General features: G+C 60.8%; 44 protein-coding genes and 1 pseudogene (2 of these 45 running past the window's edge). 22 read left to right on the forward strand and 23 right to left on the reverse strand.

The window, feature by feature from the left end; genetic code table 11:
* The 5 genes in view from IE166_RS19675 to IE166_RS19695 are tightly spaced (at most 7 nt apart) and all read right to left on the reverse strand, a layout consistent with a single transcriptional unit that may run on beyond the window.
* A protein-coding gene (locus tag IE166_RS19675; protein WP_456121237.1) for a VirB4 family type IV secretion/conjugal transfer ATPase crosses the window boundary here: on the reverse strand, nucleotides 1-1507 show its 5' portion. Its footprint begins 881 nt before the window's first position; only the first 1507 of its 2388 coding nucleotides appear in the window; it begins with the start codon at nucleotides 1505-1507; its stop codon lies beyond the left edge, outside the window.
* Nucleotides 1494-1832 (reverse strand): type IV secretion system protein VirB3, encoded by a 339-nt coding sequence (locus IE166_RS19680; protein WP_189507368.1) that lies wholly within the window; start codon nucleotides 1830-1832, stop codon nucleotides 1494-1496. Before IE166_RS19680 ends, IE166_RS19675 begins: the two co-directional genes overlap by 14 nt.
* Nucleotides 1829-2134 carry a TrbC/VirB2 family protein gene (locus IE166_RS19685; RefSeq protein WP_189507369.1) on the reverse strand — a complete coding sequence of 102 codons (306 nt, stop codon included), beginning with the start codon at nucleotides 2132-2134 and terminating at the stop codon, nucleotides 1829-1831. Before IE166_RS19685 ends, IE166_RS19680 begins: the two co-directional genes overlap by 4 nt.
* Before the next feature lie 7 nt (nucleotides 2135-2141).
* A complete protein-coding gene (locus tag IE166_RS19690; protein WP_189507371.1) occupies nucleotides 2142-2813 on the reverse strand; it encodes a lytic transglycosylase domain-containing protein in 672 nt (223 codons plus the stop codon).
* Between the two features lie 3 nt (nucleotides 2814-2816).
* Nucleotides 2817-3335, reverse strand: a complete 519-nt coding sequence (locus tag IE166_RS19695; protein ID WP_189507373.1) for a hypothetical protein — start codon at nucleotides 3333-3335, stop codon at nucleotides 2817-2819.
* A gap of 155 nt (nucleotides 3336-3490) precedes the next feature.
* Between IE166_RS19695 and IE166_RS19700 the strand changes: the two genes are divergently transcribed.
* The 5 genes from IE166_RS19700 to repC (IE166_RS19720) all read left to right on the forward strand — a co-directional run bounded on the left by IE166_RS19700 (nucleotide 3491) and on the right by repC (IE166_RS19720) (nucleotide 10473).
* Nucleotides 3491-3778 (forward strand): MarR family transcriptional regulator, encoded by a 288-nt coding sequence (locus IE166_RS19700; protein WP_237684365.1) that lies wholly within the window; start codon nucleotides 3491-3493, stop codon nucleotides 3776-3778.
* A gap of 362 nt (nucleotides 3779-4140) precedes the next feature.
* Nucleotides 4141-5673: a plasmid replication protein RepC gene (gene repC, locus IE166_RS19705; protein WP_189507375.1), complete on the forward strand. Its 1533-nt coding sequence runs from the start codon at nucleotides 4141-4143 to the stop codon at nucleotides 5671-5673.
* Between the two features lie 1133 nt (nucleotides 5674-6806).
* The gene (gene repA / locus IE166_RS19710; protein ID WP_244641622.1) at nucleotides 6807-7970 is read left to right on the forward strand and encodes a plasmid partitioning protein RepA; all 1164 of its coding nucleotides are present in this window, start codon (nucleotides 6807-6809) and stop codon (nucleotides 7968-7970) included.
* A complete protein-coding gene (gene repB, locus IE166_RS19715; RefSeq protein ID WP_244641623.1) occupies nucleotides 7967-8983 on the forward strand; it encodes a plasmid partitioning protein RepB in 1017 nt (338 codons plus the stop codon). Before repA ends, repB begins: the two co-directional genes overlap by 4 nt.
* Before the next feature lie 179 nt (nucleotides 8984-9162).
* Complete coding sequence (gene repC, locus IE166_RS19720) at nucleotides 9163-10473, forward strand: plasmid replication protein RepC (protein WP_189507380.1); 1311 nt, start codon at nucleotides 9163-9165, stop codon at nucleotides 10471-10473.
* A 54-nt stretch (nucleotides 10474-10527) separates the two neighbouring features.
* Here the strand turns inward: repC (IE166_RS19720) and IE166_RS19725 are convergent, their stop codons facing one another.
* Both IE166_RS19725 and IE166_RS19730 read right to left on the reverse strand, forming a co-directional pair.
* On the reverse strand, nucleotides 10528-11457 hold the full coding sequence (locus IE166_RS19725; RefSeq protein WP_189507500.1) for a recombinase family protein: 930 nt from the start codon (nucleotides 11455-11457) through the stop codon (nucleotides 10528-10530).
* Between the two features lie 130 nt (nucleotides 11458-11587).
* Nucleotides 11588-12826: a site-specific integrase gene (locus tag IE166_RS19730; RefSeq protein WP_189507382.1), complete on the reverse strand. Its 1239-nt coding sequence runs from the start codon at nucleotides 12824-12826 to the stop codon at nucleotides 11588-11590.
* A gap of 113 nt (nucleotides 12827-12939) precedes the next feature.
* On the opposite strand from IE166_RS19730, the gene IE166_RS19735 reads away from it, so the two are divergent.
* From IE166_RS19735 to IE166_RS19750, 4 genes are all read left to right on the forward strand, one after another.
* A complete protein-coding gene (locus tag IE166_RS19735; protein WP_189507384.1) occupies nucleotides 12940-13905 on the forward strand; it encodes a DUF1403 family protein in 966 nt (321 codons plus the stop codon).
* Nucleotides 13906-13907: 2 nt separating this feature from the next.
* The gene (gene scpB / locus IE166_RS19740; protein ID WP_189507386.1) at nucleotides 13908-14603 is read left to right on the forward strand and encodes an SMC-Scp complex subunit ScpB; all 696 of its coding nucleotides are present in this window, start codon (nucleotides 13908-13910) and stop codon (nucleotides 14601-14603) included.
* A 261-nt stretch (nucleotides 14604-14864) separates the two neighbouring features.
* Nucleotides 14865-17471, forward strand: coding sequence for a PD-(D/E)XK nuclease family protein (locus tag IE166_RS19745; RefSeq protein WP_189507388.1), 2607 nt, complete (start codon nucleotides 14865-14867; stop codon nucleotides 17469-17471).
* Nucleotides 17468-20746, forward strand: coding sequence for a UvrD-helicase domain-containing protein (locus IE166_RS19750; protein ID WP_189507390.1), 3279 nt, complete (start codon nucleotides 17468-17470; stop codon nucleotides 20744-20746). The genes IE166_RS19745 and IE166_RS19750 overlap by 4 nt, the downstream gene beginning before the upstream one ends.
* A 9-nt stretch (nucleotides 20747-20755) precedes the next feature.
* Here IE166_RS19750 and IE166_RS19755 read toward each other — a convergent pair whose 3' ends face one another.
* The 7 genes from IE166_RS19755 to IE166_RS19785 all read right to left on the reverse strand — a co-directional run bounded on the left by IE166_RS19755 (nucleotide 20756) and on the right by IE166_RS19785 (nucleotide 30644).
* Complete coding sequence (locus IE166_RS19755; RefSeq protein WP_189507392.1) at nucleotides 20756-22174, reverse strand: UvrD-helicase domain-containing protein; 1419 nt, start codon at nucleotides 22172-22174, stop codon at nucleotides 20756-20758.
* Complete coding sequence (locus IE166_RS19760) at nucleotides 22161-23879, reverse strand: ATP-dependent nuclease (protein ID WP_189507394.1); 1719 nt, start codon at nucleotides 23877-23879, stop codon at nucleotides 22161-22163. The genes IE166_RS19755 and IE166_RS19760 overlap by 14 nt, the downstream gene beginning before the upstream one ends.
* A gap of 86 nt (nucleotides 23880-23965) precedes the next feature.
* Nucleotides 23966-24781: an AbiJ-NTD4 domain-containing protein gene (locus IE166_RS19765; RefSeq protein WP_189507396.1), complete on the reverse strand. Its 816-nt coding sequence runs from the start codon at nucleotides 24779-24781 to the stop codon at nucleotides 23966-23968.
* A 34-nt stretch (nucleotides 24782-24815) separates the two neighbouring features.
* A complete protein-coding gene (locus tag IE166_RS19770; protein ID WP_189507398.1) occupies nucleotides 24816-25922 on the reverse strand; it encodes a nucleotidyl transferase AbiEii/AbiGii toxin family protein in 1107 nt (368 codons plus the stop codon).
* Nucleotides 25903-26643 carry a DUF6088 family protein gene (locus tag IE166_RS19775; protein WP_189507400.1) on the reverse strand — a complete coding sequence of 247 codons (741 nt, stop codon included), beginning with the start codon at nucleotides 26641-26643 and terminating at the stop codon, nucleotides 25903-25905. Before IE166_RS19775 ends, IE166_RS19770 begins: the two co-directional genes overlap by 20 nt.
* Before the next feature lie 159 nt (nucleotides 26644-26802).
* Nucleotides 26803-28299, reverse strand: coding sequence for a septum formation inhibitor-activating ATPase (locus tag IE166_RS19780; RefSeq protein WP_189507402.1), 1497 nt, complete (start codon nucleotides 28297-28299; stop codon nucleotides 26803-26805).
* Nucleotides 28299-30644, reverse strand: a complete 2346-nt coding sequence (locus IE166_RS19785; RefSeq protein ID WP_189507404.1) for a phospholipase D-like domain-containing protein — start codon at nucleotides 30642-30644, stop codon at nucleotides 28299-28301. Before IE166_RS19785 ends, IE166_RS19780 begins: the two co-directional genes overlap by 1 nt.
* Before the next feature lie 411 nt (nucleotides 30645-31055).
* On the opposite strand from IE166_RS19785, the gene IE166_RS19790 reads away from it, so the two are divergent.
* Complete coding sequence (locus tag IE166_RS19790) at nucleotides 31056-31928, forward strand: hypothetical protein (protein WP_189507406.1); 873 nt, start codon at nucleotides 31056-31058, stop codon at nucleotides 31926-31928.
* A gap of 111 nt (nucleotides 31929-32039) precedes the next feature.
* On the opposite strand, the pseudogene IE166_RS19795 reads toward IE166_RS19790, so the two are convergent.
* From IE166_RS19795 to IE166_RS19805, 3 genes and pseudogenes are all read right to left on the reverse strand, one after another.
* Nucleotides 32040-32189, reverse strand: a pseudogene (locus IE166_RS19795) (Y-family DNA polymerase); the annotation flags it as partial.
* Nucleotides 32190-32197: 8 nt separating this feature from the next.
* Nucleotides 32198-32869, reverse strand: coding sequence for an SOS response-associated peptidase (locus tag IE166_RS19800; protein WP_189507501.1), 672 nt, complete (start codon nucleotides 32867-32869; stop codon nucleotides 32198-32200).
* A gap of 16 nt (nucleotides 32870-32885) precedes the next feature.
* Complete coding sequence (locus IE166_RS19805; protein WP_189507408.1) at nucleotides 32886-34955, reverse strand: ATP-dependent helicase; 2070 nt, start codon at nucleotides 34953-34955, stop codon at nucleotides 32886-32888.
* A gap of 192 nt (nucleotides 34956-35147) precedes the next feature.
* Between IE166_RS19805 and IE166_RS19810 the strand changes: the two genes are divergently transcribed.
* The 5 genes from IE166_RS19810 to IE166_RS19830 all read left to right on the forward strand — a co-directional run bounded on the left by IE166_RS19810 (nucleotide 35148) and on the right by IE166_RS19830 (nucleotide 41824).
* On the forward strand, nucleotides 35148-35909 hold the full coding sequence (locus IE166_RS19810; RefSeq protein WP_189507410.1) for an ImuA family protein: 762 nt from the start codon (nucleotides 35148-35150) through the stop codon (nucleotides 35907-35909).
* Complete coding sequence (locus IE166_RS19815; RefSeq protein WP_189507411.1) at nucleotides 35824-37347, forward strand: Y-family DNA polymerase; 1524 nt, start codon at nucleotides 35824-35826, stop codon at nucleotides 37345-37347. Before IE166_RS19810 ends, IE166_RS19815 begins: the two co-directional genes overlap by 86 nt.
* Nucleotides 37344-40601: an error-prone DNA polymerase gene (locus IE166_RS19820; protein WP_189507413.1), complete on the forward strand. Its 3258-nt coding sequence runs from the start codon at nucleotides 37344-37346 to the stop codon at nucleotides 40599-40601. Before IE166_RS19815 ends, IE166_RS19820 begins: the two co-directional genes overlap by 4 nt.
* Nucleotides 40602-40706: 105 nt before the next feature.
* Nucleotides 40707-41393 carry a LysE family translocator gene (locus IE166_RS20995; RefSeq protein WP_189507415.1) on the forward strand — a complete coding sequence of 229 codons (687 nt, stop codon included), beginning with the start codon at nucleotides 40707-40709 and terminating at the stop codon, nucleotides 41391-41393.
* A gap of 173 nt (nucleotides 41394-41566) precedes the next feature.
* Nucleotides 41567-41824, forward strand: a complete 258-nt coding sequence (locus IE166_RS19830) for a toxin-antitoxin system YwqK family antitoxin (protein ID WP_210313005.1) — start codon at nucleotides 41567-41569, stop codon at nucleotides 41822-41824.
* Between the two features lie 95 nt (nucleotides 41825-41919).
* Here the strand turns inward: IE166_RS19830 and IE166_RS19835 are convergent, their stop codons facing one another.
* Both IE166_RS19835 and IE166_RS19840 read right to left on the reverse strand, forming a co-directional pair.
* Nucleotides 41920-43026 carry a DUF3800 domain-containing protein gene (locus tag IE166_RS19835; RefSeq protein WP_189507417.1) on the reverse strand — a complete coding sequence of 369 codons (1107 nt, stop codon included), beginning with the start codon at nucleotides 43024-43026 and terminating at the stop codon, nucleotides 41920-41922.
* A 30-nt stretch (nucleotides 43027-43056) separates the two neighbouring features.
* Nucleotides 43057-44220, reverse strand: a complete 1164-nt coding sequence (locus IE166_RS19840; RefSeq protein ID WP_189507419.1) for a hypothetical protein — start codon at nucleotides 44218-44220, stop codon at nucleotides 43057-43059.
* Between the two features lie 110 nt (nucleotides 44221-44330).
* Here IE166_RS19840 and IE166_RS19845 point away from each other — a divergent pair, with 110 nt between their 5' ends.
* Together IE166_RS19845 and IE166_RS19850 are read left to right on the forward strand one after the other, a co-directional pair.
* Complete coding sequence (locus IE166_RS19845) at nucleotides 44331-46145, forward strand: ATP-dependent nuclease (protein ID WP_189507422.1); 1815 nt, start codon at nucleotides 44331-44333, stop codon at nucleotides 46143-46145.
* Nucleotides 46142-47410 (forward strand): ATP-binding domain-containing protein, encoded by a 1269-nt coding sequence (locus tag IE166_RS19850; RefSeq protein WP_189507424.1) that lies wholly within the window; start codon nucleotides 46142-46144, stop codon nucleotides 47408-47410. The genes IE166_RS19845 and IE166_RS19850 overlap by 4 nt, the downstream gene beginning before the upstream one ends.
* 45 nt (nucleotides 47411-47455) lie before the next feature.
* On the opposite strand, the gene IE166_RS20905 is transcribed toward IE166_RS19850, so the two are convergent.
* A complete protein-coding gene (locus IE166_RS20905; RefSeq protein WP_189507426.1) occupies nucleotides 47456-47818 on the reverse strand; it encodes a MarR family transcriptional regulator in 363 nt (120 codons plus the stop codon).
* Nucleotides 47819-48326: 508 nt separating this feature from the next.
* The gene (locus IE166_RS19860) at nucleotides 48327-48803 is read right to left on the reverse strand and encodes a MucR family transcriptional regulator (protein ID WP_189507428.1); all 477 of its coding nucleotides are present in this window, start codon (nucleotides 48801-48803) and stop codon (nucleotides 48327-48329) included.
* Between the two features lie 360 nt (nucleotides 48804-49163).
* Between IE166_RS19860 and IE166_RS19865 the strand changes: the two genes are divergently transcribed.
* The gene (locus IE166_RS19865) at nucleotides 49164-49352 is read left to right on the forward strand and encodes a hypothetical protein (protein ID WP_189507430.1); all 189 of its coding nucleotides are present in this window, start codon (nucleotides 49164-49166) and stop codon (nucleotides 49350-49352) included.
* Between the two features lie 180 nt (nucleotides 49353-49532).
* Entirely contained in the window at nucleotides 49533-50432 is a 900-nt protein-coding gene (locus tag IE166_RS19870) for a DUF3991 and toprim domain-containing protein (RefSeq protein ID WP_189507432.1), read from the forward strand.
* Nucleotides 50433-50443: 11 nt separating this feature from the next.
* Here the strand turns inward: IE166_RS19870 and IE166_RS19875 are convergent, their stop codons facing one another.
* On the reverse strand, nucleotides 50444-51052 hold the full coding sequence (locus IE166_RS19875; RefSeq protein WP_189507434.1) for a hypothetical protein: 609 nt from the start codon (nucleotides 51050-51052) through the stop codon (nucleotides 50444-50446).
* A gap of 242 nt (nucleotides 51053-51294) precedes the next feature.
* Here IE166_RS19875 and IE166_RS19880 point away from each other — a divergent pair, with 242 nt between their 5' ends.
* The 3 genes from IE166_RS19880 (at nucleotide 51295) to IE166_RS19890 (ending at nucleotide 57538) form a co-directional block, all read left to right on the forward strand.
* Nucleotides 51295-51897 (forward strand): DUF1419 domain-containing protein, encoded by a 603-nt coding sequence (locus tag IE166_RS19880; protein WP_189507436.1) that lies wholly within the window; start codon nucleotides 51295-51297, stop codon nucleotides 51895-51897.
* Between the two features lie 14 nt (nucleotides 51898-51911).
* Nucleotides 51912-52313 (forward strand): DUF3085 domain-containing protein, encoded by a 402-nt coding sequence (locus IE166_RS19885; protein ID WP_189507438.1) that lies wholly within the window; start codon nucleotides 51912-51914, stop codon nucleotides 52311-52313.
* Between the two features lie 116 nt (nucleotides 52314-52429).
* A complete protein-coding gene (locus IE166_RS19890; RefSeq protein ID WP_189507439.1) occupies nucleotides 52430-57538 on the forward strand; it encodes an Eco57I restriction-modification methylase domain-containing protein in 5109 nt (1702 codons plus the stop codon).
* A gap of 31 nt (nucleotides 57539-57569) precedes the next feature.
* On the opposite strand, the gene IE166_RS19895 is transcribed toward IE166_RS19890, so the two are convergent.
* Nucleotides 57570-57671, reverse strand: the 3' end of a protein-coding gene (locus tag IE166_RS19895) for a MarR family winged helix-turn-helix transcriptional regulator (protein WP_189507447.1). It continues 378 nt past the right edge of the window; 102 of the gene's 480 nt are visible here — the last part of the coding sequence; its start codon lies beyond the right edge, outside the window; its stop codon occupies nucleotides 57570-57572.

The raw sequence follows: 57671 nt of genomic DNA on the forward strand, positions 1-57671 counted from the left end.
CCATGCCCTTCAGCGGAGCGCAACCGGTGGGCCGCCCATTCTTGAGCGGCAGATAGGTTCCGCCGGCGGCGCGTACGAAGAGGTCGGCGCCCCGATCCTTGTCGAAGAAGACGATATGGGCGTCGAACTTTTCGCCCTGCGACAGGATGAAGTTGAGCAGCACCGTTTTGCCCGAGCCGGACGGCCCGCCAATGAAGGTGTTGCCGAGATCGCCATAGTGCAGGTTGAAGTAGAGCGGCGATCCAGACGCCGTTTTCAACATGGCAACTGCCGGCCCCCATTCGTTGCCGTCGCGTTGTCCGACCGGATAGGAATGAAAAGGCGAAAAGGCCGCGAAATTCTTCGAGGTGATCGCGCCCGACCTCACACGGTAGCGGAAGTTGCCGGGAAGCTGCGCCCACCATGCCGCTTCCAGCCCGAGGTCCTCGCGGGCGACGACGGCGCCGCCATTGGTCAGGTGGGTCCGGCTCTTGGCCAGATTGTCCGTCAGTTCCTTCACCGAGTCGGCGAAGACGGTGAGGGTCAGATGATGATCACCCAGCACGAAGCGGTTGGATTCCAGATCGTCCAGAGCATCGTCGAGCTCCTCGAGCTGCGACCCAGCCTTGTCGCCGGCGCTGACCATCTGGTTCTGTTTGCGGCCCATCACGGTCTTCGCATCGGATTTCGACAGGAACGAGAAGCTCTGGGTCAGGATCAATTCATAGGGGACGGTCAGCAATCCATCGAACATTCCAGGCCGTGTGCGAGCCGGATATTCCTTGAAGCCGAACATGCCGGCATAGCGGCTCGAACCTTCGTGGCGGATCTCGACCGTCTCGCGGCCGACGATAGCCCGGTCGGAATAGATCGCGGATGAAACACGGCCCTGGGTCAGTGGTACCGGCTCACGCCGGCCGCCCACCAGTTGGTGCAGCATTTCGCTCGGCTCGGAGAAGATCAGGCCCTCGCGCTCCTGCAGGGTGAGCACGCGCGGACCGAACCGCTTCAGGCCGGCTGTAACGTCGACGATGACGTCGTCGAGATGCTTGAGGGCATCCTCGTCAAGTTCGATCCCACGCCGCCGGGCCTTCCGCAGTTTTGAGAGAAAGGCCGCCACGCGCTCGGCAGGATCCCTGCCCGGGCGCCAGATGAGGCTGAGATAGAGATCGTTGCGGAACAGGTCCTCGCCGATCATCCGCTTGCGGTATTTGTCGTTCAGCGTTCGTGAGAATGCATTGGAGAATTCGCCATCGGGATACTCGTTGTCGCGGCGTCGGACGATATGCGTCCACAGCGCCAGCCGCTCATCGGCGATGTTACGATAAAGCGTGTTCAGATCACGGTGGAGCGCGTTGAGGTCGAGCGTGTCAGCCGTCTCGAAGGACACGCCTTCGAGCGCGATCACCACCATCAAGGCACGGGAATCGAGCGCGATTGCCCGTTCGTCGACGTGTCGCACGTAGGGGATGAAGGTCTCTGGTTCGAGCTCGCGGCTCCTGACGACTGCGGCACTAGGCAAAGCCAAGGTCCCTTTCGTCATAACGCCGGACGAGCTTCATCGGCGTAATGGTAGCTCCGCCCCAGAATCCAGTGTTGCGCGCCCTCCCCCGCGTCTCGATCCATCCGAGCAGCACCCGGAACATGTTGTGGTCGTGCTTGACGATCGCCTTGAAGATGGCATGGAAGACCAGGCCGACGAGCGCGTAAGCCACCGATCCCGCGACGATGAAGAGGATTGTCGTGAAGATCATGTTGATCCCCATCGCCTCCATCGTCACCCCGCCGATCATCGCCGGCCTGGTGCAGGCGAGAAACAGCGTGTCTTCTTCGAGCGTGGTCTTCTCGCTCATGAGCCGCCGCCGGAGATCGTGTTGACGATTTCTGTCGCGCCAAAGATGATGCCGATGCCGAGCACGACAAAGGCCGCCTTCCGCAGGTCGAGATAGCCAAACATCCATGCAATGCCGACGATGATCACGGCGATGATGGCCAGCAGCCGAGCAACATTGCCGGTCAACATGTTGACGATGTTCTGCAGCACGCTTTCGATCCCGCCCGACTGGGCGAAGCTTGGCTCGATCAGGGCCAGAGAAAATACCGCCGCCATCGCCGCGGTCGCCGCGAACGGCCTTATGCGAGCCGATAGATTCATGCGCTCATCACTCCTTTTGCTCGTTGGAAAAGACGAGGACGGAGGATCGCCGCCCTGTATTGTAGACGTCCCATCGCGGCACCGAGGCCTGCGACCGCTGGTCCTTTGAGGCCGGAGCGCTATCGATTGTGGCGGCAGACGACTCCCCTGCCCTTTCGCGCGCCGGCAGCGCCTGCGCCTGGGTCTCGACGATCTCGATTCTTCCGAGCTGGTCGGACAGTCGCGCGCGCTCGGCGAGCACCTTTTTGTCGTAGCCCACCATTTCGCCAACGGAGGCGTCACCATTGCCGTAGTAGCTTCGCAGCATGACGGCTTCCGCTTGTGTCGTCGTCGCACCGCCTTTGAGGGCAACCTGGTAGTAACCCTCGAGCAGCGCCGCGCTCGCCTTGATGTTCAGGCAGAAGTCGAATGTGTCGCCGACCGAAATCCCCAGTCGCCCCAGATTGCCTGAATTGATCCCGCCAAGCCCCAGGTCGATATCGTGGCCCTCTGCGATCAGGGTCGTCGCGGTCTCGATCGCTTCGGCTCTGGTTTTGGGCTGCTCGGCCAGCGGACGATCCGTGTTGATGCGGATGGCGAACGGCTGGAATCCGCTCTCGACGCTGATGACAGCGGCGATCGTCTCCGTGGCAACTTGCGGCGCGCAGTTTTGGGCAAGGTCGAGAAACGCCACTGGCATAGGCTAGAACCACACGCGCTGGCGGCCCGCGCCGTCGATGGTTACGTCGACATATCTCGGCTGTTCACGCACATGAGGCCGTTGCGTGACCAGTGCCTTGCAGACCTGCTTGCCGTCTTCGAAATGCCAGCGCCCTGTAGCAGCTCCATTGTCGCGATAGCCGCACATCGCGCTGTCAACGACTTTGGGCTCGTTGGAAACGCAGCCAACTTCGTTCCGGCGATCTCCCGACCTGGTGACCAGTCGGAACCCGGCATCGCAATAGTAAGGTTCGTAGCGGGGCTTCGTCGTGGAGAAGCCGACGCCGCTGCAGATCGGGAAGGATCGGCCCTTCGCCAGATGCGACCACAGCCGCTCGATTGGCGGCCGGCATTCGGCGTATTGCGTTGCGCCACCGGGATTCGAAAGGCATAGGAGAACCTGGCAGCCCCAGTCATCCGCCCGCGCAATGGAGGACGAAAAGGTGTACAATGGAACGCAGAGTAAGAAGGCAGAAAGTGCCCGAATGACCGCATTTTTCATGCCTATACCCCCGCTTGTCTCTCCATTGGCCAGCCATCCGTGAGGCGTAACCACCTTGTCATACTGCACGATAACGAATAGATAAGAAGATGCCAAGCCCATTAAACCAACGCTGGCACAACACGGTTTTTGCGACCCTGGCTACGCACGAGATCATGTCGAAACCCTTGCCTGATGAGACGCCCAACTCGCGTCTACGCCAGCTCGGCATGATGAATCTCCTCTACACCCTGCAAAAGGCGGACACGGCGCTGACGATTACAAACGTCACCGAAGTGACTGGAATGACAAGAAAAGCTGCGCAGGAAGCGATCGATCCGCTGGTCGTGCGGGGGCTTTTGAAGGAGTCGTGGGGCCGTACGTCGATCGGCCGCGGCAAGGCCCGCCAGTATGAGATTGCTCCGGAGATTTTTGAAAAGCTTCAGGGCGTCTACGGCGCTTGATCGGCGCGGCGGGACCGTCCGCCGTCCGAAAAGTCTTCCATTACATGTTAAAAACGCACAGTATTGCTTGCGCTTAATGGCGCAAGCATACTTCACGATGCGACTCACCTGCTCTCACGGGCAGACTGATTCGTTTCGCGTAGACAAACCGTGTGATGGAGAAGCTATACGGCAAAAAAGGAACGGCCCCGGAAGTTGGCGCTTCCAAGGCCGGTTCACTGAAGATCGGAATTTTTTGATGGCGCTCTTTGGCGAGAACCGCAACCTGTACAGGGTCGGATAGTCGCAAAAGCCCAAATTGGTGTCAAGGCAAAACGCCACTTCGGCGAACGAACCTGCTTGCCGTTTCGGGAGGAACCGGAATGAGCACTACTGAAGAATTTGCATCGGCCGATCGGTTGAAACCAGTGGCCGGTGTTCGACGGGTCACGCCCGCCGGCCTGGCCGCGCAGCGAGCAGCCCGTGAGTATGCTGGCGATCGGACGCTCGTCGTGAAGCGCATCGAGGCATTGCAGGTGGCCAAGCGCGCGGCGGCGGCATTGGGGCTGAAAGCTGCGAAGATCGCCATGATAGACAAGCTGTTTGGCTACTCGCCGGCAGCCGACTGGAACAGCAAGGATGCCAACCCTATCGTCTGGCCCTCAAACCAGGTGCTCGCTCAGCAACTCGGCCTTTCCGTTTCGACGGCGCGGCACCATCTTCGCGGGCTGGCGGCAGCCGGGCTTATCGCTCATGCATCCCACCCGACATTTCAACGCCGCGGCGTTCGGGACGCACATGGCCACATCGTGGAGGCCTTCGGTATCGACCTGTCGCCCATCATCATGCGCTACGATGAACTGCTGGAAATCGCTCTTGCCTACGAACGGGACGGTCGGGAGAGACGATCGCTCTGCTACCATCGTACGCAGATCCGCAGAGAGATTGAGGCTGTCCTGGCCGCGGCGCAACGCGACGTGCTGGTGGGCAACTGGCAACACTTTCATGCTCGGCTGGATCGGTTACGTGAGACCGTGCCGGGGGACCTCGAACAATTCCGCGGACTGATCGAAACGCTGACCTCTCTTCGCGACGAAGTTGAAGATGCCTATCGCGGCGCTTCAAAACCCTCAAATTTAGACACCGCGGTGCCAATTTCTCGTCACGTACAAACTACAGCAGATCTACCATCTGTAGAAGGAAGTAGAACACCATCAAGCACCGCGACCGTCCTCCACGTCGCCGGCGCACAGCCCCGGACAACTCCCCTTTCTCCCGAAAGAAGAAGAGCGGAAGCAGAATCGGCCGCTCGAAGTGATCAGAGGTCGAAACTGAGCCCAGCCGACGACATCGGGAATGTATCGCTCGACCTGGTCCAATCCGCCTGCCCTGCCCTTCGCAAACATGTTCCCGAAATCTTCGAGACCTGGACGGCGCTACGATCGTCGGGCCGTCGCCTCTGTATCGCTGCCAAGATCAATACGCAGGTATGGACCGAGGCCGAAAGCTACCTCGGGCCGGACGCTGCGATTGCCGCGCTCGCCGTCACAATGCAACGCGCGGAGGATGGTCAGGTTGCTAACCCGGGTGCGTATCTCCGAACACTCATTCAGCGCGGCAGGAAAGGTCAGTTGCGAATTAGCCGATCTTTGTTTGCTCTCGCCGACGCCAAGGCGGCACGGCTTGCGAACCACGCGTCGCGTCCGGCGCCTTCCTATCGAGGCTTCCCTTTGGGGCCGATAAACTGGACCGCTTGGGCTGACGTGGTTCGAGAGCATGCGCCGAAGCCCACTCCCGACATGGACGTCGTAGCGGACGCCTTCAGATCGTGGTGCCGCAAGGGGAATATCGATCTCGCTCAACCAAGCATCGAAAAGGCATTTATCGGTTTCTGCAAAAAATGGCGGCCGCGTTGATATGAAGCCACGAACCAATATTATAGGGAGGCGTGCCCTCCGGCTGCGCCTCATGATCTATACCATTGAAATTGCCGCGAGCTTGTTCTTGGCCTCGGGCAGGGGCACTGCGCAGGGGCTGCCCGAGACGGTTAGAGGCGAAGCGCAAATCTATGACGGCGTCACATTCGATGTGATTCAGGATGGCGGGCGGTATCGTAACGGAACCCGGATCCGCTTGGAGGCGGTTGACTCCTGCGAACTCCGGCAGAAGGCGCGCCTTGCAAATGTGGACTGGCCATGTGGCGCCGTCGCAACCGCGTGGCTCACATCCCGTACATTGGTCAAGCAGGTCGAGTGTCGACCGACCCGCGTTGTTGGAGGAGGGTATCGAGCGCAGTGCTAGGTCGATGGAATCGACATAGCAGCTTTGGGGCTCGGGCAGGGAATGTATGTCCTGGCTCTGTCAGAGCACGAGGATCCGCTGCCCGGCTATGCGGAGATTGAGGCGAAGGCAAAGGCCGCGCGCGCTGGAATCTGGTCGAGTGAATTCATGAGGCCTGCCGACTGGCGTCGCACTTATGGAACCTATAATCCCTTGTCTCCGCGATGATGACCGAGAGCAGACGGAGCGGATGGCGAGTGTCAGAGTTGCCATGTGGCAACCGCCTCCTTCACCTTGTTGATGGAGGTTGAGGCTGGTCGACGCGTGGTCTCTTGAGGCAGGTGTCGCGCTGCTTTCTCGATGGGATCGCTGCTGTAGGTGTGGGGCAGGCCCCAGGCTGGGGCAGTACAAGAGCAAAGGTATCCCGCCGAGCCGTGCTGAGAGCGAGGTGACGGCGAAGGCCACATGCCCGGAATACGGTCGAGCGAGTTCATGGCCGCCGACTGGCGCCGAGCAACTGGCGCGGATCAACATCTACCTCCACACTGATGAGCGCTAGCAGAGTGTGGGGCAGGTAGCAAACAGAGTTGCCATGTGGCAACTGTGCGCGATGCCATAGACGTAAATATCCATTAACCTTAAACTCCTTGCATATTTACCCGACTCGGCGCAATTCTACCTACGAAAAATCGGCGTAGTTGGAACAGACCCCGTAGTTATGGAAAAAGCTCGTAGCACAAAGACCCTCGCTCAGGGAACAAAGCCGCTAATGACGGATGTCATCGCCGGCGATGGCGCTGCGTTGTCAGCCGAGTTGCTGGCAATGCGTGAAGCTCTCTTTCCACCCGTCTCGAAGAAGACGCTTCGCTCTTTCTCGTCCGTAGAAACCGCAAAACTCATTGGCATCGCTGATGCATATTTGCGTCAACTTTCGATTGGCGGAAAGGGCCCACAGCCGTCGATTGGCGCGGGTGGTCGTCGGTCCTATACGCTTGACCAGATCAATGAATTGCGAGCCGTACTGGAGGAGGGCTCAAAGGGAAAGCGTTATGTACCGCACCGACGCGGTAATGAGCATTGCCAAGTGATGGCAGTGGTGAATTTCAAGGGCGGATCAGGGAAGACGACAACGGCTGCGCACCTTGCGCAGTATCTCGCATTTCAAGGGTACCGCGTACTCGCAGTCGATCTTGATCCCCAAGCCTCGTTCACCGCGCTGCACGGCTATCAACCCGAATACGATATTCAGCCGAACCAGACGATGTACGCAGCCGTCCGATATGATGACGAACGCCGCCCTCTCAGGGACGTCATCCGCAAGACCTATATTCCAGGCCTTGATATCATACCGGGAAATCTCGAGCTCATGGAGTACGAGCACGACACGCCGCGGGCTCTTGCGGAGCGAGATGCCGAGCCCTTTTTCGGACGTGTAGCGACGGCATTAGGCACTGTAGCTGATGACTACGACGTCATGATCCTCGATTGCCCTCCCCAATTGGGTTTTCTCACTCTTGGGGCGCTCTGCGCCGCGACCGGACTTCTCATCACGGTCCATCCGCAGATGCTGGATGTCATGTCGATGTGTCAGTTTCTTTTGATGGCAGCCGACATACTCCGTGTGGTGCAGGGATCAGGGGGTGATCTGGAGTACGACTTCATACGCTACATTGTGACACGCTTCGAGCCGGCGGATGCGCCGCAGACTCAGATGGTGGCATTCATGAGGTCGCTTTTTCGCGAGCGCGTCTTGAATAGCACGATGGTAAAATCTACCGCGATTTCAGACGCGGGCCTGTCGAAACAAACCCTCTATGAAGTTGGAAAAGAAAACTTCGCCAAGCAGACCTATGATCGGGCGATGGAATCTCTCGATGCCGTGAATGACGAAATCGACCGGTTGATGCAACAAGCATGGGGGAGGGCGACGTGAGCCGGAAGGATACCCTCAAGGCGATGTTGACACGCCGATCGGACGAGTTGCCACATGGCAACTCAGAGCCGACTCCCCCTACGCCCCAGCCGCCCCACCCCGTTCCGCACGTCCAGTCGGGCGCAGTTGGTGCGATGGGAAGATCGCTTGGACAAATAGCGTCTGCAGCCGAGCGCGCGAAAGCGTTAGTGGCGTCCGGTGCTGCGGTCGTTGAAATACCGGCCGATAAGCTCGCGGGATCATTCGCCCCGGATCGTCTGGACGACGAGGGCGCGGACTTTATGGTGCTTTATCAGGCGATAAAGGAATCGGGCCAGAAAAGCCCGATCCTGGTCCGGCCGCATCCAGACAAACCCGACACTTACCAGATCGCGTATGGCCACCGCAGAGCGAAGATCCTCGCAAAGCTCGGTCGGCCGGTTCGTGCCGTGGTCCAAAATCTCACGAACGAAGAGCTCGTCGTTATCCAGGGGCAAGAAAACTCGGCCCGAAAGGACCTCAGCTACATCGAGCGTGGCCTCTTCGCGCTGACACTCGAGGAGCAAGGTTTCGATAGAACCGTGATTATGTCGGCGTTGAGCATGGAGAAGACACAACTATCCCGTCTCCTTTCGCTCACCAAGTCGATTCCGAGGAGCGTGATCACCGCAATCGGTCCGGCGCCGAAGGCAGGGCGGCCGCGGTGGAATGCGCTCGCCGAGCGGCTGGCTGCACAGAAAGGTCAAAGCCGCATAGATGCTGCGGTGAACGATCCGAAGTTTCTGGAAGCGGACACGGATCAGCGCTTCGTACGGGTTTTCAACGCTCTTGCCCCGAAGAAGACAGCCAGCACCTCCAAGAGATCTGTGGTGACTGCGGCGAGCGGACAAAAGATTGCGACTGTTGAACGGACGCCTAAGTCGGTTGCCGTGGTGGTCGATATCGAGGGCTCTATGGAATTCGGCGAGTTCGTGGCAGCCCGTCTGCCCGACCTTTACCAACAATTCGAAACCGAAAAGGAGAAGACCGACTAAGCAGAACGCGAGACGTATCGGCCGCAAAAGAAAAAGGCCCCCGAAACCGCGTCCGGAAGCCCTTCTCAGTCATAAGCAAACAGAGAATCGCATTTCCGCGAATCGCAGTCAAGAGTCCCTGTTGGGATAGCGTCGTTTCGGCGAGCAGATTTCTTTTGCCTAGCAATAGGTAAAGGACAATGCAGACACATATCTCAACGACGCCCTTCGGGCGGCGAGCGCTGACGCTTGGCCAAATTGCCAGTCAGGCGACCGCAAAGGCCATGCCCAAGGAGGCCGCCGCTAACAAGTGGCAGGTCTTCCAACACATCCGTGAGGCGCGCGAGCTGCTTGGTGCGACGGATCGCTCACTGGCGATCCTCAACGCGCTGCTGTCGTTCCACCGCGAGACCGAGCTGTCGGCCGAAGGCGAACTCATCGTTTGGCCGTCGAACGAACAGCTCATGGCGCGGGCCAATGGAATTTCGCCGGCGACGCTTCGCCGCCATCTGGCGGTCCTGGTCGAATGCGGGTTGATCATTCGACGCGATAGCCCGAATGGCAAACGCTTCGCACGCAGGAGCAGGGCAGGGGAGGTCGAGCAGGCCTACGGCTTCGACCTTTCGCCGATCGTCGCGCGAGCGGAGGAAGTACGTTACCTTGCTGAGACCGTGCAGGTGGAAAAGAAGGCGTTTCGCGTGGCGAAGGAGCGGCTGACGCTGCTGCGACGCGATATCGTCAAGATGATAGACACTGGGATCGAGGAGGGCGTGCCAGGGAATTGGGGCAGGGTGCTCCAAACCTATCAGGGGATCATCTTAAAGCTCCCGCGGACCGCACCCAGGCAACTCATCGAGGGCATATGCGAGGAACTCTTTGAGCTTCACGGCGAAATTCGTGACGTGCTGGAATCCTTCACGAAAACACAAAATACGAACGCCAATGAGTCTCATTCTGAACGCCACATACAGAATTCAAATCCCGAATCCATATTTGAATCTGAACAAGACTATCGAGAAAAGGATGAAGCGAGCGGCAGCGCTGCGGAAACCGACAACGTGCGGAGCCTGCCGAAGCGTGATTTACCGTTGAGTATTGTGCTGGATGCCTGCCCTAACCTGCTGGAAATCGTTCAATCCGGCGAGATCCGCCACTGGCGCGACTTTCTTTCGGCCGCGGAACTTGGACGAACGATGCTCGGGATCAGTCCAAGTGCCTGGCAGGATGCCCAAGGCGTCATGGGTGAGGTTCAGGCCGCAATTGCATTGGCCGCGATTTACCAGCGGTCGGGCCAGATCAACAGCGCGGGCGGATACTTGCGTAGCCTTACAGACAAGGCGAGGGAAGGCAAGTTCTCCACCTGGCCGATGATCATGGCCCTGCTGCGGGCCAAGCTGGATGACAACAAGGGGCGGCAGTCCCAAGCCGAAGGCAACGCCGGCGGAGCACCGCGGCTGGAGGTCTCGGAATCGCTCGTGAAAAGCCTGCAGAAGTTAAAGCCGCTGCCATGATGCGGGCCCGCGCTTCCCACGATCAGCGTACCGGGCGTCGCCGACCAGGCATGGTCAGGGAGCGTCGTTCGTCAGCAGCCCCGATCGCTTCGCGCGGTCGAGCAGGTTCTTCACCGATGATGGAGACCACTTGGCTCCCCCGCGTGGTGTGCGCTCGTGAAGTTTCTCGAGCTGCGCCCCAATCTCCCGGAGCGTCAAATCGGGATTCGAGGCGTGGATACCAGTCACGAGGGTCATCAGCCGGTCTTCCGGAAGGCGAGGCGGCGATTTCCGAAGCAGGGCGGGATCTGCCATGTGCTCAGTGACCAGCCATCTCACGGCACGACGGAGGCGCTCGGGCGTCCAGTCCTGACCGCGTTGCTTCAGGACACGTGTGATGTCATCCCAAGTATGGTCCGGCCGCATGCGCTTCACGGTCGGAAGCCACTGGCTCGCAGTTGCCTGGATGCGTGCGCCGAAAGCTGCCTTCTGGGCGGCTGTCATCATTGCGAGCGTCTCCGGCCGACGTTCGCGGATACCGGGATTACCGGGGAGCCTACCCCTCGCCTTCGCGGCCTTTATGCCGGCCTTCGTGCGTTCGGAGATCAATGAGCGCTCCAGCTGCGCCACGGCGCCGAGGACCTGGAGCGAAAACATGCCCTGCGGCGTCGTTGTGTCGATGGGATCCCGCAGCGAGCGAAAATGTACCCCTCTTTCCGTCAGTTCCTCGATTACCTCAAGTAAATGGCTGACGGAGCGCGCCAAGCGGTCGATCCGGACGACAAGGAGTGTGTCGCCCTCGCCAACGTCGCGCAGCAGCTTGCTGAGAGCCGGCCGGGCGCGCGATGCACCGGACCCATGCTCCTGGACGATCACCTCGCAGCCGGCAGCGCGCAGTTCAATTTCCTGCGCTTCGGTTGCCTGTTCATCCGTCGACACGCGCGCATAGCCAATCAGCCGGCCCTGTGGCCGACGAAAAACTCGATTTTGGGTCTCAGCCGCCATTTGGAGCGCCTCCGAGCCGCTCATTGTTCCGTTTTCCAAATGTAGAAGATATGGATAAACGATCCTTTGGCGGCATCTCTCGCAGTCCCCCAAATCGGGAATGCTGCCAGTAGGGCAGGGGAGGGGGCTTTTAGAGCCCCGACGCCTTTGTCAGATTCACCCGGAATCTGTCACGGCGGCGCTGATATTTGCGCGTCATCTCCGCGGAGGCATGGCCGAGTTGCTTTTGCACATAGCGTTCGTCGACTTCGGCTGACGAGGCCAGGCCAGATCGCAACGAATGCCCTGCAAAAAGCTTGCTGCGCTGGCCTTCTGGCAGATCGCCGCGGACTCCAGCCACCAGCGCGGTCCGCTTGACGAGCCGCGCGACCTCCTGGTTGTTGAGCCGCTCCGATCCAACAGCCTTGCCCTGACCGGTCACCCGGCGGAACAGGGGGCCATGGACGATCCGCGCGAACTTAAGCCAGGTTTGCAGTGCTACGACAGGGCAGGTTGTATCCGATGAGCCGCGTCCGACCTCGACTTCGCGCCACCCGGTCTTGCCGCGCAACGTCAGCAGCATTCCTTTGTCCAGAACCTCCACCCAGCCGGAGGAATCCTCGGTCTGATCTCGGCCGACGTCGAGGCCGACGACTTCGGAACGGCGCAGGCCTCCGGCGAAGCCAAGCAGGAGCATGGCGCGGTCGCGCAAGCCGCGCAGGGTTCCGCGGTCGAGCGTTTCCAGCATGGCGATCAGATCCTCAGGCAACACTGCTTCCTTCTGCCGGGGCGGGGCCGCGTGCCTGTTGCGAATGCCGGCCATGACAGTAGCGATGTGCCGATCTTTGCGATCGAGCGACAACCCGCGCTGGGAATAGTTCCAAGAGAGGGAAGAAAGCCGGCGCTCGATAGTGGCCACGGAGTTTGGCTTCTTGTCGCCGGTTACGGTCCCAGAGGCGCAAGCTGTGATGTAGAGGCCGACGGTTTGCGGGTCCGGTGGCAAGGTCTCTACACCCTGGCGCCGGCACCAGCTGGCGAAATGCTTCCAGTCCGAGGCGTAGGCACGGCGCGTGTTGGCCGAGCTTGCCGCCTCGACATAGCCACGCGCCCGATCGGCGAGCGCGTCGAGATGCGCCGACATACGCGAAGTCGCTGCGGCTGGAAGGAGAGGGGAGGGCGCCTGGGCTTCGGGATCTGCATCCTCGGGAACCTGGCCCATTTCCAGGACGAGGTCGACAATGTCGGGCAGATCGTCGGGCGAACCTCGCTGGGACGCGGTGTTGTTCCACGACTGCGCGTCCGGAATATTATCCGCCGGCCCTGTGCTGTGGGACGGTCCGGAGGGTCGCGCGGAGCGATTTTCGGGGTTTTGAACGACGTTTTTGGCCATTTCTTCTATAAAGAGCATAACGACGGATAATGCAAGATTATCATTCGTTTTATCTTTACGACAAGCCGTGCGGTTTAGCGCGAAATTGTTGGTATAAACTGCGCACTTGATTTATGCTGTTGTGCATGGATTTGCTCTCGCCCGCCGCTCCAATGACGTCGAAATGGCCTCCCCGCTTGCCGGGCTGGACGCGGCCGCGTACTCACGAGATCACTGAGACCGACGCCGCATTCGCGGCCGGTATCGCCCTAAAATCGCTCGATGATCTCATCCGTGCAGAACCGCCCTGGTTTGGCTGCTGGCGCGATCGACTTGCTCTCAAATCAGCCGCTGTTGCGGCCCGAACGCTCGGTCGCAGCGAGGAAGAAACCGCCCTCCGCGACACGGTTTTATTGACGCCTGCAGGCGATGATCCCGGGCCAGCTGGCAAGCTGTTTCTGGCCACACGAATGCTGATACGCCAATCCGGGACAATCACTACCGCTTTCGTTAAGGAAGTTGCCGCTCTGCTGGGTATGAAGTGGGACGAAAGCCTTGCTTCGATTCCCGAGATCGTCGATTCTGCAAATCAGTCCGGGCGAGCAGCACCCTTCGCGGTGGCGGACCTGATAACGGCGATCTCTGCCGTTCGCCCGGACGCCGAGGTGCTGGCGCTCGGTCTGGCCGACGTTATCCTCGCGCAAAAACTAAACTGGCCAAAACCCGTGCCACTGCTGTTGCCCGAGCGGTTTGGTCCGGCGTTCCGCACCATCGGTGGTCGCGGTCGCGTCCGACCAGGCGAGCCGGCCTATCCGAAAGGGATCTGCCTGGCGCTGGTCGACGGTGTTGAGGCAGCGCTGCGGTCCGCCGTCGAGATCGATCGCCGCGCCGCGCGGTTGCTGGCGGTCGCGCCAAAGGTCCGCACCAAGGGCGCCGAGCCGGTGATCCGCCGATTGCTGACCGACGACGCCGTATCGGCCTCGGCGCCGGGCTCAAAACTGTCGCGGTGGGCGGCCAACCGGCTGTTCGAGCGTCTGGAAAGTTTCGAGGCGGTGCGCGAGCTCTCCGGTCGCTCCTCCTTCCGAATTTTTGGGTTGTGATTATGGCCGGATCTCCTGCACTCAAACCATCTCGTCGAAAGGCGAACGCCGCGGACGACCATCTGTTTGATCGGGAGTTGGAGGATTTGCCGGCAGAACTGCGCTGGCGGGAATGGATGCTGCGGGTCGAGGCTGTGATCTTTGCCTCGGCCGAGCCGGTCAGCCGCGAGACGCTGGCACGAGTGGTTGGAAAGGATTGCAGCGTCGATTTGCTCATCGACGATCTTGTCCAGGAACTAAGGGATCGCCCCTATGAATTGGCGTCGGTCGCCGGCGGCTGGCAGCACCGAACTCGACCGCGGTTCGGCGAGACGATCCGCGCGTCTTCGGCGCCGACAAGGGGAGGGGCTGCAGCCTTGTCGGAATTCGAGGCGACGGTGTTGATGGCGGTTGGATATTTCCAGCCTATCACCCGCGGCGAGCTGTCGAAGATTTTTGGCAAGGAAGTGAGCCGCGACACGATCGCAGCACTTCGAGGAGCGGGTTTTATCGGCTCCGGGCCGCGCAGCCCGACGCCGGGGGCGCCTTATACCTATGTGACGACTCCGCACTTTCTCTCTGCCTTTGGCATGGAGACGCTGCGTGACTTGCCTAACATTGAGGCCCTTGAGGACGCCGGGTTGCTTAACAGAAGCGTTGTTGCCAACGTGCCGGATGAGAACGACAACAACTATTATGAAGAAGACGGCACGAAATGATAGTATACGTGGACGGGAAGCCTATTCGGCCGCAAGTCTATATAGCTCGCTCGTTTCTACGATTTTTCCGAAGCAACGACAAAAGTACTTATTAAGTTTTCTCGCACGCGGCATGATTGGGCGACCCCGGTCGAAACAATGAGGACTGCGATCTGGCGTTTTGTTCGCTCGTCGAAGTACAATGACCGAGGATTTGGCCGAGCCTACTTCGCGACTTCGGGCAGTAGGTGGCTTTCGAAATGCCAAGTTTTGGGGGAGAAAATGTCCATTCATACGGTGGTCGTCGATGGCCCCCTTGCATTGCGGATGCAGCGTCTCGCCGCTGCGCGTGAAAGATCGATCGGTCGCCAGATCCTAACGCTGCCTCTTCTTGCGGCTCGGCTCGCCGGCGGCTTCATAGCCCCGGCATCACAAGAGATATTATATCCCGCGATACGAGCAGCTCTTGACGCTGGGATGTACGAAGACATCGGACAGGTTTCCGGGCTGCCCGGAATGCCATCTGCTGTACTCACCTCACTCCGAAGCTGGTGGGACGCTGGCATCCTATCTGAAATTGCGGACAACCCCCGCCTTCGTGACTTCACGATGCTGGAACGGCGTGTGAGAGAGGCGTTGCCTCCGGGTACACTCGCCCCGCCAGACCTCGTTGAAGCGGCGCTGAAGCGCCTGCATCACGCTCCAAAACTTTTGGGTTCCGTCACGCTTCATGAGGTTCCCGACATCAAGCCCATCTGGCACCGGCTCATCGTACAGCTCTGCGACGTTGTTCCAGTGCGATGGGTCGCTTCGGCTCAATGCCAGCGGAGCTGGTTCCCGGGAAAGGCGGAAGCTTTGCCGGCCGGCCGCAGTCTGCTCGCCGCCGCCGATGTCTGCGCTGATCCGCGGAGCGAGGTGCGAGAGGCGCTGCGCTGGGCGAGGGCGCTCATTGCGGAAGACGGCATATCTCCAAGTGAAATCGCGATCACGGCCACTTCGCCGACAGCTTGGGACGATACATTCTTGGTGCTTGCGCGCGAGGCCGGGCTTCCATTGCATTTTAGCCATGGCGTCCCGGCTTTGGCGACGCGCGAAGGCCAGAGCTGTGCCGCGCTCGCTGATGTTCTACTAAGGGGCCTCTCGCAAGAACGCGTGCGCCTCCTGTTCGCCCGGGTTTCTCCAGCGCGTCAGAATATCCCCCTCGATTGGGCCAGGGGTCTAAGCCGAAGCGCTGCTTTGTCGACTCCGCAGCATTGGCGGCACGCCCTCAGGCAAACGAGGGCCGTGCGGGCAGACGGAGATGCGGCCGAAGAGACATTGTTGCCGGTTATCGAGCTTCTCGCTCGCGGTATCCTCGAGGCGGATCGCGCGGGACGTCTTCTGTTGCGTGGGCAGGCACTCAACTTGTGGCAGGATGCCTTACGCATGGCGCCTCCCCAAGCAGTTGAACTCTCGCTGCAGGCTCTCCGCGTCGATGGCGGGAAAGAGCCCGGCACCAGCGTCGTGTGGGGACCGGCTCGTCATTTAGCCGGCGCCTCCCGCAAGCATGTCCGGCTTCTTGGCCTCGAAGCAAACGCCTGGCCACGCCAGGCGATCGAGGATCCGTTGCTGCCGCAGCATCTCCTCGACAATACCAGGCTTCCGTCAGCTGATATCGCCGACGAGGACCGAATGATGCACAACCTCCTCGTAAGTCAGTCTGACGGCTATGCGCTCTCCCGCGGACACAGGAGTGCGACGGGTGCGCTGCAAGCCGCGAGCACTCTATGGCGCCGCGATCAGGAGCGAATCGTGAGCCGGAGCGCCATCCCTCGGCACGCATTCAGTGAAAGCGATCGCCTCTATGCGAGACCTATAGATGCAGGCAAGCAACCGCAGGTTCGGTCCAGCCGTGCCTGCTGGCGGGCTTGGCACGACAGCGATCGGCATACCGTGCACGACGGGCTGGTTCGGGCGAACCATCCATTGATCCTGGATGCACTCGCGGAAGTGCAATCCACGACGTCACTAAATCGCCTCCTTTGCAATCCGCTCGGGTTTGTCTGGGAGTACGCGCTTCACTGGCGCGAGCCTAATCTCGACCCCCAGCCGCTGGCGCTTGACCATCGAGCGTTCGGAGAACTCGTCCACGCCCTCATTGGTGGAGTTCTCCGCAACGGTGCGCCGGGGAATGCCGATGAAATCGAGATCGGTCTAGCGGATGAAGCCAAGCGACTGGGGGACGCCTGGCCAATCGCACGTGCTGTCCCACCGGGCCTGCTGTGGCGCCATACCATGACAGTGGCCCGCGAACGCGCATCCCGCGGATTGAGAGATGCTCTTGGAGAACCTCGTGGCACGAGTTGGACAGAGCTCACATTCGGCGAGCCCGCCGCCGGGCCTCATCCTTGGACAACGCTTTCGCCGGTCTCGGTGGGAGCGACCGGCATCGCATTTCGAGGCAGGATCGATCGGCTCGACGAGGACGGGTCTCGAGGTACGGCCATCATAACCGACTACAAGGCAGGTGCGGCGCCCGAGCGGAAGAAGACTATTGTTTTCAATCGCGGGACAGAGCTCCAACGCGTTTTCTATGCCCTGGCCGCCAGATCGTTGCTGCCGGAGGTTCGGAACGTCGAGTCTCGGCTGACCTATCTCAGACACGAGCCCGCCCGCACATTGAGCTTGGTCCATGACGAACTCGCAGCTGCGATCGAAGAAGCCATCACCTTCACAGCCGCTGGTGTCGAACTTCAGCGGAACGGTCAAGTTGCGCCGGGTCCCCAGCCGGAGTTTTTCGATCCGATCTCGCTCGCATTGCCGTCCGACCTGGACGTCTATCGCCGCACCAAGCAACGTCCCTTCTCGCAGGTGAACAGCCCGCTTTCCAAGCTCTGGAGCAGTCCGTGACCGCTGACCTAGATGCTCGCAAACGCGCGCTGACAGACCTCACATCCAATATATTGGTCGAGGCAGCCGCCGGCACCGGCAAGACATCCTTGATGGCTGCCCGTGTTGCGATGATGATCGCCAGCGGAATTGAGCCCTCAAAGATCGCCGCTATCACCTTCACCGAACCGGCGGCAAGCGAGCTCGAAGCGCGAATTCGTTGGACGATTGCGGAGCTCCGCGCCGGAAAGATCCCGCCGGCGCTTGCGAAAATAGTCACCCAGCCGTTGGACGCAGCTGCGCTCGCACGCCTCGAGGCCGCGGCTCCGCGCCTCGACGAAATCACGGCGACGACAATCCACGGCTTCTGCCAAGGCATCATCCGATCGCACGGGCTCGCCGCGGGTCTGGATCCCGGATCCAGAGTGGTTGATGCGACCGTCGCCGAGGCCCTCTTCGACGAAGTGCTTGCCGAGTGGCTGAAGGGCAAGCTGGCGGACGGTGCCGACGAAGATGGAGCGATCGCTACCCTGGCCAAGAACGACCCGCTTGGCGTTGTCGAGCGCGTTCGCGAACTTGCCATATTGCGCCGGGACCATCGTACCGCGAGCGCACCTTCACCTGATCTTTCATCCCGGCCGGACCGGACATTCACCGATGCCGTCGGGGCGTTTTCCCGGTGGCACGCGGCCGGTCCAGCCGAGACCGGCACAGCGGACCTGATCGATGACCTCGAGCGTCTGGCCGCATTCTATAACGAGGCCCTGGCGAATAGCGCGTTTCCAGAGCTTTGGCGCCTGACGCAGCCTCCCCGCATCGAAGCAATGTTGCCGCGGTCCATCGATCTACAGCCCTATCGCAGATTGGCGGCCTGGAAGAGTGTTCTCGGAGCGGCCGAGGGCCAGCGCCGCGGTGACGAAGCGTCCGCCCGGTACGAGCAGGTAAGCGCGGCATATCGAGTCTTGATTGGGTCGATTGCCCAGAGGCTTGTGCACGATCTGGCCGCGGTTTTGAGCGAAGTGATCGACGCGTATGACCTCCGCAAGCGTGATGCTGCGGTCCTGGATTTCGATGACCTTCTGCTTCAGGCGCGGCTTCTCGTCTGCGAGCACACGGAAATCCGCGAATGGCTCGCGGGCCGCTACCCGCATCTTCTCGTCGATGAATTCCAGGACACCGATCCGCTCCAGGCCGAGATCCTGTTTTTCATCGCGGCAACCACGCCTCCCGGCCGATGGGAACAGGCTGAGCTCCGTCCCGGCGCGCTGTTTCTGGTCGGCGATCCCAAGCAGGCTATCTATCGGTTTCGCGGGGCCGACATCGAGGCCTATGCCGTGGCAAAGTCGGTGATCGCAAAATCAACGAATGGCTGCCTGCTTGCCGTCACGGCTAATTTCCGGTCCCGGGCGGAAGTGCTCGAACATGTCAACGAGGTTTTCCAGCAGGTGCTTGCCAAGCCGGGGCAGCCCGGCTTCGTACCCTTGACGGCTACGGTGAACCCGCCGCCGCTACCATTTCCAGCTGCGGCAAAGCTAACGATCGACGTGCCGCGCGATGCCCGAGCAGAGGAGCAGCGCGAGGCGGAGGCGGAGGCAGTGGCCGCTCTTTGCGTACGCTTGATAGGGGCACTTACGATCACCGAGGCTGACGGGACAGAACGGCGTCTTCGCGCGGGTGACATTGCCCTGCTCGCGCCTACGCATACCGATTTATGGCGCTACGAGCGCGCCCTTGAAGGACAGCGGATCGCTGTCGCATCTCAGGCTGGCAACGCACTATTCCGGCGGCAGGAGTTGCAAGATATTCTGGCTCTGGTCCGAGCCTTGACCGACCCCTTGGACACACTCGCGTTTGGCGCCCTTATGCGCGGCCCGCTTGTTGGCATGAGCGACGAAGAGTTGCTCGACGTCACGGCGGCACTCAAGCCTGATGCGGACGGTCGTCGGCGATTTCAGTTACGGACGGTGGCTGACGACGTTGACCACCCTCTCGCTCGCGAGGTCCTCGTAAAACTTCAGGGCCTGCACCGTCTCGCTGCGGAACTCACGCCCATGCAATTGCTGGCGTACGCTATCGAGCGCTTGAACCTCCGGGTGGTGATGGCTGCGCGTCATGGCCAACGCAACGCCCGAGCACTGGCGAATCTCGATGCGATTGTCGAGCTCGCCAGGCCCTACGGCGTCGCCGGCCTGCGGGCGTTTGCGCTCGATCTCCAGCGGGGGTGGGAGCGAAAACGCCGCCACCCCGAGGGACGGGTGGATGTCTCCGGAGACTCGGTCGAAATCGTCACGATGCACAGCGCCAAAGGTCTCGAATGGCCCGTCGTCATCACCGTGAACTCGTCGACCCGCTTCAAGCCTCAGGACCAGTTCGTCTATCGTCAATCGGACGACACCATTCATTGGATCGTCGGCGGCATTGAGCCGCCCGACTTGGCGGCCGCCCGCAGCGAGGAGGAATTTCGCGAAGCGAGGCAACGCGAACGGCTCTGGTACGTTGCGACCACGCGGGCCCGTGATCTGCTCGTAATCCCCGATCTGCCAGGAGCCTCGTCGCGCTCGTGGTCCAGGGTCATGGATCTGGGACAAAAGCGCCTGAGTGAGCTTCTAACCGACATGCTGCCGGCGTCCGAAGTGAGCTCTGCTGATGCCCTCGTCAACGAGCAGACCGATGCGATTTTTAAAGCCGAGCGCGAGCGCATCGTTGCGGCCTCGGAGCCCATCCTCTGGGATCGTCCGAGCGATCGCGATCCTGACCGCAGCGCAGACACGATCGACAGCTTTGTCGTGGATATTACCTCGGACGGCCAGCGAATCGTGGGCGCGGGCGCCCTTCGCGGTACCATTCTTCACAAGCTCATGGAGGAGCTTCTCAATGGTGAATTGTCTGATAGTGAGGACGAGGCCATCCTACGTGCGGGCGAACTTCTTGACCAGCTGCAGGCCGTTGTGGATGACGACGCCATCGAGCGCAGGCCGGATCCTGCGGAGATGGGGAGAACAGCGCTGGGGACATTGCGCCTCGAGGAGCTCGCGCCGTTCATAAGCCGGCTGGTGCCCGAGATTCCGCTGTGGGCAGCCACGCCGCCACGCTATCTTGCCGGCCGAGCGGACGCGGCCTGGGTCGACGATGATCGGATCGCCCTGGTCATAGACTGGAAATCGGATGTGAACCCGGATGCGACTGCGCAGGGTGCACACGCGGCACAGCTCCGTGACTATTTGAACGTGACCAATGCCGAGCGCGGGGCCGTCGTTTACATGTCAGCTGGCCATGTCTCCTGGATCGAACCTTGACTCCCGTTATCACCAGGGAGGATTGAGTATCGGGGAGGAGGAGCAAACGATCACCCGGCTCGATCCACGCGTCATCGCGACATAGAGGTTACGAGCATTTAGCGCGGCGGCGTTCAGAACGACGGAGATGTCGGCTTCGAGGCCCTTGAGGAGCAAGGTGCTGCCGACCGAACGTCTGGCAAGCGGCCGACCAACCAACCGCGACTGCTCGCGGATGGTCACCGTCGCCTCCTGGAAGGATGGTCCCCCTTTGGAGCCTGCAAGCTGCAGGGCGCGCTGTGCTGCGGCAAGCACCGCCGGCCGATAGCACCGAACCCCTCCCGCCCTGTTGATGGATACCAGAAGATCTGCAACCGCCGTGAGCGTTCGTTCCTCCTCGAAAACAAGGGCCGCCTGTTCCAGGTCCGACAAGGCACGGCCAAGGCCGCCCGCCCTGGCGGAGGCAATCGACCGCACGAGGTCGTTGGCTGAAAAATTGCTCATCAGGTTTTCAGCAAATCCGGCAGCCACGGCCAGCGCTTCCGGGTGGCTGACGTCGAGCGCAGCCCCAAAGCCAGTGAGGTCACGCAAGTCTACGGCCTCTACGGTGACGGCACCATCGACCTGACGTGCGAAGCGGCGCTGTCCACGCGGGTCCGTGCTGTCGCCGATAATCAGCACCTTTGCGTCACCAGGGACCTGTACAGCGGCGGCTGCGAGACGAAGTGCATCATCGCGCCGGCCGTCGAGCTGGATCCATTGAACTGCAGCAGGCGCCATTCGTAGATCAATCGGCGTGCCGCTGGCGAGCAGGGGCCGGAGAGAGAGCAACCAATTGCCCAATTCGGCGGCTCCGGCATTGTTCCAACGCCATGGAGTTGTGAGTTGCCCGACGACCGGGAAAAACGCCAGAACTTCAGAATTCCAGTCCGCTAGACGGTCTGCCCCGAAGCCGAAGATGGATTGGAAAGGGTCCCCGACGATCGCCGTCGGCAGGCTCTGGGCGAGCCAGGTGACAAGCGCGTGCTGGCGGATCGAGCAGTCCTGGTACTCGTCTACAAACAGCCTTTCGTAGCTCGCGGCGAGGATATCGTTCAGATGCCCGGCTGCGACGAGCCGTGCCGCTGCATCACGGATCGTCTCATAATTCGGCCGGGCACCGCTTATGATCCGGGGATCGTGCCCCGCGCGTTGCGGAAACGTCGAAATGAGCCGGATGGCAAATCCATCCAACGTAGTCGCTCGGTAAGAGCTGGGTTTCACTCCCGCCTTTTCGAGGCGCCCGCGCAGGGCTGCCACACCGGCATTGGTGTGCGTCAACACGAGAACCGGTTTCGCGCCGCCGTGCCGGACGAGTGCGTCCGTGATCAGCTGCGTCTTTCCGCAGCCAGCGGGAGCTACGACAAGTCCACGCCCGATGGCATTCAGGTCGATTTCACCGGCTGCCATCTTCGACCCAGTCCATCACGCCATCCATAACACTCGTCAGGCTGGCATTGGCGGCAGCAAAGGATGGCCCGACGATTGTCCGTCCGGCGGTCTCCATTGTCGAGATGGTCTTAAGCCAGCCGAACCGCGCCGCCGCGTTCCCCAGGAGCGTTCGGCTGGCGGCATCGAAGCCATTAATTAAAGCGTCGGTCTCAAGAACAACAAGCGTCGTCGAGCCACTCGAAATGGTCTTGATATGCGCGTCGACAAGCGCGCGATCTTTTGCCTCCACTGCAAGAGCGAGAAGTTGCGTGACAGACGCATCGGGCAGGGCAGCAAACAGTTCCTGCTCAAGTGCCCGCCCGCCGCCCCAAGCGAAGACCTGCCCTCCGCCGGCGAGGAAAGTCGCTTCCGCGGCTACAGGCGCGGCCTTGTCACTGTCGCGCAGGATGGCGACGCGATATCCAAGGGACTGCAAGGCGTTGGCGCGGCTGAACGTCTCATCGCCATTGCCGTTGACCAGCGTTGCGCCACAGGCGGCCAGCGATAACTCACCTGTTCCGGTAAAATGTTGATCCAGCCCGCGCATAAGGCCGATCTCGCTTCCGCCTTCACATACAACAATGGAGGTGGCGAGGAGGGCATGGGCGTGAGCCCGGATCGTCCCCTGCACGTCCCCTGCGTCGCTGGCACGGGTCACGGTGTGTTCGTGATCCTTGTGTCGAACAATGTGCAGCTGGCGAGCGCTCAGTTCGGTGACGGTCGTTGGTGAATGGCTCGTCGCGAACACCTGCATCGGGGGAACTTCTTCCTTCGCACCGAGCGCCCCGAGCAAGCGGATGATGCGGTGCGGCTCAAGACCGTATTCCAGTTCATCGATCAGGAAGGTCGTTGCCTTGTCTGCAGCTTTTCGCTGCAGAGCGGCGATCAAGAGACGCGACGATCCCAAGCCGAGCGACCTCAGCGGAATACCGCTCTCGTCGTGCAACGAGATCGACCCGCCCGTGAAGCTGATCGAGCCGGCATCGATCAGGGCCTGCACCGCCGCGCCGACGGGAACGCCCATCTCACCTGCAGCCACGGTAACAAGCTTCAACGAGCCTTCGAGCTCCTTAAGTTCCTTCTGGTCGAAAGCGTCACGCATCTCGCGCGCAAGCCGGGTCAGTTCACTCGACGTATCCGCCTTGCCTTCCGTGATTTTGCTCAGCACCGAACCACGGCGCCACGTGAGGTGTGTGTCCCCCGCCCCACCGAGCCGCGCCGGCGCAATCCGGGTGCGATCGGCCCAACTGAGGTTGCGCGTTCGTCCCGCCGCCTGTGCGCGCGGCGACACGAGCGACCATTCCGGCTCGAGGTCGCTCTTTACGGTGAGTTGCAGGGTCAGCGCCGTCTCTAGCCCGGCACCTGGCTCCGCTTCCACAATTCCCGTTACCGCGTTGAAGCCCACCAGGAAGTCGCCATACGCGTCGATGTTCTTGAGCGGATCATCGAGGGCGCCAAGGGTAACGGAAATGCGAATAGGCTGATCGAAGTCGATCCCATGGAAGTCCGCGTCCGTGAAGGACAAAGATCGCCGCGCGCCGAGGCATAAATCGATCGCATCGAGAATGGTCGACTTCCCGCTGTCACCCGGGCCGACAAGGCAGTTTACCCCTGGTCCTGGCAGCCACCGGAGCTTTCTTATCGCGCGAAAGTTCGCGATTTCTAATATTCGAACTACGGTCATACCACCCCCTCAACAATAGCGTTTGCCGCCTCACCTGCCCTCCGCAGAGTTCGATCTCTGCGATAAGGTTCTGCCGCGACCCAAGGTCAAACACGGGCATCCGGCGTGCTTATGTCTGCTTCTCGCTGGATCAGAAACACGCTCACAGCGCACGCGATGCTCACGACGAGCTCGGCTTCAGCGGCGCTGGGCTCTGTCCCTTCCCGAATGTGACGCCCGTTCTCGGACGCATAACCCCAAAGCTTTTCGAGCGCGGTGTCCAACGGACGAGGAACATTGAGCCTTGGGATCAACCGGCCAAGTGTAAGGTTTGGTTCGCCGGACAGATCACGGGAAGCGCACTCGACTGCAGCCATTGCATGTTGAATCGCCCCGGTACGATCGGGGACTGGCCGCCTCGAGATGTCCTTAAGCGCCTCGCGTATCTCGGCTGCGGCTGTTTCCCGCCCCGTTTTCTGAAAGACAACGACGGCTTTTTCCGTGGCATTGGTGAAGTTCGCATCGCCACGAAAAACAATCCCCAAGGGGCTCTTCAGCTCCCAGCCGATGCCCTTCTCTCGGAAAAGGCGATTGAGCTCTGCCTCGAACAGTTCCTGTTCGACGTCCCGATACTCAAGGCTGCGCCAGATCGTCTCCGCGATGTCGTAGACCTTGTACCATTCGCAGGCATCGAGGAGGCCAACGACCTCGTCCCAAATGTTTGGGTACTCGGACCAGTTGTTCGGATCGGGCGCCTCAAACAGGACACCACAAACGATGCTCCTGATCGAGGAGGGGGAAAGGCCGGCCCTTCTGGCAATTTCGGCGAGCGCATACCGTAGCGCAGGGGGCGCATCTTCGCGCACCGTGATCGCGGCGTCCCCACTTCCAAAGCCGTGTCTATCCGAGAAATAGCGGCTCACTCGTAACTCCCCCTAGTGTCCGGCCTGGCGCGGCCTAAGACAGCTTTTCGACCGTCGAATTCAGATATCTCTCAAGAGCGTCGATGCTCGCCAGGACCTCGGCAAACGATGGCGGCGTGCCGAAGATCATCGCCGACATGCGCTCGTAGTCGGCAGCAAGCTTGCCTCGCATGGCCTCGGTCGGCACAAGTCGATAGCTGCCGGGTACCGCTCGGTCGTAGCGGTGATCCGGCGCGCGAAACATCAGTTCCTTATGCTGACGACATGCTTCGGCGAGATCCCGCATCGATGCCGTGGCCTCGCCATAGTCGGGGTGCGTCCAGATCTGGTGGACGTCGTAATAATGGCGTGAGTACCGATTGAGATCGGGCACGGGGCGTTCCGGATTGCCGTCCGCCTGCCGCTTCTCCGTCATCTCGGTCATCGCATGGAGGATGAGAACTTTCTCCCAGAAGGTTCGCTCCGGCTTGACCGTCGTCACGCCGCGCCCAAGGAGATCAATGGTCGATGGTAGCTCCGCCGCGACATATGGGCGGATATCGCGAGGCTCAGCTGGAACAGGATCGGGGCGAGCGCCGCCCTCGATCCTTACGGCCGCCTGGACATAGTCGTCGCCGGCCGCGAACACGCTCTGGTAGGAGACGACGAGAATGTCGAGCGCCTCCCGGTTTCGGTAAGGATCAAAGCCGAAGCCAACGGAAAAATGCCCGCTGCGATCGGCGGCTTTCTCGACCTCGGCGATCTCGTTTTTCAGCAGGTCCAGAAGCGGGCCGGAGATGTACTGGCGTGCGGCATCGTCCACGCGTTCGACCAGAGCCTTCTGTTGCTGGTTCACCGATGGAAGTGCCGCGATCTCCGCCTCGAGCGGAGCCTTCAGGTCGGCTTTGAAAAGCCCGATATCGATGTCTTCGGAAAACCGATTGATAAGACCATAGGCTTTGCTGAGGCTCGTGCCGCCCTTGAAGTAAAGGCCGATCGGGTCACCAGGCCGCCGGTTGAACAGGAAGTCGAGGACCCAGCAGACATAGAGGTCCTTTTCGACATTCTCGGCGCGCGTTTTAAGATCGGCAGCAACCGTCGCATAGAGCGCGCGCCGATCATCGGCGGTCGAGCGAAGAATCTCAACGAACCCCTGCAGCATTATGCCCTCCTCGCGAACCGGGGTGCTCGCGGGCGGTTTCGTCGCCAGGTGCAAGTCGCCGGGCTATCGCGTCCACATATGGGTACATCCAGGCCGGAACGGCATTGATATTCTCACGCAGGTCTCGTTCGATTTCGTCCCGATTGGGATTTCCCGCCAAGGACCTCGCGGTGCCATTCACGGCAGCATCGAGAGCGGAGGGGTCATCGCGAAACCAGGCCAAGGCCTGGATCACGCGCATGGCGGGCCGTCCGGCCCAAAATGCCGTCTTCGCCGAGATTCGCTTGAAGTCCAATGTATAGAAGACCGGCCGGGACGCTTGGGGATCGCCGGCGTTCGCCTCGATTTCTATGGTTCGAGGATACGTATCGGCGTAGATCGTCGACCGTGCCGGAACAGCCGTTGTCAGGCCGAGATCATTGGCAGCCGTCATCCCGTCGACCAACACGCGCAGTTTGTCCCGCCTTGCTATGGCATCGATGAAAGAGGACCGTGGTGGAAACACCAGTTTGCCGGTCAACTTGCTGGTTCCGGGTTTGTCGTAGAGTCCGCGATATGGGCGGCGGATGTCGCCTCTGTTCGACAAACGCTGCAGTGCCTTTTCGACAGCGTTCGGGGTCGCGATATCCAGGAAATCCGCGCGCGACCATACGCCCGATGGCGCAGCCCGCGCGATCCGGTCAAGAATGCGGTCTTGAGTGTCAGACGTCGGATCAGGCATTTAGCATCCCTTCTGACCGAAGAATATATACAAAATTTGGTCAGTAACAAGCTGTCCAAAGTTTATATCTAAATTATGGTCAACTAACTGCTTTTTTTTTAGATACCGAGCCGGTAGTGATCCACACCGGCAATAGCCCTGGGTCGACGCCCTTGCGCTTTAGAGCCGTCCGCATTCCTCGAGTAAGCTTATTGCGGTATCGAGCCGGTCAGGCGTGGCCTCTGGCGGGTTGCCCAGAGTGGTGCCCGGTGTCTGTGTCCATCCACCTTCATCCATGACGATGCGAAGCCGGAGGATCGTCTTGCCTCGGCCGCGAGCGTCCGCCAGGCCGCGATTGACGCACCAATACGTATGCTGTGCCATAATCCATGTCTCAACAACGCGGACCAAGAACTCTCGCGGGGCCAAATCTCGCCACTGTTCGGCTTCTTTGCGCGCACGAGCGAGCGGCAAACGATCAAACGACTCGAATTCGAGTGCTTCTGCGGGCGCTTCTTGCAAGGTCTGACTTAAGCCAACAACGATTGCTGAAGCCAGTCCCCGACGTGAGCGCAATGCGCCCTGAATCGTTGAAAGAACCTCGACAGGGTTCTTGCTGACGGGCCGGGAAAGCAGCCATACCCCAGCCGACTTAGGTAACCGGCTCTTCCCCAACTCACCGAGGAATTCGTCGGCGAGTGGAGCGCTATGCATCGGTCCATCGCCGAGCCTTTCGACGATCCAGAAGAACAGCGCCTCAAGCGCAAGTCGGAAGACTTGCCGCACCTGGACTGCCCGCCAATCGGCAGCGACCAGAAGGAAGGCGTCGGAATCCTCCCATGCCTCCGCGGGGTCCGACATGCGCGCCCTGATAGTGTCCAGGTCCCGCTCTTGTTCGCCGAGATCCTTGACACCTGCAAGCGCGAGCGCGATGCCGCGCTGGCGAGCAGACGGAGCGAGCGGCCCTCCGAGCCGATCGAACATTGCTCGACGTTCGACCGCGAGAGGCTTCTTCATTGACCACAGCTTTCCCCATCGCTCAGCATCTTCCCGCTTAACTTTGACCGTCCCAAAACGGCTGAAGGCAGGATGGTCGAGTTCGCCTTCGATCTTTCGCTCGAACGCGTCAAGAACAGGATCCAACTCGGGCGGTGCCCAAAAGACGCCTTTGCCTTCATCTGCTCTCACGATCCAGCCCATCGTCTGTAGGCTGGGACCATAGTTTAGCGGCGAGATGAGGCCTGTTGAATAGCGGCGCATGTCCCGGCGCCGCTCCCACTCCTCCCCGCCGAAGACATAGCTCTTGACGTCGAACAACTTCCGCATCGCGACAGCGCCAGGAAGGTCAGCATCCGGGTGAACCAAAAATTGCGACCACGCGTAAATCGCCTCAATGCGGTCGACGAAGTCGCGCAGTTCCGAGTCGAGGGCGCCTTTCTTCTTGTCCCGCTCCAGGATGCGGCGAACACGCCGCCACGCCCAGGCCATGACAACGTACGGCCGAATGTGGCGAGCAACGTTATTCAGATCCGGAAATACACGGTCCATTAATCCGAAGTTGATCTGCCGGAGACCGAGAGGGTCGACACCGCCCTGACCAATGGCGATCTTGCTCGTAATCTGTGGCTCTTGCGCCGAGGCGGCCTTATCGAGGAGTTCGCCGAGAGTGGCCGCCATCAGATTGCCTTGCAGATGATGAGACGACCGCAACACGACGTGACACCGAGCTGACGAAGGTCGGCTAAACTCGCTCGTGGGAAGTTCATATAGCAGCGTGGGCAGGAAGTCGGCGGCGTCTCAAAAATGTAGAACTTCCTGAAAAGCTCTGGGTCGATCAGCGCCCTTTCGAGCTTCGGCCAATGTTCCGACTTCGCCAAGAGGACTGAATTGTCGAAAGCGGCACCTGCGGCAGCGGCTAAAAGGTAGTCGCGCACTTCCTCTCCGGCAGTCTTGCAGCGGACAATTTCCGCGATGAATTCCACAGCGTTAAAATCCTGAGCGAGCAGTTCCATGAACGCCGGAATGGTCGCACAGATCTCCGGATCGAGCGTCAGCACATCAACGTCGCGTTTCAAAAGTGCGCGCCTTACTCTTGCGGCACGGTTCGGCGCGCCATCGGTGCCATAATAGACCAGGAGTGATGCCATTGCCTGTTCCGCCACCGCACCGCCATAGGACGAGATCGCGGGGAGTATCTGACCGAGCCATGCCCGTACCTTGGCGGCAGTTGGACGGACTCGGTCCGTGACGAAGTGCGTGAGGGCCAGAGCCAGAATAGGATCGGCGCTCGCGCTTCCCGGTTCGATCATTTTTGGCAAGAGCGCTTCGAAATTCTCGAGTGATCTTACGTTCTGCTGATCGTACTCGCGTATACGCTTTTCGCGGGCATCCCTTTCATCGTCATCATCATCATCGGTTTCGCCGCCGACGTTCCAAGGCCCCCGAGGTGTGGAGAAAGCCGAGCGCAATAGCGCCATAGCGTGTTTCCATGCGACCGATCCCTCTTCGCCTGCGCCTGGGTCGCTGTTGTCGAAAACAGCACCTTCAAGGCTTCCAACATGCACGAATGTCGAACCTTCACCCTCATCTTCCGATGCCGACAGTGTGGAGATCGCGGCAGCACGGGGCAACCTGGCCGGGTCCTCGCGAAACCACGCGAGCATGGCCGCGACGTCGGCTGGGGTCTCGTTGCCGGCGAGGATCGCAAATAGACGGGGCGCCATTGGCCCCGCTCGCCGCACGAGCTCCGTGGCGGCCGTGATCGCGACAAAGCCTTCCAGCACCTTCTCGTGCTGTTCGACCCGAAGAACCAGTCGCCCACTTTCCCAAGCCTCCTGTTCAAGCCCGAGGGCATCGATGCTGAGGTGACCAGCCCCGTTTATGTGCGCATACCCCAGCTCTCGGGTTGTTCGAACAGTTCGCAGGTAAACTCTCACGCGCCCCCGGATCGCAGGGGCGATGACGGTTGCCTTTACAATGCCGCTTTCAAGCGAAGCTCTGAGGATGCCGATAGTGTCACTGGTATCTTCCTCCCCTTCACCCATATCAGCGTCCGACCGCTCAGGCGGCAACGCAGGCACTGGCTTCCAGCCAAGCAGCGAATTGCGTTGTATGCGAAGCACCGAGGCCTCGACATTGGCCCCGAACAATCCGGCGTGGGTGCTGTTGGCACTACCGGCAATCAACAATCTTCCGCGCCGGCATAGAATTTCGATCGCCTTCGCGTGGAGAGCGCGATGGTCGGTCTTGAAGAGTGTCGCAATCTCAACCGCAGTGCGCTCGCTGGTTCCCTCGAACGGCCAAGAAGCTGCTCTGAGGCCGCGCACAGTGCCATGTCGATGAGCGTGCAACTGGACATCGTCGCATGATAGGGCGTCGGCTAATGCATCGACTCCACGTCCATCGAGATCGTGATAGGGTGACACGATCGTTATCCGTCGGGCGCCGCCGAGTTCGCCAGCAAAGCGCTGGATTTCGGTGGCAATCGAGCCACCGACGCTGTGGATCAGCCTTATGTTACCCGTCGTTTTCGCAGGACGATTCGCGCGCCGAAGCGATTCCGCCAGCCGAATGCATGCCGGGCCCGCCTCAGTGCGAATGCGCTCCGACAAAGCGATCAATTCGAACATATCCGCGGCGTCGTTTATGGCATCGGGTGCGAAACTGGGGTGGAGGTGTTCAACGACTTCCATATTGCCTCCCCAACCCCCGAAGGTCAGATTGCCTGAACCAACAAGCAAATGAATATCGTCGTCGGACGCGAAGACACTCATCTTTGGATGAAACACGCCCGTGGTGCAGGCAACCGGTTCAATATCATAGTCGCGGCCCGCACGACGGGCGCCTTGCTCGCTCAGACCCGACCGAACACCTTCAGGATCGGCGAGAATCAGAGCTTGTCGACCGCCGCCTCGGATGAGACGATCAAGGATGACGGCTTCGAAAAACGATAAGCTCAGCGCATACGTCGTGAACGCGACACTCCGCCATGGCGAGCCCGAAATTAAGTCCAGTGGATTCACCCCACACCCCCTCAGCAACTCGAAATACTTGTTGCCTCTACAAGTCCTATGCAGCGTTTGTAGCTACCTTTCGGTCTCCTCTTATCACCAGCATACAAATTCTTCGAAGAACTTTGGCCGCTCGGATGGTTGGCCCGTCACTCGTTTCCGCGCGCGTGATGGCCCCACGCTAGCCACGCGCTAAATGGCGGGTGGCTTGAACGAGAATTTCCAGAGGGGAAATGGTCCCAGGATTCGTATTTTGCGATCTGGAATGAAAGCTTCCGACCTGATCTCTGTCGTTCCGAAGCTACTGACGGTTTCCCGAAATTTGCCATTGCTGGGCACGTTCAACTTTCGACTTGATCGGAATTCGCGTAAAAGAGCTTTAGGGCGCGGCTGTATCTTGCTCGCTCGCAAGCACTTCGAGAGATGCAGGTGGGACAGGCGAAGCAGAAGAAGAGCCGCTACCAACGGTTGCTACAGGATCATCCCTTGTGCTGCCTTTGCGGCGGCGCGACGAAGTCGTCCACCGTCGACCACATCCCGCCTCAGGCGTGTTTCCCGAAAGGCTACTTCCCGGAGGAGTTTGAGTTTCCAGCATGCGAAGCTTGCAACGGGTCGAGCAAGAAGGAAGACCAGATATTCGGCTACTACATGCAGATGGGGAACCCCGATCTGTTCACCAAAGACCTGTGGTCGATGTGGAAGCTACAAGACGGCATTAACAACAACTACAGAACTGCGCTCTTGAACACCAGGCTGAGTAATCAAGCCAAGACGGAAGCGCTCATTAAAATGGGCATCCAGGTGCCGCCGGATGCCGACCTGACCAACTTGCCGCTTGCGGGAGCGTCCGATGAATTTTTCGAGGCGGCTAAGGTCATCGGTCGGAAGCTAGCTTGCGCGATCTACTACAGGGAGACAGGTGGCAAATTCCTTACGAGGAAGCACTACATCTGGACTAGCATAGTGCATGGCCGCCATCCTCGGGCATCAATGCTGACGGACTACCTGAATAGGATGCTGCCCGAGAAGGAAGAGGGGATCCGGCGCAACATCAAGGAGTATGGGCGCAGATTCGGCTATCGCTACGGCTACAAAGAGAAGGAGGACTTTATGATCTCCGCGTGTCAATTCGGAATCGGCTTTATCTGCCTTACCTCCAGCGGCCTGCTTGAAAAAGGCTCAAAGAGCATTCCTTCCGAGGAGCTCCTGACAATTTTTCCGACGCCCGATGAACGGGCAGCCGCTACTGCACGGGCGGAGAATTCGATAGCGGCGGAGCCTACCCAAAGTGCCTAACCTCCACCGTGGACAAACTGATCGGGGCCTCAAAGACGTGTCGCGATCTGACAAAATCCGCCCCTTGCTCTTTAGCGGGGGTGACAAAATATGGACTAACTTCTGCCTGCTCGGTTTGCCGCGCAATTCGGGATTATCGCGCTGCTCGACGGAGGCATAGAAGGCATCCATATCGACATGCAAAATGTTGCGGACTGGAGCGCCAGCATCGCTTTTCTCTTCTCCGCAATGATCTAGTGACCTGTCCCTCTCTTTCAGCATGGTTCCATTCAGACTAGCAGGTCGCCTTTCGGCATCGCCGGCGGCTCGACTACGATCAGCATGTTGCCGGGTAGGGGCCGCTGCAGGTGCTTTACCTCGTCCCATTCGCCGGTCAGCCACATATCGACCTCTTCAGGCGTGGTCAGGATTGCCGGCATCGCCTTCTGGTGGATTGGGCTGACAATCTCATTGGGAGATGTGGTCAGGAAGCCATAGAGCTCGAACTCCCGCTCTCCGTCACGCACCTTTTTCACGCCTCTCCATGGCGTCCAGAATCCGGCGAAGAACATCAAGGGCCTGTCCTCGTTGCGGGCAAACCAGGCGTTCGGAACCCGTCCGCCCTCGACCTTGCTGGCGGGGTCGGGTTCGGCGAACGAAGTGAAAGGGACAACGCAGCGGCTCGTCGGCCCGAGCCAGCGCCGCCAGTGCGGCGAGTTCACGTTGCGGATATTGGTGACGCCGGGATCGTATTTGCCTTTGATGTAGTTGGGAGGTGTCGGCATACCCCATGTAGCACTGGCGATCTCGCGCCTGCCGTCCTCGCCGACACGGACGATCGGCGCCAACGTGCCCGGATAGACATCGAGCGAGGGCGCGTTCCAGCCGGCCTTGTCAGCGAATGCCCTGGTGAACGCCATGACGGCATCGCGTGTGGTCGTAAGGTTGTAGAGGTTACAAATCGCCGGATCTCCTCTTCTACCGCCACATGCCGCGCATGCGCGCGCCGACATCGAGGCGCACCTGCCGCGGCCCGGCATTGACGCTTGCTCCGGGAGCGACAACGGGCCAGGCACGGCATTCGAAAAGTTCGACCAGATTACCCGGAATGAACCGCGTGCGCGAGGCATAGACATGCCGGTCGCCGGTCGAGGACTGGCCATGCGTGAAAAAGCGCTGCGGCACGACGAGATTGAGACTGTCTTTTGCCCGCGTCATGGCGACATAGAGCAGGCGACGTTCCTCCTCGATCTCGTCGGAAGTGCCGACGCCGAGGTCGGAGGGAATGCAGCCGTCCACCGTATTCAGCACGAACACCGACTTCCATTCCTGGCCTTTGGCCGAATGGATGGTCGAGAGGATCAGATAATCCTCATCGAGCAACGGCACGCCGGCCTGTCCTGACGTGGCGTCCGGAGGATCGAGGGTGAGTTCGGTCAGGAAGCGTTCGCGGGTGGGATAGCCGGCGGCGATGTCCTCGAGCTGGAGCAGGTCGGCCCGCCGCATCTCGAAATCCTCATGGATGCGTTCGAGATGCGGTTCGTACCATGCGCGAACCTGCCCGATCTCGGCTGGCCAGCCTGAAGAACTGGAGCGCAACCCGTCGAGCAGCTCGACAAAGCCCGGCCATTCCGCTTGCGCTCGCGCCGGGCAGGGGAGGCGATTGAGCGTGTCGATAGGGTCGGCGCTGTCGGCAATCGCATCGAGTGCCGTCTGCGCAGTTGCGGGTCCCACACCCGGAAGCAACTGCATCAGCCGGAAGCCGGCAACGCGGTCACGCATGTTCTGGGCGAAACGCAGGGCTGCCAGCAAGTCTTTGACATGCGCGCTATCGAGGAATTTGAGGCCACCGAATTTGACGAAGGGGATGTTTCGGCGTGTCAGCTCGACCTCAAGGGGCCCGCTGTGATGGCTGGCGCGGAACAACACGGCCTGGTCCTTCAGCCGCATGCCGGTCTCTCGGTTCTCCAGCACTTCGTCAGCGACGAACTTTGCCTGATCGGCTTCATCGCGCACGGTGACGAGGCGCGGCCGCTCGTTCGATGGGCGGTCGGTCCAGAGGTTCTTGGTAAAACGCTCCTTCGCCAAACCGATCACGCCGTTGGCCGCGGCAAGGATCGGTTGTGTCGAGCGGTAATTGCGGTCGAGGGTGATCACTTCAGCTGGAGGCGAGAACTCCATGGGGAAATCGAGGATGTTTCTGACCGTAGCCGCTCGGAAGGAATAGATCGACTGGGCATCATCGCCGACAACGGTGAGGCCGCGACCGGCTGGCTTCAATCCCGTCAGGATTGTCGCCTGCAGGCGGTTGGTGTCCTGATATTCGTCGACGAGCACATGATCCCATTTGCCGCCTATCTCGTCGGCAAGCGTGGCATCGCCCATGGTCTGCGCCCAGTACAGCAGCAGATCGTCGTAATCGAGGACGTTCTGAATCTGCTTGGCCTCGACATATCCGGCGAAGAGTTCGCGCAGCTCCTTCTCCCATGCTGAACACCATGGGTAGTTCGCCCGCAGCACCTTATCTAGAGGCGCTTCGGCATTGACGGTGCGCGAATAGATCGACAGGCACGTTCCCTTGGCCGGAAAGCGGTTCTCGGTCTTGGAGAAGCCGAGATCGTGCCGGACGAGGTTCATCAGGTCGGCGGAATCCTCGCGGTCATGGATGGTGAATTGCGGATCGAGGCCGAGTTCGATCGCATATTCGCGCAGGATCCGCGCGCCGATGCCGTGGAAGGTTCCCGACCACGCCAGCGCATCGGTCATGATGCCTGCCTTGTCGCCAAGCACCTTGGCGCAGATGCGCTCGACCCGCTTTCCCATTTCGCTTGCTGCACGCCGTGAGAAGGTCATCAGCAGGATACGGCGGGGATCGGCGCCGGCGATGATCAACTGGGCGACACGATGCGCAAGCGTATTGGTCTTGCCCGAGCCTGCGCCAGCAATGATCAGGAGCGGGCCGGCAGTCTTGCCTTCCGGGAGTCCTATTCCATGGATAACTGCGGCACGTTGGCCCTCATTTAATTTTTCCAGATGCGCCGCCTGCATGCCGCTTCCTTCCTATCGTCCTAAGATTCAACGGCAATTCACCAATACTACCGCGTTACTTGTGATGGCGCTGCTTCTCCAATGAGTCGACGCGCACAGGAGTCCGATTGACTCACCTACCGAAAAAGAACAAACATAGAACATAGCAGCGCCGAGCGGAGTTGCAAAGCCCCTTTAGGAGAACCGGATTTCATGGCCGATCGCGCGGCAAACCCTGTTATCGCCCAGCTCCAAGAGCGCATTGCGCATTTGGAGAGTGGTGCTGGCCGGGTGCGGGAGGTTCTACCATTCGGTCTGCCTGACATGGATCGACGCCTGCCGGGCGGTGGGTTGGGGCTCGGGTGCCTGCACGAGATCGCCGGCGGCGGCAACGGCGCTGTGGACGGAACCGCTGCCGCCATGTTCGCGGCCGGCATCGCGGCACGGACCAGAGGCAAGGTGCTTTGGATCGTAACTCGGACCGATCTCTTCGCACCCGCGCTTGCGCAGGCTGGGCTCAATCCCGACCGGGTGATCCATGTTGAGGCGGGCGATGAGAAAGCGCTGCTTGCCTGTTTTGAGGAAGGGCTGCGCCACGGTGGCTTAGGAGCCGTCGTTGCGGAAGCCGCTCATTTGTCGATGACCGCGTCGCGTCGCCTACAACTGGCGGCGGAAGGTTCGGACACGATCGGTCTCGCCGTCCGGCGTTGGCGTCGGCAGACAGAGGCCGGCGATTTCGGGCAGCCGACGGCGAGCGTCACCCGCTGGCGTGTCTCGGTGCTGCCCACCGCTCCATTGCCTGTGCCCGGTCTCGGCCGTGCCCGCTGGCTGGTCGAGTTGATCCGATGCCGTTCCGGCGAAAGTGCAGATTTTGAAGTGGAGGCTTGCGATGCCAAGGGTTGTATCGCTCTTCCTTCCAAGGTGGCCGACAGACCGCCTCAGAAGGAAGTCGGGCGACGCATCGCCTCCGCCTGAGGCACCGCTCGTCCTCGCCGGTCGTACCGGCCGCCGCAGAACCATCGCCGCTCTCGACGCAAATGCCCAGGCGCTTGGCGTCGGGGTCGGCATGGCCGTTGCCAAGGCGCAGGCGCTCGTGCCGGGGCTGTTCGTTATCGATGCTGATCCCGTCGCCGATCGAGAGGGTCTCGAGAAGCTCGCGCTCTGGGCTCTGCAGCGGATCTCCCCAGTTGTTGCCGCGGACCCGCCCGATGGACTGGTGATCGACACGACTGGCGCCGATCATTTGCATGGCGGCGAGGCGGTGATGCTTGAGACAATGGTGCAGAAGTTCGCGGCCTCAGGCGTAGAGGCGCGTGCTGCAATAGCCGACACCTGGGGTGCGGCTCATGCTGCTGCCCGGTTTCTCCGGCACCAGATCGCGGTCATCGCGCCCGCTGAAACCGGGGCAATGTTACGCTCGCTGCCGTTGGCGGCGCTGCGGCTGGACGGTGAAACCGTGACCGGTCTGCGCACACTCGGCTTCGAAACCGTCGGTGATCTGAAAGATCAGCCGCGTGCTCCGCTCACCCTGCGCTTTGGTCCCGAAATCGGACGTCGCCTCGATCAGGCGTTCGGCGTTATTGGCGAGCCGGTCGATCCCATCCGATCGCCGGAACTGGTCGAGGTTCGCCGGGTCTTTGGCGAGCCGATCGGTGCGGCCGATACCATTGCACGCTACATTGGAAAGTTGGTCGATGCGCTTTGCCTCGAGCTGGAAAAGCGCGGTCTTGGCGCGCGCCGGCTCGACCTGCTGTTTCACCGGGTCGACAATACCATGCAGTTCATTCGGGTCGGCATGGCTCAGCCGGTGCGCGATCCCAAACGCCTAGCGCGCCTGTTACGCGACAAGATCGAGACCGTGGATCCTGGCTTCGGCATCGAGATCATGGTGCTGGTGGCGATCGAGAGCGAAGCAATGCACGATCGCCAAGCCATCTCATCTCTGGTCGCGCCATCCGAACCGGATGTCTCCAACCTGGTCGACGTTCTCGCTAACCGCGTCGGCGGCCACAGGCTCTACCGCTTCACGCCGGTGCAGAGCGACGTGCCGGAACGCTCGGTCGCTCGCGTGGCAGCGCTTTCGCCCGAGACCGGCGCCACTTGGGAAGGCGACTGGCCGCGCCCGCCGCGGCTTCTGGCTCGTCCCGAGCCGGTCGAGACCATGGCGCTGCTACCCGACAACCCGCCGGTCTGGTTCACCTGGCGCGGCATACGCCGGCGCGTGCGACGTGCTGACGGACCTGAGCGCATTCGCGGCGAATGGTGGAAGCGCGATGCGGAGATGACCACGGTCAGGGATTATTTCCGGGTCGAGGACGAGACCGGCGAACGCTACTGGTTGTTCCGCTCCGGCGACGGTGAGCATGAGGACAGCGGCTCGCAAAAGTGGTTCCTGCATGGGATCTTCGCATGAGCCGGTCCTCCTACGCCGAATTGCAGGTCACCACGCATTTCTCATTCCTGCGCGGTGCAAGCTCTTGCGAAGAACTTTTCGCGCAAGCGGCTGCCATGGGGATTTCCGCGCTTGGCGTCGTCGATCGGAATTCACTCGCCGGGATAGTTCGGGCCCATGAAGCGGCACGCACCACCGGCGTCCGCCTCATCGTCGGCTGTCGCCTCGATCTTGCCGATGGCCTGTCGGTCCTCGTCTATCCGACCAATCGGCCAGCCTATGCGAGACTTTGCCGCCTGCTGTCGCTCGGCAAGAAGCGCGCGGGCAAGGGCAAGTGCCATCTCGAATGGCCCGATCTCGTCGCCTATGGGGAAGGGCTGATTGCGGTCCTCGTGCCCGATGTCGCTGACGAGACCTGCGCAATGCAGTTGCGCCGTCTGCGCGAAGCCTTCGGTGACCGCGCCTATATGGCGCTGACGCTTCGCCGTCGCCCCAACGACCAGCTCCGTCTCTGGGAATTGTCGAACATGGCGACCATGGCTCGCGTGCCGACGGTCGTCACCAACCATGTGCTGTTCCACGAGACCGGACGGCAGATCATGCAGGATCTCGTGACGGCCATCAGGCACAACGTCACGATCGACGAGCTCGGCCATCGACGCGAGCGCTTTGCCGATCGCTACCTCAAGCCGCCCGAGGAAATGCACCGCCTGTTCGGACGCTATCCCGAGGCACTCGCGCGAACCACGGAAATCATGGAGCGCTGCAAATTCTCGCTCGACGAGCTCGCCTATCAATATCCGGAAGAAAAGCTCTACCCGGACCTTACTCCGCAGCAGGCTCTGGAAAAGCTGACGTGGGAGGGCGCGGCCGAGCGCTATCCGGAAGGCCTGCCAGAAAAGGTGCGCGGCAATCTCCAACACGAACTGCGATTGATCGAGAAGCTGGACTATGCGCCGTATTTCCTGACCGTGAATGCGATCGTGCGTTTCGCCCGCTCGAAAGCCATTCTCTGCCAAGGCAGGGGCTCGGCGGCGAATTCGGCCGTTTGCTTTGTACTCGGCGTCACCTCTGTCGATCCCGACCGAAACGACCTTCTCTTCGAACGCTTCGTCTCCGAGGAACGGCGTGAGCCGCCCGACATCGATGTCGATTTCGAACATGAGCGCCGCGAAGAGGTGATCCAGTGGGTCTACGAGACCTATGGCCGGACCCGGTCGGCGCTATGCTCGACCGTCATTCGCTACCGGGCCAAGGGCGCGTTGCGCGATGTCGGTAAGGCGCTCGGCCTGCCCGAGGATTTGACCAAGACTTTGTCCTCACAGGTCTGGGGCTGGTCGGAGGGTATCGAACAGAAGCATGCCGAAACTCTCAACCTCAATATGGGCGACCGCCGCCTGCGCCTTGCCCTCGAACTCGCCCATCAGCTCGTCGGCACCCCGCGTCATCTCTCCCAGCATCCGGGAGGCTTCGTCCTGACCCGCGACCGGCTCGACGAACTGGTGCCGATCGAGCCGGCGGCAATGGAGGATCGGCAGGTCATAGAATGGGATAAGGACGATATCGACGTCCTCAAATTCATGAAGGTCGATGTTCTGGCGCTCGGCATGCTCTCCTGCATGCGGCGCGCCTTCGATCTCCTGGCCGAGCACAAGGACATCAGGCTCGACCTCGCAACCATCCCGGCCGAGGATCCGCGCACCTATGCCATGATCCGCAAGGCGGACACGCTTGGCACATTCCAGATCGAGAGCCGCGCGCAGATGGCGATGCTGCCGCGCATCAAGCCGCGCACATTCTACGATCTGGTCATCGAGGTAGCGATCGTCCGGCCCGGGCCGATCCAGGGCGACATGGTCCATCCCTATCTGCGCCGACGAGAGGGCAAGGAGGACGTTACCTTTCCCAAGCCGGAGCTCGAGGCAGTGCTCGGCAAGACGCTGGGTGTGCCCCTGTTCCAGGAGCAGGCCATGCGCGTCGCCATTGAATGCGCCGGCTTCACCGCCGGCGAGGCCGATCAGCTGCGCCGGGCCATGGCCACCTTCAAACACACAGGTGGCGTCTCGAAGTTCGGGGAGAAGCTGATCTCTGGCATGGTCGACAACGGCTATGACCGTGAGTTCGCCGAACGCACCTTCAAGCAGCTGGAAGGGTTCGGCAGCTACGGCTTTCCCGAAAGCCATGCTGCGAGCTTCGCCCTCATCGCCTACGCCTCCGCCTGGATGAAATGCTGGCATCCCGATGCCTTTTGCTGCGCGCTGCTCAATGCCCAGCCGATGGGCTTTTACGCGCCTGCCCAGATCGTCAGGGATGCGCATGAACATGGCGTCGAGGTCCGTCCCGTCTGCATCAATACATCCCGATGGGACTGCACCCTGGAGCCGATTGGAAACGACGGCCGCTTCGCAGTGCGTCTGGGCCTGCGCATGGTCAAGGGGCTCGGCAATGCCGAGGCCGCGCGCCTGATCGCCTGTCGGGATGACCGAGCATTTTCGTCGGTTGATGATCTATGGCGCCGTGCGGCCATTCCTGCCGCTGCCTTGGTCGAATTGGCGGAGGCCGACGCCTTTCGACTTTCGCTCGATCTCGCTCGCCGCGAGGCTCTGTGGGCCATCAAGGCCCTGCGGGACGAGCCGCTGCCGCTGTTCGCGGCCGCTGCAGAGCGTGAGGCGATCATCGTTCCCGAGCAGACGGAACCTGCCGTTGCATTGCGCCCGATGCCGGCGGGCAGGGAAGTGGTCGAAGACTATAGCCATGTCGGTCTCACGCTTCGACAGCATCCTGTCTCGTTCCTTCGGGCCGAGCTCGCGCAGCAGCGCATCCTGACCTGCGCAGAAGCTGTTGCCTGCCGCGATCGCCGCTGGGTGCATGTCGCCGGCCTCGTTCTCGTGCGTCAGCGGCCGGGCTCGGCCAAGGGCGTCATGTTCATCACCCTCGAAGACGAGACCGCCGTCGCCAATCTCGTGGTCTGGACCAAGGTGTTCGAAAAGTTTCGCCGCGTCGTGCTCGGTTCCGGCATGATCGGGGTGAAGGGAAGGGTGCAGCGGGAAGGCGAGGTTGTGCACATCGTCGCTCATGAAATCCGTGATCTCTCGGCTGAGCTGGCAAGCATCGGTTCGCTGGAGACCGCTTTTCCTCTCCCGCATGGGCGCGGTGATGAGTTTCATCACGGATCGCCAACACCAGATCCCCGGGGCTTAGCCAAGCCGCGCGATATGCCCGACCCGTATCTGCATCTGGACGAGATCAGGGTGAAAACGCGGGATTTTCGGTAAACGTCCAGATGCGACTACTAATAGAGCGGTTTCTGGCGCTGTTTCGGTTATGGGAAAATGACATGCGTTGCTTCAAAAAGCCGACGTTGCATAAGCGCTAATCTGATGCTTAGTGTTGAGGATCTACACATACTCTCGCGGAAGAATAAGTTGTTCGATGTACTACTACCCTGGCTGCCGGGCTTTGCCGCCGCCTACGCTATCCAGATAGTCTCAGTCGCCTCTCCAGGCCCCGGAGTAGCCCTGCTTTTAGGGCTGGGCTTGTCTAAGGGGCGGAAGGCTGCCCTTGCTGCATCATTGGGCATCGCTTTTGGCGCAGCCTGCATTGCATTGGCTACAACGCAAGGCCTTGGACAGCTTATGGAGCGGGTCGCTTGGCTCTCGACTATCATTCGATTAGCAGGTGCGACCTACTTAATGTGGCTAGCGTTAAAAGCCTGGGCTCGCGCCATCAAACCTCCTGCAATAGATGCCAAACCCACGCCTGGTGCAGGCGGACTATTCCGCTGCTTCGGTTCCGGACTCGCTATGCAATTGACTAACCCGAAAGCCATCGTGTTCTGGTTGGCCATAGCCACGGTTGGGGCCACGCACAATGCGCCACCATTGATCGTTATTCTATTCATACTCGGAGCGTTTCTAATTTCCTTAGTCGGACACGGTGCGTATGCGGTCCTCCTGTCCTCCGCTCCCTTCCGGCTCGTTTACGAACGCTGCCGCCGTTGGGTCGAAGCTGGTATCGGTGGATGCTTGACGTGGTTTGCCGTCCGCCTTGCCACCGAACGATCCTGACCAGATCGGCGATGTCGCACATTCTCGCTCCGTGACTCACCGAGGAGATCAGTCGGCAAATCTTAAAGGCCGTCTTCAGGTTTCGACCCGGTTGCAGCTGTATAGCGGTCCCAGGAGCGGACCTTCTACGGAAGGGTCAATATAGCTAGTATCGATGTGGAAGGCGAGGCAGCATGACTTTCGCAGAATGGCACGCGATGATGCTTGAGCAAGTCGAACATTGGCATAAAAACGGTACTCTCCGGGCAAAGGGGCACATGCTGGACGGAGCCTTGTCCGGCTATTGGGAGTGGTTTCGGGTCGACGGCACGAAGCTGCGTTCCGGTCACTTCGATAACGGACAGCAGGTCGGGGAATGGATCACCTACGACCGAAGCGGTCGACCACACAAAGTCACGAAGAAGAGAGGAAGTGAGCAGGGTGATCAGTAGGTAGGCAGTCAGGCGGCAACCCACTCTACATAAGCCCTCCCGGGTCTCCATGCCAACTCCAGAAACGGTCATTCACGAGCCCGCCGTGATGGCGGCTAGAAGCCGAGCACGCTCGCACGTCGTTGTTGATCCTCCAGCGACACCACATAGTGAACGAAAGCCGGGCACTCTTCTATCGACCGACCAATTAAGTGGATCAGCGTTTCGAGGCAGCGCTTCTGTCGATCATTGAACGCGGCTTGGGCCTCGCTGAGATCGGTCGCCGAGTTTCGATTCACAAAGCTAAAGAACTTGCCGAGAAGGCCAGCTATCGCGTCGGACACCTGCACCCATGAGTGGTCCTTTGAGTCAACAAACGAGAAATTGCATATGGGAGCAGTGCCGTCCCTTAGATCGAGTTCGCGGAGGTAGGTTTCGATCGTTGTCTCGATGTCCAGGATGTGTGTGGCATTTTTGAAGAGTGCGAAGCGCTGAAGGTAGAAGGCGCCAAAGCCGTCAATGAGGACGTTGGGTGTCTCGTCTTCGAGGTAAGGAAGGGCGTCGAGCTTCGCCGCGATTTTGAGCAGCCCTTTGAGCATCTGATAGTTGAAATTGTGCAGCAGCGGGCGACGGGCCTCTAGCAAGTCGCGCAGTTCGGCGATGAACGCTGCGCGTCGGTCAGGCCCAACGTCTGGATAGCTGTACCGTCCAAGCAGGTCCGCAGTCATCTCCACATCGTCGCGGAGGATCGTGTACAGGTCGTTCTTGAGCATGGGACTCATCATCATGAGTTGACCGTTGCCGTCCTCGGTGACGATGGAATCCACGACATCGACAATGGACCAGTAGAGTGGGTCGAGAACTTGGTAGTGGACGAACAGGTCTCGGCTGAACAGCCAGTCGAGCAAGGCCTCGACCTTCTGAGAGTTTAGAAGTTTGAGGAAATTCCCCTTGCCGAGGTGCTCCAGCTTAAGCTCCTGTGTCGATTTCTGAAGCCTGAGCAAGCTCCGAAGATCCTCGAAATCAAGCGGCGGCGGCGCGCCGCGGTGGGCAACTCCGCCAAGCACAAAGCACTGCGGCGCTCGGACGTTCAAGCCGTCGGGCGTCAAATGCAGCCGCCGAATGTTATTGGTCTCGTCATAGTGCATTGTGTATGCGCCATCGACGTTGGGGAGATTGTTCATCGCGAGCACAGGTGTGCGGAGGTCGTTGATATCGGTCATCGCGTTCTTCGTTTTCGTAGCTTGTGTGGTTCATTCCTGTGGTGCGGGCCGTGTGATCCGTGGTCGCCGCGCGCCTAGTTCGGGCGGCGATTGCGTCGCAGTCAGTAGCGCCTCTTCGGCCGTTTTCTGCGGGTCCATGAATGTCATCCGATCGGCGATAAAACCGCCGAAGGCGCCCGCATCGGTCACCGAGGGTATCGGCGCGTCATATACAAGCGGGAGGAAGGCGGTGAGCGCGATCCGGTAGAGAGGCGCCGCATATTCGAAGATCGTGCGCTGAGGCGTGGCGAGCAATAAGTTGCTTCTCTCAACGGGATTGCCGTGGAGGAAGTCGTTTCGGCAGTCATAGAGTGACTGGATCAGCCATGACGCCAATGTTCGCTTTACCTTCGTCTTGTTGCCCGTGTCGTGTGCGAGCTGGCCGCTCGCCGGGATCGCCCACCGCGTCCGCTCGATTAGCTCGAAAACTTTTTCGCGGTTCGCCTTGCCGCTTCCGCCCGGATGAACCAGAATTTCGAAAGCGCTGACCCAGAGCGAGACGATCCGGCCAACGTCGTAGAATGTCGTATCGGTCCCGGCAGGCAGGAGCGAGGCTTGATACGCCATGTTGAGTGAGCGCATCAGCGCCACGTCATCCCACGCCGGCTCCTCGGCCTCATATCGTCGGCGCCATCGCGCCAGGAGCGCGGAGAGGAGCGGCTGATCGATGTCGCTCGCGGCGAGCGACGTGCGGAAGAGCGCGGGAGACGATTGGCCACGAAAGCTTGAGACCAGGTGAGTGCCGAGGATCGCCGGCGTGCTGCCAATGACGTCCTTGTAATGCCGGTCGAGCATCCATGGGTAAACGGCGAAGGCCTCTCCGAAGAGAACGCGGTGCCCGCGCGGATAACGAAGCTCCAGCGAGCGCCCGCGGGTGATGGTGGACAGCGCGATGACGTCGCGGAAACTTCCCAAGGCGGCGACATCGCAGAAGCTTGCCGGCGCGGCTGCGTCGAGTAGCAGCACTGCCGGTTCGAATTTCGCTCCAAAATTGTCCGTGAAGCGACTGAGGAACTGCTTGAAGGTCGGATGGAGGCGTTTCAGGGCTCTGACACGATAGTCGTGAGCCGGCGCTATCGCCGCGATCTCGCATTCGACCGCATGGTCCAACGGTATGTTCGGCAGGACGAATACCGGCGTCCAGTCGACGGTCATATGCGATCCCTCATCGTAGGAGCATGCGCATGCTCTAGAAGAGGATATCGCACGTCAAATCTGTCAAACTGAGAGGAAAAACTTTATATGCATTTATGGGGGAAACAACCGTGCAAATCGCAAAGCTAGAGATCGAGAATTTTCGGGGTATCCGCGAAGGTGTCGTTCGCTTTTCACCTCATACCGTCCTCGTCGGCTCAAATAACTGCGGGAAGACTACAGTTGTCGAGGCGCTGGCGCTTTTGTTCGGCCGGGATCGGATGGTCCGCCAACTGACCGAGCATGATTTCTACGGCAGCAACCCGCAGCCCGTGGACCGAATTCGCCTTGTCGCCACGGTCATCGATTTTGTTGGTGACGACCCGGCTCAGCATATGGACTGGTTTCGGGACGATCGCGGAATCGTAAAGTGGTGGAATCCGGTTGATGGCGCTGTGATGCCCGCCCGCACGGACCCATCATGGAAGCTTGCTTGCCAGGTCGCCTTCGCCGCACGATTTCATAGGCCGTCGCTCGAAGTGGAGACGCTAAGGTACTTCCATGACGACGATGCGGTAGGCGACGTCTTTGCCGACGAGAACGCCACTGCTTTCTCCGCGCGTTTGATCCGCGACATTGGGTTCTTTTTCGTGCCGGCCACCCGGACATGGGATCGGACTGTATCGTTTGGATCGGAGTTGTTTCGCAGGGTTGTCGCCGCCGGCGAAGGCCAGCCGTCCGAGTCTGTCCTTAGCGAGCGGGACAGATTGCGCGCGCCGGATGCGCGGCTTGAGCAGGATGAGCGCCTAGCTCCGATCGTCAATCGCCTAAATCAGGAGCTACGCGGCTTTTTCCGGACTTCCCCCACGCTCCATTTGCGCGTGACGGCTACGGACAGCGACAGCCTGCTTGAATCCGTCGTTTCGCACTATGCCCATGAGGGAGCCGATCTCCCCTTGCCGGCGAGGCGGCATGGTAGCGGCCTTCTCTCTCTCCAGCATCTGCTTCTGCTTTTGCAGTTTGGCCGCATGCGCGCCGAAGCCAACGAAGGTTTTTGGATGGCGCTTGAGGAACCGGAACTGCATGTGCCACCGGCCCTACAGCGCCGACTAGTTCACAGAATCCAGGCTCTTTCCCGACAGACATTCGTCTCGACTCATTCGCCGATGGTGGCGGCCCTCGCGGACCCGAAGGGCGTGGCGGTTCTCCGGAATGACGGAGGGCTGCTGACTGCGGTTCCTTTGCTCACCTCCACACTGCCTGCTGATACGCCGAACAGCGTGCGGAAGCTATTCCAGGTCAACCGCGTCGAAACGATCGCGGCCGTGATGCACGAGTTCGTCTTGGTCCCCGAAGGTCGCACCGACTACGAATGGCTCGGGCTGTTGGTTCGCGCGGTCGATCTGCATCAAGGCTGGGCGGCGGCGGACGAGTGTCGGTTCGACGCATTTGTAGGCGTCATCCCGACGCATGATGGCGCGGTCGTCAGAACGGTCGAGGCCATGGCGCGCTTACACCCCCGCGTTGCGGCGATGGTTGACGGGGACGTGGAGGGAGTCGGATATGCCGCAACTCTTGTGGCGGCCGGATCTCCAAACTCGGGGGTGATCCTTCGGTGGGCGGATGGCCAGATGCTGGAGGATACCATTGGCTGGATCATCGATGCCGATGCGAATGCCTGCCTTCCGGCGATCCAGATCGACCAACCGGCAGCCACTGTGGCAGAGCTGGTCTTGCGCCTGAAGAGCGACAATCGCGCTGCTGGGGGACTGAAGAAGGACACGTCAAGCTACGAGATCATCGCGGGCGCGATCGGCGCTACGGAAGTCTGTTGCGCGCGAGCGCGGTCGCTGCTCAACGCGATCACCGACGTGGTGAAGGGAGAGAACAACCCGCTGTTTTCCGCGGATGCTGCTAATCCGGCGATCAGGGTATTCCAGCCGTGACGGTTCGGGCGGTAGAGGGAGCTGCTGGATGCGGAAAGACGCATCGTCTCATGGAGATGCTCTCGGAGACGCTCGCTGACCATCCTTTGATTGAGGGGCAGCGCGTGCTTGCGCTGACTTTCATGCACGGTGCGAGGCGCCGCTTGTCGGACCGGCTTCGGACCGTTGCCGGTCTCATGAGCCGGGTGGAATGCTGCACGGTCGACGCCTTCGCATGGCGCATCTACCGACGCTGGCGCGGCCTTGCAGCGGCGCTTGGCGTCGCGCCTATCGAGGAAGGTGAGTTCGATGCGGTCTGCGATACTGCCGGATTGCTTCTTGAGCAGCAACATGTCCGGGCCTGGACGGCTGCGAGCTTTCCAATCGTACTGGTGGATGAGGGACAGGATCTGAGACCGCAGCGACTACGGATGCTGGCTGCGCTGTCGGGTGCCACCCACACATTGATCGCGGCAGATGAGTTTCAATGTCTCGACCAGGCGCTGCGGCCAAATCCGCTGGTGACCTGGTTGCAAGGGACGGCAGAACCCGAAACGCTGGTTCAAGTGCGCCGGACGAATATTGGGGGCCTTCTGACAGCGGCGGCGGCGATCCGGAACGGCCAGGCGCCGGTGAATGGACAGGGCTTCCGCATCTTGCAGCCGGGCGCAAGCGTTCCTCTAGCCGCGACCTTGCTTGCCAACGCTATCGCGTGGCGACAAGGTGGCGACGTCGCGGTGATCACACCGGCGCTACAAGGCGGATTCGCCCAGTCTGTGGTAAGGCGCGTGGGGCAAGGCCCCTGCGGACAGCAGCAGAACGGACCGTACGCGATCCAGTGGGAGGGAACTGATCAAGACGAGACGCGGGTCATCCTCGGGGAGCTCGAGCTTGTTGCGAACGCGACCGCTGTGGCGACATGCACCGCGCTGCGTTCGCTGCCACCATCGGGGCCGGTGCGCGCTGCAATCCTATGGGTGGAAAATCAGATCCATGCTGTCGGGCGTACGGAGTTTACCCGCGTGGAGATCGAAGCCGTTATCGCTCGAAACGTTGCGTTGCGCCGGCAGTATGGCAATCGTGCAGCGCATCTCTTCACCGCGATGACGGTGCAACAGGCCAAGAACCGCGAGTTCGACGGCGTCGTAGTTATATGGCCGTATCAGGTCGGCGGCGATGTCGAGCATAAGCGCCGGTTGCTCTACAACGCCGTGACGCGGGCCAAGCGTTGGTGCAACATCATCGTCCAGGGCCAGAACATCCTCGCGGCGGCGCCGTTCGTATAGATTTGCTTAAGCAGGGGCGCTGCAGTCGCCGCGACACCCCGTCAATCAGAATCCGCACCTTCCCCTTGATCGTGTCGAGGTGCAGACTGTAAACTCGTAGGTGCGGGCCTTGCCCCGGCCTATCGAGTTTCTCGTCCAATGATGCTTGATCAAGCCTCGCTCCTCAAGCGACTTCAAAATCTGTTCTGCTGCGGCCCTTGTCATGCCTGTCACCGTGGTGACAGCCGACACAGTCAGTGGCGTCCCATTTGCGGCGAGCTCTATAAGTACTGCCATCATCCCAAACTGACGCAGTCGCGATCCGGGTGTTTCATCCGGCCTGTGAACATTCAGAATGCTATGAAGTGTCAAGTCGAGCCTGAGCTGAACCGCTAATCGAGTCGAAGGTGCGCGCAGATCAGTGCTCATTCGTCGGTTTCGAAGTCATCGCTTGCGGTACGCCCCCGCTCTGCGATGCCCATTGACCCCTTGGTGATCGGGGAGTTCGAAACCGTACCAGACGGCCCTGAAGCCTTTAGCTCGGTGAGCCTGTTGTATACGCCACAGGCTCCCCGACCATAAGGATCAAGGAGATGGAGCCTTTCCGGTAGCCTCCATACCGCTGGTAAGGGTTTCGACGCCCTTGAGACGGTGCGTGGCCGCCTCAAGGGCCTGCATACCGGAACTCAAAGGATTTGTCGCGCCTAACCTGTAGGAAACATGACGCTGCGTTCGTGACGCGGCCTGTGCCAGGTCCTCAAGCTTCCTGCGTTTGTTAGTCAATCAGAGAGTGTTGTGCCCGGTTTGGCAGTGCCAAAATTGCGCCCTCGCCTTCCTGTGTAATAGTCGGCAAAGCCTAATCTCTGACGGTTCTGCACTGGTTAGGTACTCATCCCCGAAGCAGAAGGCGGGGTGGGCAAGTACATGCCTTCGGATGTCAGCCGAATTTTAGGCCCAGCTTCTTCCGCTTAGGAGCCGGTGGGGGCGGGACCTGGACCGTGGCGGGCTTGCGACCGAGACCTACACTCCTCGCCAAGGCGGATCGCGACGCGGAATAGTTTGGCGCTACCATCGGATAGTCGGACGGCAGGTTCCACTTCTGTCGGTAGGCATCTGGCGTCAGGCCGTAATGCGTTGAGAGATGCCGCTTCAGCGACTTAAACTTCTTGCCGTCCTCAAGACAGATCAGGAAATCCGGCGTGACCGATTTGCGAATCGACACGGCTGGAACCGGCTTTTCTTCCAGTTGCTCAACAGCAGTGCCAGAAGTAAGGCCGGCAATCGCTGCATGTGTGCTGGCGATGAGCCCGGGCAATTCGCTTGCCGGGACCGAATTGTTGCTGACGTAAGCAGCTACGATCTCTGCGGCCAGTTTAATCAGGTCGGCGGAAACCGTTGTGGTGTCTTCGTTCATTGTCCGGTCCATGCGGGGGAACTCGTCTGGCTGCCACCTCGTGGCAACATCGTCGGTACAGGAAGAACCTGTTTTCGCAAAGACCCCGATGATGGCGGCATCAGAAGCCAACGGGTCGTGGCTGAATATCCGCGTGCCTTCGTGCTGACAGCGCAGCTCCGGTGCAGAGCCCAGTCCTCGCTCTTGTCGGCTTAATTCCCTTGTTCCAGCCCGGACCTTTCCGATCAACCCGCTGCGGGGTCGGACTACGCAAGCGTGCCGCCGCTCAGGGCTTCGCCATCGCGGTGATCGCGGTCCCGTCCGGACCCGACGGGCGCCTGTCGAGCGGGGAATGGTCCCCGCGAATACGGGAGCCACACCATGTCGCCAGAACTCAATCTCGCTCAGAGCCACGCCTGGAACCTCGCCCGGACGCTGATGGTACCGGTCATCGTTTTCAGGGTCGGTGAGGATGAGTATGGCGTTCTTCCTGCTGACGACCTCGATGACGACGAGGTCGACACACTTTTCGAATATTGCCCGTGGTCCGGCGCTCGCGCGGTTCACTGAACGTCGCGCCAGAGTGGCGTGCCGCAACCGGGCGGCAGGCCGCAAGGGAAGCTGCGCCGCGGCCGGAGCCGCGCCCTTGCCCCCTTTGCCCGCCAGCGGCGGACGTGAAGTGTTCCGTCAATTGTGCGGACGAGATAGAGTCATGACAGAGGCCGGCCGGAAGGTGGCCGGGAGAAGATTATGGAAAAAGCGGATATAGAAGAACTGCGAGGTAAGGTTGGCTGTGGTGCGGTGCTGGAGACCGGCGGCTTTGCCCTCGATCTCAGGGAGAGCACCCCCAAAGCGGTCAAGTACCGGCGCGGCGACGAGATCATCATCGTCATCCATGACGGCAAGGGCTGGTTCGACCCATTGTCCGACGCTAAGGGGGACGTCTATTCGCTTCTCCAGCATCTGGATGGCTGCGACTTTCTGGAAGCCTTCGTGCAGGCGGCTTCACTGGTGGGGTTCGAGCCGAGCCGACCGCAATGGACGCGGCAAGCCCGCGAAAGCGAGCCCGATCAGTCGATCACGGAGCGATGGTCGGCGCGCCGCAAGCCGTGGCGCGGATCGGCGACCTGGCGCTATCTCCGCGACGAGCGGCACATCCCTGAACAGGTCATCCGCATGGCAATTGCCCAGAACGTGCTGCGGGAAGGGCCGCGCGGCTCGATGTGGGCGGCGCATCAGGGGAATGACGGTGTCGTCACCGGCTGGGAGGAACGAGGACCGGAATGGCGGGGCTTTGCGTCCGGCGGCAGCAAGGTGCTGTTCCGGTTCGGTAACGCTGCCGCCCCGCGCATTTGCGTGACCGAAGCTGCGATCGACGCCATGAGCCTTACAGCGATCGAGACCGTTCGGCGCGATACGCTCTATGTCAGCACGGGCGGCGGCTGGTCGCCATCAACCGATGCCGCTCTGCGGTCGTTGTCGAAGCGGCCCGACGCCCGGCTTGTCGCAGCCACAGACGCCAACCCGCAAGGCGAGGTATTCGTGTCGCGGCTGCGGGAGCTTGCCGGCGAACTGACCTGCGACTTCGAGCGCCTGAGGCCCGCAGCAGATGACTGGAATGCGATGCTGCAGGATGCGGCGCTCTCCTGAATCTGGCACATCTATTGCACCGGAGCGCGTAATCCGGGTCCGACCACAACCTTCGCCGTCGTCATCTCGACCCGCAATGGCGCATCAAGCCTCGACTCCGCCTCCTGTCGAAGCGCCTCGAGATCGATTTCCTCGGCCTCGGGCTGATAGATTTCGAGAACGATCTGGCCGGTACGTTCATCGGCATAGGTCCCCTGAAGGCCAGGGAATTTGCCCCGGAGCCAGTTCAGATTGTCGACATGGAGCTTCTGCAGCTCCTCCCTCGTGTGCGTCTGGCCGGTAACGAAGGCGACGGTCAGCGGCTCTCCGCACACCTCCGACTTTCGGTCCTCGACAGGCTCATCGCCGGTGAGGCGCAGGACCATTCGGCTGTGCTCGCCCTCTTTCTGATCCCAGAACAAGCCTGCCAGTCGCGCCGCGTAAGTCTCGCGCAGCTCGCGGACGAGCGCGTCGCCGCCATATTGGACGCGCAGCAGTTTCGCCTTTTCCGGGGTATCGGCGTCCAGCACCGGCGTTGAACAGTCGAGCAGCGGATCGACCCGGTCTGGGCTTTCCGCCTGCGCCGGGATCGAAATGGTCGCGGGGACCAGAATAAGAGCAACCGCGAGCGTGTGTTTCATGGTCCGCATGAAAGCGGCCGCGTGCGGCCAAATTGGGGAGAGGAAAAGAGAGGAACGAAAGAAAACCGGCTGCCGCATGCCCGCCGGGCGCGTCAAGGTTGAAGCTTCGCCCGGCTACGCCGGACCTTGACCCGCCCGGACGGAGAGGCGCCAGGGAAGGAAGGGTCAGGAAGGCCGAAGAGGATGGTGATCCGTCCGGGATGAACCACGCTTTGGCCTGACGAGGCTGAAGGAGCCCCCCAATGACCCAATCTCCTATTCGCAAGATCTATCAGGGCATCGCCGATCGCCGGCAGATGTTCCGCATGTTCGACCGGCACGCGCAACGCCCGAACCGCTTTGAAGGCGATGCCGGGCCGCTCTATTGCGGCGAATGGTTCGAGGTCGGCCGCGTCGAGCACGATTACATGCTCGATATCTTGCCGCCTCTCTGGATGCGCGGCGAGATGTTTGCGTTGCGCGAGTTCCTGGCCGGATCGATCACCAGCGTCTTCTATACGCTGCGCATCGGTGGCCGAACGCGCTACTACCACGGCTATTGCGATCTGTCCGTCGCCCGCTCACCTGTCGAGATGCGCGACGCGATCGTTGAACGCGAATCCCGGTCCGTCAAGGCGATGACGCATGAGGAGCGCCTCGAACACATATGGAGCGCCACTCATGACGAGTATCGAGGCTATGCCGGCGATCGCTGGCTAGCCGAGCATCGGGGCAAGCGCACTGTCCTCTACTATGGCGGCCGCCGGGGCACCACGCTGAAGCTGCTCGAAGACCTTACCGATGACGAGATCGCGGCCAAGCTGCCCGTGCATCTTCGTCATGTCCCCAAACGCATCGCGGCATAGGGGGGGCGGGGACAATGCTGACTTTCCCGATCGCCGATGTGCGCAAGGTCATCGCACGGGGTATCGCCGACGCCCTTGCCAATGGCGGCTTCAGCGATCCGCATCTCGGCCTGTCTGAACAGGACAATCGCAAACCCGGACTTTGGCTGGTTGGCGACCATGGGGTGTATTTGTGCTCGAACGGCAAACTGGCCGAAGGTCAGAAGCCTCTCGTCTCCTATGCCGAGGAGTGCAATCCGCACGTCAACGTCGACTGGTGGGATGTCAAACGCGCCACCTTCGGCGGCGACGACGGCGTGGACTTCCTCAGTGCGACCTCTCTGGAAGCGCTGTTTGCCGGCACGCCTGACGGCACGCATCTGCGCATCGCCTTCATGACGGAGTCGATGCAGCTCTTCCTCGTCCGCAAGGACTGATCCGCTTCGCCGCAAGGCGCAGCGCAATTTCACCAGTTCCAACTGACCGCGCCATCCACCCTGTCGCCACTCCGGCGGGAGGATGACGCGCGCCTTCAACACAGGAGACAATTCCAATGGCGCATGACGATCCCTTCACGCTCGATATATTTGGCAGCACTGCGCTGTCCTCCGGTCTAGGTCTCGGCGTCACTGCCTTTTCCGGCGACTTCGATCCGGATGGCGATCCAGATCCCGACTCCTATCCAACCACACCCGCACCGGCCAAAGCCGTTGCGGGTGTCGCTCAATCTTCGAAGCCATGGACGGAAACTCAGCGTCGAGACGCTGTGAACTTCCACCTTGCCGGCAGCCGTGGTCTGGCGAAGGCCTGGAAGAAACGTGCGCGCGACAGCATCGCCGCGATCCGGCTTGCCGCCGATATCGAGGCCGAAGAACGGCCAGCCACACGCGATGAGCAGGAGCGGTTGATCCGCTTTACTGGCTTCGGCGCCTCGGACCTTGCCAATGCCGTATTCCGCCGGCCCGGTGCGGACGCGTTCCGTGATGGTTGGGATGCGATCGGCGCGGAGCTGGAAGATGCCGTCTCCACCACAGAATACGCCTCACTCTCGCGCTGCACGCAGTATGCGCATTTCACGCCGGAATTCATTATACGGGCGATCTGGTCGGGCTTGCAGCGCCTCGGCTGGCGCGGGGGCAGGGTGCTCGAGCCAGGTATTGGCACCGGCCTGTTTCCGGCATTGATGCCGGAGGAACTGCGCGATCATGTTCATGTCACCGGCGTCGAGCTCGATCCTGTTACGGCCCGCATCAGCCGGCTCTTGCAGCCAGGCGCGAAGCTCCTCAATGCCGACTTCGCTCGTACCGCACTGCCGGCGCATTTCGATCTGGCTATAGGCAATCCGCCATTCTCGGATCGTAGAGTACGTTCCGACCGCGCCTATCGATCGATGGCACTTCGGCTCCACGACTACTTCATCGCGCGCTCGGTCGATCTTTTGAAGCCCGGCGGGCTCGCAGCCTTCGTCACCAGTTCTGGCACGATGGACAAGACGGATTGTTTGGCGCGCGAGCATATCGCGAAGTCGGCCAATCTCATCGCGGCGTTCCGCCTGCCCGAAGGCAGTTTCCGTACCGATGCCGGCACCGATGTCGTCGTCGACATTCTCTTTTTCCGGAAGAGAATGCCCGACGAGCCGGAAGGCGATGTGATGTGGCTTGACATCGATGAGGTCCGGCCTGCGAACGGCGACGAAGGCGCCCTTCGTGTGAATCGCTGGTTCGCCCGCCATCCCGACTTCGTACTCGGCGAACACGCTATGGTCTCAGGGCCCTATGGTGAGGCCTATACCTGCCATCCCCAAGCGGGTGTCGATCTGGAACAGGCGCTCGCCGACGCGATGCTCCTTCTTCCGAAAGCCATCTACGACGGAGAACCGGCAAGAATTGATCCTGGTGCCGAGCACGAGGCAGATGCTCTCGATGCCAACGCCGAAGGCGTCAGTGCGCGCGAAGGCAGTTTCTTTATCGCGAGAAACACTGCACTCATGCAGATGGTAGACGGCTCGCCGGTCACGATCACGGTGCGGAAGGGCAGATCCAGCGACGGTGTGCCGGAAAAGTACGCCCGCATCATCCGCAAGCTAATCCCGATCCGCGACGCGGTACGCGAGGTCCTCAAGGCTCAGGAGCTCGACAAGCCCTGGAAGCCGGCGCAGGTCAAGCTGCGCATCGCCTGGTCGAATTTCGTGCGTGAGTTCGGTCCCATCAACTTCACCACGGTTTCCGTGTCGGAGGACCAGGAGACGGGCGAGGTCCGTGAGGCGCATCGCCGGCCGAACCTGCAGCCGTTCCTCGACGATCCCGACTGCTGGCTGGTCGCCTCGATCGAGGACTACGATCTCGAAACCAATACCGCCCGGCCAGGACCAATCTTTACCGAGCGCGTGATTGCCCCACCCTCGGCGCCGATCATCACCTCCGCCGCCGATGCGCTGGCTGTGGTGCTCAACGAGCGCGGTCATGTGGACATTGATCACATCGCGGAGCTCTTGCATGCCGACGCCGATGCCGTCATCGCCGAACTGGGCGAGGCGATTTTCCGCGATCCGGCCACCGGCGCTTGGCAGACGTCGGACGCTTATCTCTCCGGCCAGGTGCGTGACAAGCTCAAAGCCGCCGAAGCCGCCGCTGTACTCGATCCTGATTTCGGGCGCAACGTCCGCGCACTGGTCGACGTCCAGCCTGCCGATCTTGGGCCTTCCGATATCACTGCGCGGCTCGGCGCACCGTGGATTTGCGCCGCTGATGTCGTTGCCTTCGTCAAGGAGACCATGGGCGCGGAGATTAAAATCAACCACATGCCCGAACTCGCCTCGTGGACGGTGCAAGCCCGGCAGCTTGGCTGGATGGCGGCCGGCACATCAGAATGGGGCACCGAACGTCGACATGCCGGCGAACTTATTGCCGATGCGCTCAACAGCCGGGTGCCGCAGATCTTCGACGTCATCAAGGAAGGCGATAGCGAACGCCGCGTCCTCAATGTGGTCGACACCGAGGCGGCCAAGGAGAAGCTCGCAAAGATCAAGACCGCCTTCCAGACCTGGATCTGGTCCGATCCGGATCGGACTGACCGGCTGGCTCGGGTCTACAATGACCGTTTCAACAACATTGCCCCTCGAAAGTTCAACGGGGATCATCTGCAGCTACCGGGCGCCTCTGGAGCCTTTTCTCTCTATGGGCATCAGAAGCGCGGCATCTGGCGCATCATCTCGGCCGGCTCTACCTACCTCGCTCACGCCGTTGGCGCCGGCAAGACCATGACCATGGCGGCCGCCGTCATGGAGCAGAAGCGGCTCGGGCTGATCGCCAAGGCTATGATGGTGGTTCCCGGCCATTGCCTCGCGCAGGCTGCGCGTGAATTCCTGGCGCTCTATCCGACGGCGAGAATCCTGGTCGCCGACGAGACCAATTTTACCAAGGACAAGCGCCATCGGTTCCTCAGTCGGGCGGCCACGGCGGCCTGGGACGCGATAATCATCACCCATTCCGCTTTCCGCTTCATCAATGTGCCCTCGGCTTTCGAGCAGCAGATGATCCAGGACGAGCTGGAGCTCTACGAGACCTTGCTTACGAAGGTCGAAAGCGATGACCGCGTCTCGCGCAAGCGCCTCGAGCGGCTGAAGGAGGGCCTGCAGGAGCGGCTGGAGGGGCTCGCAACCCGTAAGGACGACTTGCTGACGATTTCCGAGCTCGGCATCGACCAGATCATCGTCGACGAGGCGCAGGAGTTCAGGAAGCTCTCGTTTGCGACCAATATGTCGACGCTGAAGGGTATCGATCCGAACGGCTCGCAGCGCGCCTGGGACCTTTATGTCAAATCTCGCTTCGTGGAGACGAAGAACGCGGGAAGGGCCCTCGTGCTGGCGTCGGGGACGCCCATTACCAATACGCTAGGTGAGATGTTCTCGGTTCAGCGTTATCTGGGATTCGAGGCTCTGCATCAGCGCGGGCTGCACGAGTTCGACGCCTGGGCCTCGACCTTCGGCGACGTGACCACGGAACTGGAGCTTCAGCCTAACGGCAAATACAAGCCGGTGACGCGCTTCGCCACCTTCGTCAACGTCCCCGAGCTGATCGCCATGTTCCGCTCCTTCGCGGACGTGGTCATGCCCGAGGACCTGCGCGCCTACGTCAAGATTCCTGCTCTTTCAACCGGGGCGCGGCAGATCAGGACGTCCAGGCCTTCTGCCGCCTTCAAGCGCTACCAGACCATCCTCGATGCCCGCATCAAGGCGATCGAGCAGCGTGAGGGGCCGCCGCAGCCCGGTGATGACATCCTTCTTTCGGTCATCACCGATGGCCGCCATGCCGCGATCGACCTGCGACTGGTCGACCCCGACAATGACAATGAGCATGATAACAAGCTCAACGACCTCGTCGGCAATGCCTATCGCATCTGGCAGGAGACGGCTGACGGAACCTACGTCCGCCCCGACGGCAAGCCGTTCGACCTGACCGGCGCCGCACAGATGATCTTTTCAGATCTGGGAACGATCAGCGTGGAGAAGACACGCGGTTTTTCCGCCTATCGCTGGATCCGCGACGAACTCATACGGATGGGCGTACCTGCTTCCGAAATCGCCTTCATGCAGGATTTCAAGAAGTCAGAGGCCAAGCAGCGCCTGTTCGGCGATGTCCGCGCCGGCAAGGTGCGCTTCCTCATTGGCTCGTCGGACACGATGGGCACCGGAGTCAACGCCCAGCTCCGTCTTAAAGCCCTGCACCATCTCGATGTGCCGTGGCTGCCGTCGCAGATCGAGCAGCGCGAGGGCCGGATCATGCGGCAGGGCAATCAGCATGATGTCATCGACATCTTCGCCTACGCCACCGAAGGTTCGATGGATGCGCAGATGTGGCAGAACAACGAGCGCAAGGCCCGGTTCATCGCTGCCGCACTCTCGGGCGACACCTCGATCCGCCGGCTGGAGGACATGGGCGAGGGGCAGGCCAACCAGTTCGCCATGGCGAAGGCCATTGCCAGCGGCGACGCACGCCTGATGCAGAAGGCAGGGCTCGAGGCCGACATTGCCCGGCTCGAACGCCTTCGTGCCGCTCATCAGGACGACCAATTCGCCATCCGCCGCCAAATTCGCGATGCTGAGCGCGATATCGAATATTCAACTCGCCGCGTTAGTGAAATCGACCACGATATCGAGCGGCTGATCCCAACTCTCGGCGATGACTTTCGGATGCGTGTTGGCGACGAGACCTTCGCCGAGCGCAAACTTTCCGGTCGGGCGCTGATGAAAGAAATCCTGACCTTGGTACAGCGTCAACACGAGGGCGATGTCGTATTGGCGGCGATAGGCGGATTTGACCTCGAATATTCTGGTGAGCGGTTTGGCAAAGATGGGTATCGCTACACGACAATCCTGATGCGCACCGGCGCCGACTACGAGATCGAACTGCCGGTAACCACCACTCCGCTCGGGGCCGTCGCCCGCCTTGAACATGCTCTATCCGGTTTCGAACAAGAGCAGGAGCGCTACCGCCAGCGTCTCGGTGATGCGAAGCGGCGCCTGGCTTCTTATCAGAGCCGCCGAGGTGAAGAATTTACCTTTGCATCTGATCTTGCCGACAAGCGTCGCCAACTCGCAGATGTCGAGGCGGCACTCTCCGCAGACTTGACCGAACCCCCTGCTGTCAACGAGGCTGCGTGAACACGTCTATAAAGCTCACGCGCTACTAGCCTCACCGGCTGCTGTTGCTCAAAGGTCCAGAGATCGCGGTTTGTGCAGCAGCAGACAGTCCGCACATGGCGCTGTGGGCGGCTTTCATCATGTCATCGCCCAA

This window comes from Tianweitania populi (assembly GCF_014652875.1).
In the GTDB taxonomy this organism is placed as follows: domain Bacteria; phylum Pseudomonadota; class Alphaproteobacteria; order Rhizobiales; family Rhizobiaceae; genus Tianweitania; species Tianweitania populi.

What these genes read in the sequence shown, in the direction of transcription:
- IE166_RS19725 (WP_189507500.1), bottom strand. Translation starts at nt 11,457, where the DNA reads ATGGCGGCTGAGACCCAAAATCGAGTTTTTCGTCGGCCACAGGGCCGG.
- IE166_RS19885 (WP_189507438.1), top strand. Translation starts at nt 51,912, where the DNA reads ATGCTGACTTTCCCGATCGCCGATGTGCGCAAGGTCATCGCACGGGGT.
- IE166_RS19880 (WP_189507436.1), top strand. Translation starts at nt 51,295, where the DNA reads ATGACCCAATCTCCTATTCGCAAGATCTATCAGGGCATCGCCGATCGC.
- IE166_RS19790 (WP_189507406.1), top strand. Translation starts at nt 31,056, where the DNA reads ATGCAGGTGGGACAGGCGAAGCAGAAGAAGAGCCGCTACCAACGGTTG.
- IE166_RS19820 (WP_189507413.1), top strand. Translation starts at nt 37,344, where the DNA reads ATGAGCCGGTCCTCCTACGCCGAATTGCAGGTCACCACGCATTTCTCA.
- IE166_RS20905 (WP_189507426.1), bottom strand. Translation starts at nt 47,818, where the DNA reads ATGAGCACTGATCTGCGCGCACCTTCGACTCGATTAGCGGTTCAGCTC.
- scpB (WP_189507386.1), top strand. Translation starts at nt 13,908, where the DNA reads ATGGCCGGATCTCCTGCACTCAAACCATCTCGTCGAAAGGCGAACGCC.
- IE166_RS19760 (WP_189507394.1), bottom strand. Translation starts at nt 23,879, where the DNA reads ATGACCGTAGTTCGAATATTAGAAATCGCGAACTTTCGCGCGATAAGA.
- IE166_RS19860 (WP_189507428.1), bottom strand. Translation starts at nt 48,803, where the DNA reads ATGAACGAAGACACCACAACGGTTTCCGCCGACCTGATTAAACTGGCC.
- IE166_RS19685 (WP_189507369.1), bottom strand. Translation starts at nt 2,134, where the DNA reads ATGAATCTATCGGCTCGCATAAGGCCGTTCGCGGCGACCGCGGCGATG.
- IE166_RS19815 (WP_189507411.1), top strand. Translation starts at nt 35,824, where the DNA reads ATGCCAAGGGTTGTATCGCTCTTCCTTCCAAGGTGGCCGACAGACCGC.
- IE166_RS19875 (WP_189507434.1), bottom strand. Translation starts at nt 51,052, where the DNA reads ATGAAACACACGCTCGCGGTTGCTCTTATTCTGGTCCCCGCGACCATT.
- IE166_RS19745 (WP_189507388.1), top strand. Translation starts at nt 14,865, where the DNA reads ATGTCCATTCATACGGTGGTCGTCGATGGCCCCCTTGCATTGCGGATG.
- IE166_RS19830 (WP_210313005.1), top strand. Translation starts at nt 41,567, where the DNA reads ATGACTTTCGCAGAATGGCACGCGATGATGCTTGAGCAAGTCGAACAT.
- IE166_RS19890 (WP_189507439.1), top strand. Translation starts at nt 52,430, where the DNA reads ATGGCGCATGACGATCCCTTCACGCTCGATATATTTGGCAGCACTGCG.
- IE166_RS20995 (WP_189507415.1), top strand. Translation starts at nt 40,707, where the DNA reads ATGCTTAGTGTTGAGGATCTACACATACTCTCGCGGAAGAATAAGTTG.
- IE166_RS19735 (WP_189507384.1), top strand. Translation starts at nt 12,940, where the DNA reads ATGCTGTTGTGCATGGATTTGCTCTCGCCCGCCGCTCCAATGACGTCG.
- IE166_RS19695 (WP_189507373.1), bottom strand. Translation starts at nt 3,335, where the DNA reads ATGAAAAATGCGGTCATTCGGGCACTTTCTGCCTTCTTACTCTGCGTT.
- IE166_RS19690 (WP_189507371.1), bottom strand. Translation starts at nt 2,813, where the DNA reads ATGCCAGTGGCGTTTCTCGACCTTGCCCAAAACTGCGCGCCGCAAGTT.
- IE166_RS19870 (WP_189507432.1), top strand. Translation starts at nt 49,533, where the DNA reads ATGGAAAAAGCGGATATAGAAGAACTGCGAGGTAAGGTTGGCTGTGGT.
- IE166_RS19730 (WP_189507382.1), bottom strand. Translation starts at nt 12,826, where the DNA reads ATGGCCAAAAACGTCGTTCAAAACCCCGAAAATCGCTCCGCGCGACCC.
- IE166_RS19755 (WP_189507392.1), bottom strand. Translation starts at nt 22,174, where the DNA reads ATGGCAGCCGGTGAAATCGACCTGAATGCCATCGGGCGTGGACTTGTC.
- IE166_RS19810 (WP_189507410.1), top strand. Translation starts at nt 35,148, where the DNA reads ATGGCCGATCGCGCGGCAAACCCTGTTATCGCCCAGCTCCAAGAGCGC.
- IE166_RS19780 (WP_189507402.1), bottom strand. Translation starts at nt 28,299, where the DNA reads ATGGCGGCCACTCTCGGCGAACTCCTCGATAAGGCCGCCTCGGCGCAA.
- IE166_RS19700 (WP_237684365.1), top strand. Translation starts at nt 3,491, where the DNA reads ATGTCGAAACCCTTGCCTGATGAGACGCCCAACTCGCGTCTACGCCAG.
- repC (WP_189507375.1), top strand. Translation starts at nt 4,141, where the DNA reads ATGAGCACTACTGAAGAATTTGCATCGGCCGATCGGTTGAAACCAGTG.
- IE166_RS19775 (WP_189507400.1), bottom strand. Translation starts at nt 26,643, where the DNA reads ATGCCTGATCCGACGTCTGACACTCAAGACCGCATTCTTGACCGGATC.
- IE166_RS19840 (WP_189507419.1), bottom strand. Translation starts at nt 44,220, where the DNA reads ATGACCGTCGACTGGACGCCGGTATTCGTCCTGCCGAACATACCGTTG.
- repC (WP_189507380.1), top strand. Translation starts at nt 9,163, where the DNA reads ATGCAGACACATATCTCAACGACGCCCTTCGGGCGGCGAGCGCTGACG.
- IE166_RS19805 (WP_189507408.1), bottom strand. Translation starts at nt 34,955, where the DNA reads ATGCAGGCGGCGCATCTGGAAAAATTAAATGAGGGCCAACGTGCCGCA.
- IE166_RS19835 (WP_189507417.1), bottom strand. Translation starts at nt 43,026, where the DNA reads ATGACCGATATCAACGACCTCCGCACACCTGTGCTCGCGATGAACAAT.
- IE166_RS19680 (WP_189507368.1), bottom strand. Translation starts at nt 1,832, where the DNA reads ATGAGCGAGAAGACCACGCTCGAAGAAGACACGCTGTTTCTCGCCTGC.
- IE166_RS19770 (WP_189507398.1), bottom strand. Translation starts at nt 25,922, where the DNA reads ATGCTGCAGGGGTTCGTTGAGATTCTTCGCTCGACCGCCGATGATCGG.
- IE166_RS19865 (WP_189507430.1), top strand. Translation starts at nt 49,164, where the DNA reads ATGTCGCCAGAACTCAATCTCGCTCAGAGCCACGCCTGGAACCTCGCC.
- repA (WP_244641622.1), top strand. Translation starts at nt 6,807, where the DNA reads ATGACGGATGTCATCGCCGGCGATGGCGCTGCGTTGTCAGCCGAGTTG.